This is a genomic window from Mycobacterium sp. SM1 (assembly GCF_018361265.1).
Classification (GTDB): Bacteria; Actinomycetota; Actinomycetes; order Mycobacteriales; family Mycobacteriaceae; genus Mycobacterium.
In genome coordinates this window covers 692,059-749,729 of sequence record NZ_JAFLNH010000003.1, presented here as the reverse complement: position 1 = coordinate 749,729, position 57,671 = coordinate 692,059, and the positions used below count along the sequence as shown (strand labels likewise).

Genomic DNA, 57,671 nt, shown 5'->3' with positions numbered 1-57,671 from the left:
GACAGCAGGAACGGCCGCGTTGCACCGCGTCGCCGGTCGGCGAGACGGCGAAGCTCGCGCAGCGCGTCCTTGCGCGAGTTGGGTGTGCTGGCCCGGCCAAGCCACGCCCCGATGGAGAACCGCTCTTCGCCGAGCACCTCTCGGTTCGCGACACGGAGCGTCTCCAGTGCGCACAGCAGCGACGCGGCGCGCTGCAATTGCTGTGCGGTGAGCAGGCGCAGCGTGTAGCGCATGATCACCGCTGTGCCACCGGCGGTGGGCTCCGTGCGGCGTCGGAAGAGCATCGTGAAGGCTGCCAGCGCCAGGTAGGCCTCGGTCTTGCCGCCACCCGTGGGCATCCAGATGACATCGACTACGCCGTGTCGACGATGCTCCGGGTCAATGACTGGTGCGAGGTTCGCTAGCAGGAACGCCAGCTGGAACGGCCGCCACTGGGCGCGGCCGGTGCTTGCCGGCTCGACGCCGGCGACCGTGACAACCCCGTCAGTCACGCTCACTGCACGGGTCTTCGCGGCGTAGCTGCGCCGCTGCTGCGCCATCGCCTCTGACGTCCAACGCAGGCACTCGTGCACCGGCCCCGTCGCCGCCAGCGCCCAGCCGGCGGCGACGTCGTCCGCGAACGCCTCACAGGCCTCCACGTGCGCCTCGGCGGTCTTGCGCGCCGACCCGGTCAGCTTCGTTGCGGCCTGCGCCAGGTTTCTGATCCACTCGCGGTAGCTGGTGATCATCCGCTCAACGGTCGCAACCGCATCCAGGTCCCACCGGCCGAGCGCATCCATGTCAACCGCGAGCGAGCCGGCCGCGTCGCCGACGTCCGGTGTGGTGCCGTTCACCTCGGCGACCGGCAGCGACTCCGTGCGCACCAAAGCGAGATCGCCGCAGGTCGTCACGGCGGCGTCGACGCCATGCCCGACAGCGCGCACCGGCGCGTCGGCGTACAGCAGGCGCAAGCTCGCCGCCTCCTGTGTCATGTCGGTGTCGCGGTCTCGGTAGTTCGCGAGCTGCGCCGCCGGCATCACCGCGGTGAGCCGCGCCGAGAACAACACCCGTTCGGACAGCTGCGGTCGATTCGCCGGAGTCCGGTTCCACAGGTAGCAGGTGACAATCCGCTGTCCATCGGTCGCGGCCCGCGCGTGCACACCCACCTCGAGGCGCAGCGGCTCGACGACGACCGGGTCCCCAGATCTGAACGGCGCGCCATCGCCGGGCAGTGACACCGTCACCTCGGCGTTCACCGGTACTCGGTGCCATCCGGTGCGCGGCGCGCCCATGAAGCTGAACGGGAAAGGCTCATACCGCGCGCCGTCCACGTGCAGCGTCAACGTCACCGTCTCCTCGGTGACAACAAAAGAGAGCCCGAACGACGACGGCCGTCCGGGGCGGTCCCGCGGGGCGTCCTCTAATGCGGCTTCATCAGCGCTGGCGTCCGCGCCGGCGTCGTCTGGTGCGGGCTTCGCCGGCCGCGGCGCCACCTCGGCAGCGTCGTCACCGGCGTCGCCCGCGGTGGGCACCGTCGGTGCTTGCTCGGCGTCGAGGTCACGCTCGTCGTCCGGACGCAGCGGCGGGTACAGAGCCCCGACGATGTAGCGCGCCGTCGGCGGCTCGACGAGGATCTCGGCGCCGTCGTCGGCGACGAACAAACGGCTCAGGTCGCTCTTCCGCTCGATGTCCTGTCCGCGCCCCAGCCGGACAGGCGCGGCGCCTGGGTAGGTGCCGTCGGCATCGGCGAGCGGGCCGAGCAGGTCCCGCCGGACGGCGTCGATGATGAGATCGCGTGTCTCCTGCGGGGTCATGACCGCCCCTCCCTTTCCGTGAGCGCGGTGACGCGCCGGCCCGCCTCGTCGATCGCGGCGCCCAGCCACATGCGCGGAACCGTCACGGGCTCGTCGAGCCGTGCCGTCACCACCGCGAGCAGCAGCGACCCCAGCTCGCCAGCGTGCAGCACCGTCCAGCCGTCCTCATCGACGTCGGCCACCCACGCGCGGTCGTCGAGCAGCTCAAGAAGCTGCCGGCGGATCTCCTCCCCGGCCTGCTGGTGCGCGATACGCACCGTCGCCAGGTCATCGAACTTGCCTAGAAGCTCAGGCGCGCCTATTGCCCGGACCAGAGCCTCAAACCCGGACCGGCGCGGGGCGATGTACGACTCGTCTAACGGGTTGTGCAAAAGCGCCCGCGCGTAGTCGTCGCTGAGGGTTTGGGTCAGCTCCTGCCGCAGCGCTGCATGCCCGCGCGCCGCGAGCGCCTCCCGCAACGCCGTCTTCAGGCTCGCGGCGTGGCCCCGGACTTCGGCGATGTGATCTGTCGACCAGCCCCGCCGCCGCTTGAGCCACGCGTCGGCCCGCGCCACCACCTGGGCATGCGGCGCAGCACCAACGCGCACGGCGAGCATCACGCCCCTCGTCACGGCCGTCAGCGGCACGGCGGGCAACGCCACCGCGCCGGTGTCGTCGTCGACGGCCACCACGTGCGGCCGGGGCCCGAGTTGCGGATCGAAAAACACGGCGTGCCCCGACGCCATCTGCACCTCAACCGCCCGTATGTCATCCTCGGTGGGGGTGCCGGCGGGGCGTGGGGTCCGTCGCACCGCCTGCGTTGCGTTGAGCCCATGCAGCCAGTCGTGGGTGGCCGGTTCCCTGGCCTGCGGCCCGTCGTCGTGCAGCGCCAGCCCGGGCTGGGCTCCAGCCGGCAGCAACCACAGGTCCTCGGTGCGCAGCGGTGGAGCGTCGGCGGGAACGACGAGCCGCACCTCGGGCGCGACCGGCGCCGTCAGCAGCCAGCCCACTTCGCGCAGGACCGCTTCGGGCGCTTTGAACGCCGAGTAGAAAGCCATTGCCGGATGGCCGACGAGAACCGCCGCCCGATGCCTAACCGGCGCCGTTCGTAGCTCTGCGGGGCAGGCGATGTCCACACAGTCGAGGCCTTCGCTGACCAACCAGCCGCGTACCGGCTCGAGCCACTGCAGGCGCGGCACGACCAGGATCGCCTCGGGACGGCCGTCGGCGGTTGCACCGTACTCGCACAACATCTCTGCGACCTGCGCGGCGACCGGTGACGACGAGGCCTTAAGCACACACAACGCTTCGTGCAGCGGCCGCAACGGCTCACATAGCGTGTGGTCCGGGCGCCCGGCCAAGAACTGCTCCGCCCTGCCGAGCAAGTCTGTGAGACCGGCGAGCGGGTCAGTCGGCGGCAACGGCGTCGCCGTGAGCACGCGCCGGGCCGTGAAGACCGCCGTCAAAACGTTGGCCGCGATCGATGACGTCTCGACGAACGGTCGCAGCGCGCCAGCGGCGGCCGTAACCCGCTCCAGTTCCCGCCACTGGACGCGCGCAACGCTGATCGACGGCTGTTGCGCGGTTCGCCACGTCGTGAACCACTCCGCCAGCGTGCTCACCACAAGTCCTCGTCAACGGCGGCTGTCGCCGGCTCCGTCAGGCACAGCACTCCCAGGCCCGCCGTCGGCTGCAGCAGCGGGCGCAGTGCGGCGGGCAGCGCAGCGGGCGCTGCCCATCCAGATGCCTTCAGCAGCGCAGCAGCGTCGGCCGCAGCGGGCGAGCGCCGCGAGAACAGCACGAGCATCGGCACGTCTGGCCAGTTACGTCGCGAGCTGGCGAGCCACCCAGCCGTGCCTGTGATGATGACCAGGCGCGGGCGCAGCGTCGCTACCCACGGCACGTCCTCACGGTCGGGAATGGCACCCATCAGCAGGACCAGGTATCGGTACCAGTCGTGCAGGTCCGTCCCAGCGAACAGCCGACCCTGAAGGTGCAGCGAGGTACTCGCCGCGGACAGCAGGTCGACGTCTGCGCGGAACGTGCCTGGTCTGCCCGCGACAACGACAGGGTGGGCAGCGGCGGCCGACAGCCGTTGCCCGACGACGCCCTCCGCGCAACCAAGCGCTTCTGCGAGCTCCTGCCGAACGTCATCGAGTAGTCGCGTGTCCGGCCGCTGGGGGAACCCCGTAGGCAGCCGATGAACGCTGTCGCGGTTTCCGCGCAGCCGGATCCCCCCAAACATCAGCTCGTTGTCGCTCACCGCGACCAACTGCGAGTCCGTGAGCCGCCCTGAGACCCATCCGGCAACACGCACGCCGGGCGCGAGCTTCGCATGCTCGCAGTCACGGCACTCGACGGGCGCGAGCGCGGAGCCGAGCGTGGCCGCCACGCCAGCGAGACGCAACGTCGGGATCGTGACGACCACCCGCAGGTTCCGGCCGGCGCCCGGGCCGACGATGGTCAGCTGCTCAGCCAGCCGACAAAGGTGACGCAGGCCAGCCGGAAGCGAACCCACCGGCCGCTCGGCCGTCTGCTGTAGCACCTGCATCACCTCGTGACGGACCGTCCCTGTTCGCACTCGTTCTACCAGCACGGTAGGGGCCGCCGCCGACGTTTCCGGTGAACTCGGTGGCAGGGTGGCGTCGTGTTTCCGGTGCAAATGAGCGGCGGCGGGTTCCGTTTTAGTTTTAGGCGACTGCTCCGACAGAATCGGGGTTCTGCGGTTGCCTCGGGGTGCGTTGTTTCCGTAGCTGGGTGGCGGTTCGAGGAACTGGCGGCGAAGATATTGAGGGAGCCGCAGCCCGATCGGCGTCATGGTGATCCTCGCCAGCCCTGGGCGGCTCGGTCGAGAACGGCTCAACCAGCTGGCCAGCACCGACAGCCCGCTGCGCACGCCCCTCACCGTTCGTGCCGCCGGGGCCTGGTAGGCGCGCCAGGGGCTGGGCATCGCTCAACCGCTGTGGACCCTCATCTGGCTCCACACCGGCGGGAGGCTTCTCGCTCTGCCGGGCTGAGCCCTTCGGAGCCCGGTCTAGCCGCCGGCCCGCTGGTCTCGCACGTCCGGCTTCCGCCCGTCAGCATGAACACGAACATCCGCCGTCACGGCGTCACCGTGAACACCATCGCGTCAGCATGCACACCAACGCCAGTTGTTCGTCCTTACCGAAAGCGACGCTGTCATGGTCATTTTCAGTGCCGGGCAACAGGTGCGCGTAGCCGAGCCAGCCAACCCGTTGCGGAACGCAACCTCACGGAAGTGTCATCTTGATCTGGACAGTTTGACTCGAATAAGTCCGAATAATGTTGGCATACAGTAAGTTTGCATATGCCAACTAAACCTGGAACGGACAGCTGTCACGTTGAATGGTTTGGCTGTCCTGGTTAAAGATGCACGTGTGCTGACGCTGGCTGCCAGCGGTAGCTCGTTATAGAGGACGGTTGAGGCTCTTAGCCGCCGCGACAATGGCTGGGTGGTCGAGGTCCAAATGTTCGAGCCCGACGAGCTTGGGCCGTTCCCAGCTGGCGATGACTGTCCAGGTTGGCCTGTGGAAGGACCACCACTGCACCGCCTGCCATTTAGGGTCGTCGACGGCAGGAGAACGCTGCGACCAGATGCGGTGCGCCCATTCCGAAGTGACGGCCAGGTTGCGGGTCACGATCTGCGTCGGCCGCAGTCCTAGCTCGACTAGGCGGTGCGGGTCATCAAGGTCACAAATGCGCAGGTCGTCGGGCAGCTCGTAGACCCCGAGCGTCTTGCGTGCGCCCGGCACTGCCGGAAATTCAAACATCGAGTCGGCCCAGCGTGACAGGTTGCCGAACGCCTCGCCGCACGCGGCTTCGCTTTGGCGGCCCACGTACCACACGTAGTAGTCGGGGTGATCAGCGCGGCCACCGCGTTGCGGGCGGTGTTCGTACAGCGGATGCCCTGGTTCGCCACGCGAAGCGGTGTTCAGGTAGGGAAAGACGCGATATACCAGCACTCACGCCGCCCCGCCCCACATCTCTGCATCGAGCGCTTGCAGAACTCGGGCGGCTCCGTCGGTGCGTAGGACATCAAGAGGTCGCGCTCCCCCAAGGAACGCGTTGGCGCTCTCCATCCAGATGCGTGCCGAGTCGCCTCCCCACACCAAGCGCGCGCGCGAGTAGACGTGCTCGAGGTCGATTAGGGCTGGCGCGGCGGCTGGGCCGGGCCGCTCTTCACCTGATGCCCAACGCGAAGTTTGTGATGGGCTAACGCCAATCCACTTAGCCAGCTGGGCACGCGAGAACACGTTTGCGAGGAACAAAACCCGCTGTTTCGACAAAGGATCATCCGCGGCGACGCGGGCCGTCCGCGCAGCCCCGGCCGTCGTCACCTTCCCGGCGGACGCCCTCTTCACCGAAGTTCTGGTGACCGCCTTCTTTGATGCACTCTTGGCGACAGCGGTCTTCTTTGGAGCCATATCAACACTCTACCCAATTTTTTTCGTGGGCAGAAGCAAGCGCGCCTTTGCGTAAGCTTGCGCCCAGTCGGATCGGCGCTGGAACTTGGGCCACGCTCCCAATTCGCACCCCTGCCGGCATGGCAGTCGACAGCAAACGATCGGCAGTCTGGCAGAACCATCGCGACGCATGGCAAGAACACGGCAGGATCGAACACGGCGAGTTACCAGTAGGTGCAACTGCCGCCTGTCATCCGGGTCACCACCGGTGCCCTCGTTATCCGATACCGCCGCCGGCATGTCAGCATTGGGAGATGATCGCACGCACCCTTGCTCGCATCGTTGGTATCTCGGTTGTGACGGCGTGGGCGCTGTTAAGCGCGCCCATCGGCAGCCCCGCGGCTGCTGCCGACCCGTGTAGCGACATCGCGGTAACCTTCGCTCGCGGCACCCATCAGCCCCCAGGCCTCGGAGACGTTGGCCAGGCGTTCGTCGACTCGCTTAGCTCGCAGGTTGGCGGGCGGTCCGTCGCGGTGTACGCGGTTAACTACCCAGCGAATGACGATTACCACGCGAGCGCGTCAGCCGGTGCGGGCGATGCGAGCACGCACATACAGGAAACGATCACCAGCTGTCCGAAAACACAGCTTGTGCTTGGTGGATACTCTCAGGGCTCGACCGTGATCGATTTGGCCACTTCGGAGATGCCGGCTCAAGTCGCTGATCACGTTGCCGCTGTGGCTCTTTTCGGGGAGCCATCGAGTGGACTGTCGAGCGCGCTGTGGGGTGGGCCACTGCCGACAATCAACCCGCTATACGCCTCCAAGACCATCAGCTTGTGCGCTCCCGACGATCCCATATGCAGCGGAGGTGGGAACCTCATGGCGCATGTTTCCTACATCCAGTCCGGGATGACAAGCCAGGCAGCGGAATTCGTTGCCCATAAGCTCGATCAAGGGCGGGCACATGCATAGCGCGCGCTGAATAACATAACCATAAATAAATCTATGTGCTGCCTGCATTTTCGCCAACCGGCTCAGCAGCCCGCGCGGGCCGGCGGGTGGTCACCCCCGCCAGCATCCGCGCCATCACCACCCCCGTGAGCAGCTCATCAGCCCCTGAGATCGTGTGTGCCCTTCGGTCCACACTCTTGGGTGATTTCAGCCTCGAACATCGCGCCATTACCGCTAATCCGGTGGCCACACGCAGCGACACCTGTGCCCCTCCCGGAGGGCGCCGACGATGTCAGCATCGCCAGCGGGATTCCCCCGAGCAGAGCGGGCAGACCTGTCGCGCCAGCCGAACCGCAGGTGGCTCTTCGGCGTCCCCCACCCAAGACCGGGGCAACCTCGCCTAAAGGCTGTCGTCACAACAAATAGTGCTATCCTGCAACGCATTACACGAAATTGCGCTTCAACCGAACCACCGATGTTCAGTTATCCCACTCCGTGCCGTTGCTCTCAGCAGGTCACCGCGGCCGGCTCGGCGAGCAACTGGCCCCATTCGTGACAGGCCGCCGACTGTGCATCGATGAAGGTATGAGGTGATTTCTCGCCACCACCCGCGAGATGGACAAGCGCCCAAGCCATCGCGAAGACCGGCATCTTGTGACGTTGTGCCGCGCTGAGCAACTCATGGAAAGCCGTCTCCGAGGAGCACCGGCGAAGGCCTATCAGAATACCCTTTGCCGTGTCGAGGATGCGAGCACCGTGCAGGTCAGAAGGGATCTGGGCTGGAACCCACTCTGCCATCATGCCGTACTTACCTCCCGTCGAGCCTTATCGATATCCGCCACCCAGATAGCGGCAGAAGAATCCATCCGGCGCACATATCTGGGAGCGCGATGGGAGCGCGATCCCGCTATCGCGCCCCGTGCAATGATTTGCGCATCTTTCGCACTGCGCCAGATCGCGGTGCAGATCGGTATGCAGCCGTGATCATCTCGGTACACACCGGCTGCCAATAATGGCGTTGCGCAATGGGACTCTCGCACAGCCAAAGCGTGGCCCCCGTAGACCAGCCTTAGACCACAGTGGTGGATCGCTCCGCGGTCGGAGGGCGCTAGGACGCTCGTGTGTTTCCCCGGCAGGGCTGCTGCTAGCACGGGCAGTCAACGGGTCTTTCGCCATGCCTACGACGCCCCTCGCCCGGTGGCCTTCGCCACACGCAGCCGGGCGATCTGGGCTGAGCGGGCCGAGCGTTTCGGGGCCGAATTGGTCTTCGGCGATTGGCGTCGCGGACTTGACAAGCGGTCCGCGCCCGTGGTGCTCGCCGAGCACGGCCGTGCCGGGCAACCGCACTCCGTCGGTGCTGCTGACGCCAACGCCGTATCGTGCCACCCTTTGACACGGACCCGGCTCGCGGCGCAGTTCTAACGCACGCCCGATTCTCCGGCCGATACGCCGCCCCATGCGCCGCCGAGGTATCGGTCGCGACAGGCCCGGCGCGCAAGCTTGCCGCTGGTGGTGCGCGGAATGGCGCCGGCCGGCACGAAGCGCACGTCGCAGACCAACAGCCCATGTCGATCGGACACGGCTGTGCGGATCGCCTCGATTGCGGGCCGTGGATCGGCACGGCCAGTACCGGCCGCACGTTCGGCGATGATCACCAGGCATTCGCCTTTGGTTTCGCAACCCGGGGCATCCGCGCCGGGCAGTACGTTGGCCGGCACGGCGAACGCCGCCACATACCCGCGCCGTACGACCGGTGAGGCTTCGGCGGCGGTGGCCTCGATGTCTTGCGGATAGTGGATATGGCCGTCGACGATCACCAGGTCCGCAATCCGGCCGGTGACGTAGAGCTCACCGCCGAGGTACACGCCCAGATCACCGGTCCGCAGCCAGCTGCCTCCGATTGCTGAGCCGTGGGTGTGGCTGCCCTCCCCTAGCCGCACCCGCAGCTTGGCACCGAAAGTCAGCCGGGTTTCGTCGGGACGTCCCCAGTAGCCTCGGCCAACGTTGTTGCCCTGCACCCAGATTTCGCCGACCTCGCCGTCGGGCAGCTCTTCGCCGGTATCCGGGTTGACGATCACGGCCCACTGGCTGCGGGCTATCCGGCCGCAGGACACCTGGGCGACGGCGTTGGGGGCATCCGCCGCCACGCGTACCGCGTGACCGGCACCGAGTTGCTGCCGGTCGAGGTAGGCCACCGTCGCCTCGGCGGCGGGGTCGATGGTTGAGACGAACAACGCCGCCTCCGCCAGGCCGTAGGAAGGTTTGATCGCTGTGCGCGGCAACCCGTATGGCGCGAACGCCTGGTTGAACGCGCTGACCGCGTCGATGCTGACCGGTTCGGAACCGATGATCATCAAAACGTTGCTCAGGTCGACGTTCTCGCCGGGCGCGGGTCGGCCACGCTGTGCGGTCCACTCGTAGGCGAAGTTGGGCGCGGCGGTGACCGCACGGCCGTGTCGCGACTCGGCGGCTAACGCGTGAATCCACCGCAACGGTCTTCGGATGAAGGCCGTCGGCGACATGAGCGTGGAGTGCCCGCCGTACACCATCGGAAAGCCGATCATCGACAGGCCCATGTCGTGGTAGAGCGGCAGCCAACTCACACCGCGGGTGTTTCGGTCCAGCAGATCGATGGTGAGGATCATCTGCAGCAAGTTGGTGCCGACCGCGCGATGAGTGACCTCGACGCCCACCGGCGGGCGTGTCGCGCCCGAGGTGTACTGCAAGTGACACACGTCGTCGAGGTCGAAATCGACGGGGACGAACGCGTCCCCAATCGAGTCAGGTACCCGGTCGATGGCGATCACGTGCGGCCTTTCCGCCGGTGGCAGCTTGAGCAGAAACGCCTGAACAGCTTCGGCCGCCGCCGCGGTGGTCAATACCACAGTGGGCTGTGCATCGCGCAGCACCGTGTCGAGACGTTCGGCGTGGCCCGGCAATTCGGGCGCGAACAACGGTACCGCGATGCCGCCCGCCTTGATCGCCGCATACATTCCAACGATGTAGTCGAGGCCCTGCGGCGCGAGTATCGCCACCCGCTCACCCCGGGTTGTGACCCGCTGCAGGCGGGCGGCGACAGCTCGTAAGCGGCTAGCGAATTGGCTCCAGGTCAGCTCGACGACCTGCAGCTCGTCCAGGTGCGCGTAGTCCAGGTAGCGATACGCCACACGGTCACCGACATTGGCCGCGTTACGGTCGACGAGGGATATCAGCGTCACGCCCGCCGGCAACACGATCCGGCCCTCGGCATCCAGGCAGTCCTCGATCTGCAGCAAGCCATCGCGAACCTGGGGCCGGGAACCGGGAGCCACAGCCGCAGTCTAAGCGCCCGTGATGGTGCCGAAAGCGCCCCGCGCCGTTGTTAGGCCGGATTGGCTGGGTCTTGCAACGCCCAGATCGCTATCCTTCCTGGAGCACTGACCTACCGACCGGCCCGGCAGCTATAGGAAGAAGCGGATCTTGTGCTCGTCCACCGCACATTCGACGCGCTGATCGGGGCTCGCTGATGGACCCCACGCACACCGGGCGATCGGTGCGCGACCTGGCGGTGGACTTCTACCGGGTGTCCGGCGTGGTCCTTATCGTGCTGGGCCACTGGCTGGACGCTTCCGTGACCTACCATGACGGGCATTTCGGCCGGCAGAACCCACTTGTCGACCAGCCTTGGACGCAGTGGCTGACCTGGGTCTTCCAGGCGGTTCCGGTCTTCTTCCTGGTGGCCGGCTACGCCAGCGCGGTGTCCTGGACGCGTCGGCGCGACGCGGCCGGCATGTCACGGCAGGCCTGGCTTCGGCATCGACTGACCCGCGTGCTCGGGCCGACCACGGCATACGTCGGGCTGGTGTCGGTTGTCGTGGTGGCTCTGGGCGTTGGCGAGGTGGCCGGTTCCACGCTGGAGTACGGGGGCTGGGCGGTGGCCATGCATCTGTGGTTTCTCGCCGTCTACCTGCTGGTGGTGTCGCTGACTCCCATTGCGATGGCCGCGCAGCGCCGTTGGGGACTCTGGGTGATTGCAGTGCTGGCGGCAGGGGTCGCCGCGCTGGACGCTGCTTCACTTGGCGGCCGCCTGCCCTACCTGGGCCAGCTGAAATACCTGTTGTGCTGGGGAACGCTTTATCAGCTCGGAATCGCTTGGCACGGTGGACTGTTCGCCGGGCGCAGACCTGTGCTGCTCGCCACCGGGATGGCAGCCGTGCTGGGATTGCTGATCGGGCTGGGGCCCTATCCGGTCAGCATGATCGGCGTTCCCGGGCACGCCGTGCAGAACTCGGACCCGCCCTCGTTGGCAATGCTGGCGTTCGCGGGCGCGCAGGCCGGGGTGGCGATGGCGGTCGCGCCGGCGCTCAACCGTGCGCTGCGAGCCCCCGCTGTGCGCCAGGCGCTATCCACCGCCAACAGCAACGTGATGGCTCTTTACCTGTGGCACATGGTGCCCGTCGTGATCGTGGCCGTTGTCGGCTATCCCGCCGGGCTGTTGCCGCAGCCGGCCGAGGGCACGGCGCGGTGGTGGCTCGCCCGGCTGATGTGGGTGGTCATCCTCGGGCTGGTAACGACGGCCGAGATGACGCTGCTGTGGTGGCGGCGGCGCTTTTTCGCAGCGCCCCTCCCCTTACTCGCCATCCCGCTCCCAGATCGGTGGGCAGAGCCGATCATGATGGCCGGTGCCGTGATGGCGGCCTATGGCCTGTGGTCGTTCGCCGCCGGTGGTTTCGCCCCGGCGGGACGCTTTGCGTGGCTGACGGCGCTGGAATTCGGCGTGGGAGTAATCCTGGTGGCGGTGCGCCCCGCGGCGGTTCAGCGGCTCAACCGCGCGTAGCGGGCAGCCAGGGCCCGGTAGCGCCGTTCGACGTCGGCGCGGTCGGATTCGTCGGGAACCGACTCGAGGTTGGCCCGCTGGATCATCACCGCTTGATCCATCAGGACCCGGGCCTGCTGGGCGTCGGTGGTCTGCTCCATGATTGTCGTGAGGGCATCGAGTTGGCGGATCATCAACGCGGGCATGCCGCGGCTGGCCTGACGGATCTTTTCGAATGACCGTTGCACCAATCGTTCGTAGCTGACTTGATCGGTGATGACGCGGATGACCCCGGCGCGGTCGCGGTACACCTGCGCCGGCGCCCACACCCGCGCGATCTTGCACAGGCTGTCAGCGAGCCAATCCACGCACGTCATAGCCGTGAAGGTGTCGTTCACCGCCGGCGAGAGCGCCCGGATGGCGATCTCGACAAGCTGGTCGATGCCGAACGCGACGTCCTGGGTGAGGGTGCGGTGCGGCCCGGTAGCCTGCGCGCGTTCCAGGTAACGCGCGACGTGGTCGGCGGCCTCGGGCGGCCACACGGCCGCCAGTTCGCGGCCTTCCACCAGGAAGTGCCCCGGGCGGTAAGGCAGGCGTATCACGGCGTTGGCCGCCGATGCGACACGAACCAGCGTTTTGTGGCGGATGAACTGCAGGTAGCCACTTTGCGGAGTGCGGATAACCGCACCGCAGGACTCGATGGTGTCGAGCAGCGCGGCAAGCTCCTCGCCATCGTCGCGCTGACCTCCCGCATAGGTGGGGGTGTCGGCGCTTTGCACCTCGACGGCTTGCGCCAAGTCCTTGGCGATGCTGGCGATCACGAAGGGAAGCTGGATTTGGGTGGCGGTGTGATGGATGAAGTAGATGAGCACGGCCAGATCGAGGAGGGTCAGCGCGAACGTGGTCGTAATCGACAGGTGTGGCACGAATTCGCCGTGATCCGCGGGCCCGATCGACACCAGCACCAGGATGCAGTAGACGAATGTCGCCACAAACGTGCCCAGCGTCAGTTGGCTACCGTGATCGCGGATGAAGTTGCGTAGCATCCGCGGCCCGAACTGAGTCGATGCCAGCGTCAACGTCACGATGGTGATCGAGAAGTTGAGGGCGATCACCGTGATGATCGACGCGGCGATCGCGATGAGAATCTGCCGCGCCGTGTCGGCGCTGCCGCTGATCACCCATCCCGGCGGGGTGAAGGCGCCACGGTAAGCGGCGCGGTCTGCCGTTAGGGTGCCGGCAAACAGGGCGATCGCGGCGAGCACCTCAAGGGCCGGCACCAGCCACAAGTTGGTCTGCAACTCTTCGCGCCGCCCCTGCGACAGTCCCGGAATCCACGGCACTCCTGCGAGGTTAGAGCACGACGTCCGGCGGGATGTGCCGGTTGGGCGGCCGCGAGCATTGCCACCAGTCCGGCTTTCACCTGGCCGCCGATATGGCCAGAGGCGGCGCGGGCACCAGCTTGGCTATGGTTGGTTACATTCGAGCTCTCAACGCGAAGCGGGAACTGGCGATGCGTTTCAACCCTCCCCCGAACTGGCCCAAGCCCCCCGAGGGCTGGGTGCCGCCGCCTGGCTGGTCGCCGGATCCGTCGTGGCCGCCGCCTCCGCCGGGCTGGAAACTCTGGGTTGACGATGCGCCCGTCGTACCGGACAGCAGGCCCGCGCCGCGTCGACCTGCGCGCACCGGCGATGATGTGGAATATTTCGGCGACGATCGCGCATGGTCCGCGGATGTTGAGCAGTCGTTCGCTCAGGTGCCGGGGGGCGCCGGACCGGTTGCGCCGCCAGCACAACCTACCGAGGTCGCGCCCCACGAGCTTTCGGCGCACCATCTGGGGTGCCGCGCCACCGTCCGGTGGGACGACGAGCGCCGATATGACATCGGGACGATCGTCGCCGTTTCCGCGGATTCGGCGGAAATTAGCGTCAGGCTTGCCGGGCTCGAGGCACCCATTTCCTTTCAGCGAGAGGGGCCAAGTCGCGGTCCTGCCAACCCTCGTCTTTACGTGTGGATTTAGACCTGTGGATTTAGCCCGATCTACCGTCGTTTGCCGGTCAAGCCGCGTCTCGCAGCATGCGCAGCACGTGGCGCAAGCGCGCTGATGGGAAGCGGCCGGGGTGGCATTATCGCCATATGGGTTTGCTGTTCCGGCTGGCCGAGTTCTTCCTGGTGGTACTGCCGCTGGCCGGGGTGATCGTCGCGACGGTCAAAGCGTTCCTGGCCAGCCAGCGGCGCGGATCCGTGCCTGGGGACACCCCCCTGGAGGGCCGGCTTGACAGCGGGCCGGCGGCCGCGCCCCGCGGGCGCCCCGGCGGCAACCAGGTCGCCCGGTGGGCGTCAATCAAACGCGTCCTCGAGGAGCACGCCAGAACCGATGCGCGCTGGCTCGAGTACGAGCTGGATTTTGCCAAACTGCTGGACTTTCCGCTGATGACCGACATGCGCAATCCGCTCACGGTGGACTTCCATAAGGCCAAGTTACGGGCGGACCTGCTGCGACCGGCGAAAGCCGAAGATCTCCTCGACGACCGCGAAGCCGCAGGGCAATACCTCACCGCCGTTCAAGACTATGTCAGTGCGTTCAACGTGGCTGAGGCGGAGGCCATCCGTCGGCGCCGCAATGACTTCACCGAAGAAGGCCAGCAACGGATTGCGCGCGCCCAGAGCCTGATGCGGGTGGCCTCTGATGCGGCTGCGACCGCCGAGGAGCGTCAGCACGCCTACGAGCTGGCGCGCAAAGAGCTCGACGGCCTGATCGTGTTGCCGCCCTCGACGCAGGCGCAACTCGAGCGCGGGATTTTCGGTCAGCTGGACAGGTAGCACGTTAAGCCCACGCCGAGCGGCCTCACAGCGGCCACTCGTGCAGCACCAGCCCCATAAAGAGATAGGCCACGCACAGCAGCAGATTCAGCGCAACGAGAATCAGGCAGCCAACGATGAGCCATCGGATGCCGCGCCGTTGACGGCCTTTAAGCTTGGCGAGGCGTTCCGCACGCCTGATCCCAATCGCCGCGAGCGCGAAATCCACGGACACCAACTCGTCGGGGGCCGCGGGCGCGCCCGCCGCAAGTTCCCGAATGCGTGTCGCTGGAATTTCGACGCCAACCCGTGCAAACCGCTGGCTCATTCGCCGCGCCTGTCTGCGGCTGAGCGCCCGTTCGCGCGCCCGTGGCCACCGCGGGCCCCTCCAGTTGCCACCCCACAGGTCAGACGGGGTCGTCATAGGCAATGACTTTAGTTCCACCTCATCAGCACCGCGTACGCCCCGCCGGGCCCCAGGTGACAGCCGGTAACGCGCCCCGGGGCATGGTCAAGGCGCCGCCCTCTCGCTGGGTACCCTGGGTCACTCGTGGGGCAGGGCAAAACGGCGGTTGGCTTGGTTTCGCCGTGGGTTCGCCGTGGGGGTCCAACGGTTTTGGCCGTCGGGACATTGCTCTATGCGGCGGCGTATGCGCACTGGCCGGCACTGCTGACCCAGGTCGATCTGCAGGTGTACCGCTTCGCAGCGACGCGGGCCTGGGACGGACGTGATCTCTATTCGGTCGGCCTCACCGGCAATCCGAGAGAGTTGCTGTTCGTCTACCCGCCATTCGCGGCCCTGTGCTTCTTGCCGTTGACGCTCATCAGCGAGCATTCGGCCCAGCTGGTGTGGCTGCTTGCCGCATGCGCTCTGGTGGCTTACGCGGTGTGGCGCATGCTGACGTCGCTGCGGGGTGCGCGCACCGGTGACGTGTGTGGCCTCGCGGCGCTGCTGATCGGTTTGGTGACCTGGCTTGAGCCCTTCAGGCTTTCCCTGCAGCTGGGGCAGATCAACATCGTCCTGCTGGCGGTGGTGCTCGCGGATCTGTTAGCGCCCGCACACCGAAAGTGGGCGGGAATCGGAATCGGCCTGGCGGCCGGGATCAAGCTCACCCCGGCAGTGTTCATTGCCTACCTGGCCGCGATTGGGCGCCGCCGTGCCGCGATCGTGGCCGCCGTAACACTCGCCGCGACCATCGCCGTGGGGTTCGCGCTGTTTCCCGGCGACTCGCGCTCCTACTGGTTGCGGGCAGGCTTTCGTGACGTCGGCCGGATCTCGCGTGATCCGCGGGCCAATACCGGCGCCGCTGGTTTGCTGCTCCGGCTGCACGTTCCGGGCATGCTGGTGATCGCTTCGGCGATCGTGCTCGCCGTTGCCGCGCTGGCGCTTGCTGCGGCTGCCTACCGGCTCGGCCACGCGGTGCTGGCCATAGGCATTGTCGGGATGGCTTCGGTCGCCGCTGCCCCGTTCAGTTGGAGCCATCACTGGGTGTGGTTCGCGCCGCTACTGGTTCACCTCGGGCACCGGGCATACGTCCTGCGGTGCGGCTATTCGGCCTGGGCGCTATGGCTTTCGTGGGGCCTGCTGGCGGCCTGGCTGACCGGCGTGCGGGGCGATACCCCGGAAACCGGTGTGCTCTCGCTGCGACCCGGCGGCACGTGGAACGACCTCATCCCGGGAACCTACCTCGGTGTCTTCTTGGCAGCGATGGTCGGTACGGCGGCGTGGCTGTGGCGTTCGGCGAGACCGCGAATCAGACAGCGGTACCATCCCGCCGAAGGCGACATGGTCAGTTCGGCCACGACCACGGGCCCCCCTTAGCGCGCCCGGTCACCGATGGTCCTTCGGCGTCCGGGTCGGAACCCCAACGGCCTAAAGCGTGTCGAGCAACTGGCTGCGGTCGAGTCGTCGAAGTAGTAAAGCGATTTGGCTGAGGTAGGGGAAGCCTTCGTGGGCGGCCAGGGTGGTTTCGTAGTGGCGGTCGATGCGGCGGCAGTGGTTGATCCAGCCGTTGGTGCGTTCGACTACCCAGCGTGGGGGCTGGACGATGAACCCGTGGCCGGGTTTCGGCCCGGACACCACGTCCACGGTGACACCGGCCTTGGCTGCTGCGGTGGTGACGGCCTGCCCGGTGTAGCCGTTGTCCACCCACACGTGGCTGATGGTGGGGGCGACCCGCTTGGCCTTACCCAGCAGCGTGGGGAATGCTGCCCGGTCGGTCACGTCGGCTGCGGTGACGACAGCGGCGACCAGCACAGCGGTGGTGTCGACGAGCACGCGGCGTTTGACGCCGTCGACCTTTTTGGCGCCGTCGAAGCCGCGCGGCCCGGCCACCGGGGACGCTTTGAGGCTGGAGGAATAACGGCGGCCGCGGTGGGCCGGCGGCGCCGCCCCGATCGGGCGCGGACCTCGCCGCCGACCGTGGTGAGGATTCGCGCCCAGGTGCCGTCGCGGCACCAGCGTAGGAAGTGTTTGTGCGCGGCCGACCAGGACACGGTGACGTCGTGCGGCAGGTGCCGCCACGCGCACCCGGCGCGCAGCACATACAGGCAGGCGTCGAGGTACTCGCGCCACCGCTGCGGTGGGCGGGGCCGAGCGCCTTTGGGATGTTTCGGGACGAGGAAGCCGGCGATGCGCGCCCACGCGGTATCAGACACATCGGAGCGGTACTGGCGCCGCCCGGGCAGGTTGGGGTGACAGGAGCGTCGATGGTGATCCGATGCTTCGACACGTCGTCGCTGGCCAGGGTGTTTGTCGGTGTGGTGTGCGACGCTGATCGATGATGAGCCGCCACACCACATTCCGATTTCGTCTCGACCCCACCGTCGAGCAGTGTGAGGTGCTGGCCCGCCACGCCGGAGCGTCGCGGTTCGCGTTCAACCAGTGCCTACGGATCGTCAAGACTGCTCTCACGCAACGTCGCGCCGATCGGCGCGTTGACGTGCCCTGGGCGGGGTTTGATCTGATCAACACCTTCAACGCGGGGAAGAAAACCAAGGACGCCGGCCGGGTGTTCACTGTCGATGCCCACGGCGCCGCCGAGGTGGTGGTGACCGGTTTGTGCTGGCGGAGCCAGGTGTGCCAGCAGGTGTTCGAGGAAGCCGCTGTAGACCTCGGCAAAGGGCTGAAAGCCTGGTCGGATTCACGCTGCGGTAAGCGCAAAGGCCGCCGGGTCGGGTTCCCGCGGTTTAAGAAAAAGACCGGCGACATCCCGTCGTTTCGGCTGCGCAACAAGCACCCCAAAGGCAAACCTGAGGCGATCCGCATCGGCGACAACGACCGGCCCCGCTCGCTCACGCTGCCCGGCAGTGGTGCTGTCGCGGTGCGTGAGGACACCCGCCGCCTGCGGCGCATGATCGCCAAACAGCGAGCGACAATCTTGTTCGCGACCATCAGCCATCACGGGGGCAGGTGGTGGTGTGCGTTGAATGTCGAGGCCGCCGACGTGCACCCCGCCCATCAGCACCCGGCCCGCACCGAGGACGCCGGCGACTGGGTGGGGGTGGATCGCGGCCTGTCGGCGTTTGTGGTCGCCGCCACCGCCGAGGGCGCCGAGGTCGCCCGTATCAGTGACGCGCCCAAGGCGCTGGCCACCGGCATCGCTCATCAGCGGCGGTTGTCGAAATCGTTGTCACGCAAGAAGAAAGGATCACGCAACCGCACCGATGCCGCCGCCCGGTTGGGCCGGCGTCATCACCGTGTGGCAGGCGTGCGCCGCCATTTCCTGCACCAGGTATCCGGCGAGCTGGTCAAGACCCACGACCAGATCGTCATCGAAAACCTCAACGTGACCGGAATGCTGGCCAACCATCGGCTGGCCCGCGCGATCTGCGATGCCGGCTGGTCAGAGTTCGCCCGGATGCCGTGCTACAAGCAGGCGTGGCGCGGCGGGCAGCTCGTCGAAGCCGACCGCTGGCATCCCTCGACCCGGCTGTGCCCGCGATGCGGGGCGGTCAACACCGAGATGACGCTGGCCGACCGGGTGTTCAGCTGTGGGTGCGGGCACACCGGCGCCCCAGACACCAACGCGGCGACGAATCTGGCCCGCTGGGGCCGCACCCATCACCCGAACCGATCCCCGGACCCCCAAGCAGGAGGCCGGGCCACCACTGCCCGCCGACGGGACGGCGCTGGCCAACACCCTCGTATGGGTGACACCAGCCCGGCTGACGCGGGAACCGACGTTCACGCCGCGACCGCGGCCTGAACCCAGGAACGCCCGAGAAGGGCGGTGCCGAACACTCACCAAAGTTGTTCGACACGCTTTAGGCAGGCAGCGCCACCTACGGGGGGGCACACGTAGAAGTGACCGGCGGGAAGTATTGACTGAGTCCAGAAAAGTGCGACCATTGTGTTGTGTCCCAGATGTCGGGGTACGCGAAGCGGTTGCGTATGGCCGGTCTACGCGTCACCCGCCCGCGGATCGCGGTGTTGGAGGCGGTGCGCGCCCACCCGCACGCCGACACCGACACGATTCTCGGTGCGGTGCGCAGCGTTTTGCCCGAGGTGTCCCGGCAGGGCGTATATGACGTGCTGCATGCCCTCACCGGGGCGGGTCTGATCCGGCGGATCCAGCCCGCCGGCTTTGTCGCCCGCTACGAATCGCGGGTCGGTGATAACCACCATCACGTTGTCTGCCGTTCCTGCGGCGCTATCGCCGATGCCGACTGCGCCGTGGGCGCGGCGCCGTGTCTGATCCCCTCCGACGATTACGGATTCGACCTCGACGAAGCGGAGGTCTTCTACTGGGGCTTATGCCCCGACTGCTCGGCCTCACAGGCGTGACCTATGCACCTACCCCTGAAAGGAATAATCCAATGTCCGAAAGCGAGACCCAGGTAGTCTCCGCCCGCGCGCCCGAGCCGGGCCAGCCCATGACGAATCGGGACTGGTGGCCCAACCAGCCGGACCTGTCGGTTCTTCACAAGCACGGGCCGGCTAACCCCATGGGCGCGGGGTTCAACTACAAAGAGGAGTTCAAAAAGCTCGATGTCGAAGCGCTCAAGCGCGACGTCATCGACGTGATGACCACCTCGCAGGATTGGTGGCCGGCCGACTACGGGCACTACGGGCCCCTGTTCATCCGGATGAGCTGGCATGCCGCCGGCACCTACCGCATCCACGACGGCCGGGGAGGCGGCGGCGAGGGCGCCCAGCGTTTCGCCCCGCTCAACAGCTGGCCCGACAACTGCCTGCTCGACAAGGCGCGCCGGCTGCTCTGGCCGGTCAAGAAAAAGTACGGCCGCAAGATCTCCTGGGCCGATCTGATCATCTTTGCCGGCAATTGCGCCTACGAAGCCATGGGGTTCAAGACATTCGGCTTCGGCTTCGGCAGAGAGGACATGTGGGAGCCCGAGGAGGTCTTTTGGGGCCCCGAGCACACCTGGCTTGGCGATGAGCGCTACAGCGGCGACCGGGAACTCGCAAAGCCGTTCGCCGCGGTGCAGATGGGCCTGATCTACGTGAACCCCGAAGGGCCCAACGGCAATCCCGACCCACTGAAGGCCGCCATCGACATCCGCGAGACCTTCCGCCGGATGGCGATGAACGACGTCGAGACGGCCGCGCTGATCGTCGGCGGCCACACCGTCGGCAAGACCCACGGGGCCGGCCCTGCCGAGCTAGTGGGTCCCGAGCCCGAGGCCGCCCCGATAGAACAGCAGGGCCTGGGCTGGAAAAGCTCGTACGGCAGCGGCAAAGGCCGGGACGCGATTTGCAGCGGCCTCGAGGTGGTGTGGACGCCCACCCCGACGAAATGGGACAACAGCTACCTGGAGACCCTGTACGGCTACGAGTGGGAGCTGACCAAGAGCCCCGCCGGGGCGTGGCAATACGTCGCCAAGGACGCCGAGCCTGTTATCCCCGACCCCTTCGACCCGTCGGTCAAGCGTCTTCCGACAATGCTGACGACGGACTTGTCGCTGCGGATGGATCCCATCTACGGCAAGATCACCCGTCGTTGGCTGGATCATCCCGAGGAATTGGAGGAAGAGTTCGCCAAGGCGTGGTTCAAGCTGCTGCACCGCGACATGGGACCTGTGTCGCGCTACCTCGGGCCCTGGGTTCCCGAGCCGCAGCTGTGGCAGGACCCGGTACCGAAAGTTGACCACGAACTGGTCTCAGATGCGGACATCAGCGCCCTGAAGGCCAAGGTCCTCGAATCGGGATTATCCATCTCTCAGCTGGTGGCCACCGCGTGGGCGTCGGCGGCGAGCTTCCGCGGCACCGACAAGCGCGGCGGGGCCAACGGGGCACGTATCCGTCTTGCGCCGCAAAAGGATTGGGAGGTCAATAACCCACCCGAGCTGGCCAAGGTGCTGCAGGTCTTGGAGAAGGTTCAGCAGGACTTCAATAATTCGCAGTCCGGTGGGAAGAAGATCTCGCTTGCTGACCTGATCGTGCTGGGCGGGTGCGCGGCCGTCGAGCAGGCGGCGAAGAAAGCCGGGTATGACATCACCGTCCCGTTCGCACCCGGGCGTACCGACGCCTCGCAGGAGCAGACCGATGTGGAATCTTTCGCCGTTCTCGAGCCGAAGGCCGACGGGTTCCGCAACTACCTGCGGGCCGGAGAAAAGCAGCCACCGGAGCACCTCTTGGTGGACCGGGCCTACATGCTGAACCTCACCGCGCCCGAGATGACGGTTCTGGTTGGCGGTATGCGGGCCCTGAACGCCAATTTCGGCCAATCCAAGCACGGCGTCTTCACCGACCGGCCCGAGACGTTGACCAACGACTTCTTCGTCAACCTGTGCGACATGGGTAACGAGTGGAAGGCATCCGAGTCGGTGGAGAACGTGTACGAAGTGCGCGATCGCGCGACCGGTCAGCTCAAATGGACCGCCACCGCCGTGGACCTGATCTTCGGTTCGAACTCGGTGCTCCGCGGTCTGGCCGAGGTGTACGCCTGTGACGATGCGCAGGAGAAGTTCGTGCGCGACTTCGTGGCCGCCTGGGACAAAGTGATGAACCTCGACCGGTTCGACCTTCGCTGAGGCCGATCGGCCCGGTGGAACCGCCGGCGATGACAGCCCGCAAGCCGTGTCGGCTTGCGGGCTGTCATGCGCGAAAGCGGCGCCCGCCCCTAAGCCACAACACGGCCGCCCAGCCGATCGGCATCCGACGCGCGGCAGCCGTACGGCCCCGGTCACGGCCGTCGGGATAGCTGTGCGCCTATCAGGGGGGCGATTTTATCCGCCAGATACGCATGACCCTCGTCGTTGGGGTGCACACCATCCGGACCGATCAGATCGGGTCTGCCGACGAACCAGCGGTCGCCGATCGGGTCGACGAACGTTGCGCCGGCGGCGCGGGTCTCGGCATTGAGGATGTCGCGGACCTGTAGCACGCCGTCAGGAGCATCGGCCGTCGGCCAAGGCGGCCCGATCACCAACAGTCTCGCGACCGGTGCCATGCGGCGTGCCAAATCGAAGGTCTGGCGGGCTTTTTCGGCCAGCAATGTGGGGTCGGCGCCTTGGTCGTTGCGCGAACCGAAGAACACCACCAGGGCGTCATCGGGCCGGCTCGCGCTGGCAGCCAGATCCTCAAAAATGCTCCCGTGATCGCCACGCACGACGTAACCGGCTCTGCCCTCGGCGGCCACACTGGCCGCTATCCGCAGCCCCCGTTGCGCGAGCATGCGCCAGGCGCGGGCCGTCCATGATTGCGGGCCGAGGCCCCCCTCATCGGTGCCACTGGTGTAGGAGTCACCGATCACCGCGACCAGGCTTAGCGGCGTATCCAGGGTCAGCGTCCGAAAGATCCGCACCGCCGGTCGATGCCCGCTGACCGTGCTGACCACCAAGGCCAGTGAGAGGACGAGGGGGGTCAGACGACTCAACTGCTACCTCCAGGGTCACCGGCGCGCGGGCCCCGCGCCGCGATCATCGCCAGCCTATGGCCTAGCTCCGGGAAAACTCGGCGCCAACGCGCTGGTTTTACCATGCGCGCCGGGCAGCGGCTGCTCAACGCAGCCGCAACCACGCCAAGGCAACCCGCATGTCGGCCGGGATCATGGGTAACGAGTGGAAGGCATCCGAGTCGGTGGAGAACGTGTACGAAGTGCGCGATCGCGCGACCGGTCAGCTCAAATGGACCGCCACCGCCGTGGACCTGATCTTCGGTTCGAACTCGGTGCTCCGCGGTCTGGCCGAGGTGTACGCCTGTGACGATGCGCAGGAGAAGTTCGTGCGCGACTTCGTGGCCGCCTGGGACAAAGTGATGAACCTCGACCGGTTCGACCTTCGCTGAGGCCGATCGGCCCGGTGGAACCGCCGGCGATGACAGCCCGCAAGCCGTGTCGGCTTGCGGGCTGTCATGCGCGAAAGCGGCGCCCGCCCCTAAGCCACAACACGGCCGCCCAGCCGATCGGCATCCGACGCGCGGCAGCCGTACGGCCCCGGTCACGGCCGTCGGGATAGCTGTGCGCCTATCAGGGGGGCGATTTTATCCGCCAGATACGCATGACCCTCGTCGTTGGGGTGCACACCATCCGGACCGATCAGATCGGGTCTGCCGACGAACCAGCGGTCGCCGATCGGGTCGACGAACGTTGCGCCGGCGGCGCGGGTCTCGGCATTGAGGATGTCGCGGACCTGTAGCACGCCGTCAGGAGCATCGGCCGTCGGCCAAGGCGGCCCGATCACCAACAGTCTCGCGACCGGTGCCATGCGGCGTGCCAAATCGAAGGTCTGGCGGGCTTTTTCGGCCAGCAATGTGGGGTCGGCGCCTTGGTCGTTGCGCGAACCGAAGAACACCACCAGGGCGTCATCGGGCCGGCTCGCGCTGGCAGCCAGATCCTCAAAAATGCTCCCGTGATCGCCACGCACGACGTAACCGGCTCTGCCCTCGGCGGCCACACTGGCCGCTATCCGCAGCCCCCGTTGCGCGAGCATGCGCCAGGCGCGGGCCGTCCATGATTGCGGGCCGAGGCCCCCCTCATCGGTGCCACTGGTGTAGGAGTCACCGATCACCGCGACCAGGCTTAGCGGCGTATCCAGGGTCAGCGTCCGAAAGATCCGCACCGCCGGTCGATGCCCGCTGACCGTGCTGACCACCAAGGCCAGTGAGAGGACGAGGGGGGTCAGACGACTCAACTGCTACCTCCAGGGTCACCGGCGCGCGGGCCCCGCGCCGCGATCATCGCCAGCCTATGGCCTAGCTCCGGGAAAACTCGGCGCCAACGCGCTGGTTTTACCATGCGCGCCGGGCAGCGGCTGCTCAACGCAGCCGCAACCACGCCAAGGCAACCCGCATGTCGGCCGGGATCCGAAAAGGGGCCGGCTCACCCGGCCAGCGCACCGTCGACCGATTGGAGCGTGCTGCCCACCGGGCCGCAATGCTGGCCGATCCGCGGCTGGGCATCGACGGCCCGGACATCGACCATCGTGCGCATCCACCGGCGGGCGGGCTCTTCGACCAGGTGATACAGCAGGATCGCGGCGCCCACGGCGATCGTGAGCAGGCCCACGACGTTCCATTTCCACGGGAAGCTCTGCAGCGGGAGTTCGAACTGCTCGACGGCCCAGCCCCAGGCGGTATGCACCAGTTCATGCACCATGTACAGACAAAACGAGATCTGCCCGCCGTAGACCATCAGCCGGGTTGACAATAGGCGCGGCAGGCTCCCGGCGCCGATAGCCAGTGTTATCACCAGCGGCACGAACAACACGTCGACGGTCCCGCCGCTGTCGGTCACCCCGCTCAATGGATGCGCGTCGAACAGGTAGAGGATGCCGCCGATGGCAAGCATCAAGAGCGCGGAGAGATACCCCGCAGCGCGGCGCACCCGGTCGGTCGGCCGCAGCCTGCGGACGGCGGCACAGGCCAGCGCGCCCGCGGTGAATTGCGTGATGATGCGCGGCAACCAGCTCCACGGTGTGTAGAACTGCCCGCTGACCAACAACAGCACCACCGGCGGTAACGACGCCGCGACGGCCAGCCACATCAGGTTTCGCGCCCGCGTCGCCCGCTTCATCCGAAAGATCGCTAACACAAGCGGGCCGAACAAGAGGTATGCCAGCCATTCCGCGCTGATCGACCACGCCGGCCCATCCCAACTGGACCCGTCAAAGTACGGCTGAAACCACAGCTGCACCAGCAGGACCTGGCGCAGGTAGCTAATCGCCGTGAGCCGGCTCGCGTCCGGCGACGGTACATGGCCGACGTGCAGCGTGAAGATCACCCACAGGGCGGCCAGGTGCAACGTGACCAAATAGACCGGCCACACTCGGGCCAGCCGCAGCCACAGGAAGTGCGCGGTAGCCCGCATCGACCAGGATCGGCCCATGCGCTCGAGGTAGTTCCAGCTCAGGACGAACCCACTGAGGATGAAAAACAAGTCGACGCCTTGCGCGCCGCAATTGAGCAGCGGCGCCAGCGCGTCGCGCAAACCGGGCGCTGCGTCGCCCAACATCGGCCGGAAATGAAACAGCACCACCCACGCGGCGGCGACGATGCGCAGTCCGGTCAGTGCTTTGATCTCTGCGGTACGCACAACACTCTTTCTGTACCGACGCTGCTGTTTTGGTGGCTTGCTGGCGCAGCCGGCCGGCCATTGCGCTGCTCCGCGGCCAGATAACCGGTAGCCTTCGCAGACTAGCAGCGCGACCCCCGCTATCGCGCGGCTAGCCCGCGGCCAGCCCGAGGTGTGCCTGCCCGAAAAAGCCGAAACCGCGACGTGGGTTCGGCCGTGGCAACCCACCGCGACCCGCCGCGATGCACCGTGTTGAACCGGCAGCACCATCACGTGCATTGACCGCGCACTGATCGCTGCTGGTGAGCTGCCCGCGCAAACGTTGCGTGAAGCAAACACCGGATATGAAAGTGGTTTCTTAGCAAAGAGTTAGACACTGCTTGCGGTCGCCTTAGACCTGGCGGGTTAACGTTGGACTCTAAAGGTTGGCTGGGCAATAAGCCGGCTGTGCAATTCCTCCGGAACGAGGCTGCTGATGACTTTCGCGGGTACCACTCGATACGGAAACCCCACCTTCGACTGCGACGGCGCCCACATTCGGGCTCATTGTCGTCATCTGGCGACCGTGGTGGTGATCCACGGCGCGATCGAGCCCGTTAACGTCGATCGGATCGGTGCGTACCTGCGGCAGTGCACACGGGTGAAAGGCTCTTTTGTGCTCGACCTGAGCGGTGTGAATTCCTTTGCTCCGGTTGGTCTTTCGCTCTTAAATATTCTTGATGAGGCGTGCGGCGCCGCTGGGGCGCAATGGACTTTGGTGGCAAGCCCGGTCGTGATGGCCGTGCTGCGTGACCGCCACGACGAGGCCGCTTTCCCGATTGCGTCGTCGGTGCATGAGGCATTGCGCAATCTGGCTGACGCGATCGTCCGGCGCCGCCAGCTATTACTGCCGCTGATCAAAAAGACGGCATAGCGCGTGTGGGTACCGCATTCCATCCCTCAGGTTCCTCCGGGTAGGCCGGTCAATACCCGCTAATCAATGCCCCGGGTTGGCGGCGACCCACCGCGTCGTCGCTTAACCGGACTTAACCGGGCAGGCCGCGCGGTCCCAGAGAAGCCCGCCGCCATCGAAGATGGTGGGCACGCGACCCGGTGACGGTTTGCGACGCTAGTGATGCCGCTGCTGTTTGGTGTCGCCGGGTGCGGGCGGCGCTCAAGGCTGGCGGCCGGGTATCGGACCCGCGCGGCGGGTACGCGGGTAGGCTCTGGTGGATGCGGTTGAAGACAGTGGTGAGTGTCGCTGCGGCTTTCGTCCTGGCTGCCGGTGGGGCATCCGCAGGTATCGCGAGCGCCCAGCCACCCGGACCACCCGGGCCACCCGGGCCGACCCCTAACCCGCATCAGCCTGGGCCGCCGCCGGCGCCGGGCCCTAAGACCACTATTGATCGCGACGGCAGCTACGCGGTGGGAACCGATATTGTGCCGGGCACATACAGCTCGGCGGGACCGGTCGGCAAAGGTACGTGCTACTGGAAGCGGGTCGGCGGCCCCGATGGCAACGAGATTGTTGACAACGCTATGACCAAAAAGCCGCAGGTTGTGCAGATCGATTCCGGCGACAAGCTATTCAAGACCGACGGCTGTCAGCCGTGGCAGAAAACGGACTCGGCCGACGCTCGACCGCCGCTGGGGGGGCTGCCGCCGTCGGCCCTGCAGGCCATCCTCGGCGGTCTCAACGGTGTTGTCGGTCAGCCCGGTGCGGCGCCGCCCCCCGGGCCCTGACGGCGTCGCCGCCGCGTTGCCCTCCGTGGAACGCCGATGGGGTGTCACCGCGGGCAATCCGTGAGCGCCGCGCACGTTTCGGTTACCGTGCAGGTATGGCAGGCGATCGGAGACAGGCGGTGGTGGTCGGTGCCGGCGTCAGCGGGTTGACCACTGCCATTTGCCTGGCCGAGGCGGGGTGGGCGGTGCGCGTGTGGGCGGCCGCAATGCCAGAGGCAACGACGTCGGTAGTGGCCGGCGCGGTGTGGACCCCGGTGTTCAGCGAACCGGTCGCCAAGACGCTGGCGTGGAGCGAAGCCTCGTTGCGCACGTTCGCTGAGCTGTCGGAGAATCCCGCCACCGGCGTGCGCCTGGCGCCGGCGCTGATCGTCGGTGTGCCCGGCGCCGGCGAGCTACCCGGGGTCGGTGAGGGGGCTTCGCACGCAAAGCTGGTTCCCGACCTGCGGTCGGCGGACCCGGCTGAAATCCCCGACGGTTTCCAAGTCGGGTTTCACGCCACCCTGCCCCTGATCGACATGCCCCGATACCTGGTCTATCTGACCGGACGCCTGGCGGCGGCCGGCGGCGAAGTCGAGATGCACTCGGTGCGCTCCCTGGCGGAGGCGGCGGACGCCGCGCCGACAGTGGTCAATTGCGCCGGCCTGGGGGCCCGCGATCTGGCCGCCGACGACAGCGTGCGACCGGCGTTCGGCCAACATGTCGTGCTCACCAATCCTGGCTTGGAGCAACTGTTTCTGGAGCTGAGCACGGACACGGAATGGACGTGCTATTTCCCCCATCCGCAGCGGGTAGTCTGCGGGGGCATCCGTATTCCCGGCCGCTGGGATACCAGCCCGGAGCCTGACGTGACCGAGCGAATCCTGCGCCGCTGCCGCCGGATCGAGCCGCGGCTGGCCACTGCGGAGGTCATCGAGACGATTACCGGCCTTCGTCCCGACCGTCCCGCCGTTCGGGTCGCAGCCGAGCCACTTGGACGGGCTCGCTGCATTCACAACTACGGCCACGGCAGCAGCGGTGTCACCCTGTCCTGGGGATGTGCCCGGGAGGCGGCCGAACTGGCCGCCCGCAACTGACTGTCAGCCATGCCGTACGCCGAGCACCCCACGCCATAACACTCGGCAGCTTTTCCCACCCGGCGGTCGGCGCATCAAATGGCGCATCAAATTGCGCCTCCCCGGACCCCGGTTAGCGCGAGACTGTGAACTATGGCATCGACAACAGGGAGCACACGGTACCGAGTCGCCGCAGTCGCCACCGGCGTGGCGCTGCTGGTGACGCTCACCGGCTGCGGCGGCGCTCGCAAGGCATCGCCATCACCCGCGGCGCAAACCACGACCGCCAGCGCGTCCAGCGTGACGCCGGTCGTAGAGCGCCTGACGATCACCAGCCCCGCGTTCGCCGACGGGGCGCCGATCCCGGTTCAATTCACCTGCAAGGGGGCCAACGTCGCACCGCCGTTAACGTGGTCGGCGCCGCCGGATGCGGCGGAGCTCGCGCTGGTGGTTGATGACCCGGATGCCGTCGGTGGGCTGTATATCCACTGGATCGTCACCGGGATAGCCCCCGGTCCGGGTAGCACAACGAGCGGTCAGACTCCCGACAACGGTCGCAGCCTGGCGAATTCCGGTGGTCAGCAAAGCTACTTCGGGCCCTGCCCGCCGTCGGGCAGCGGAACCCACCACTACCGCTTCACCCTCTACCAGCTTTCTGCCCCGCTCCAAGTGCCCGCCGGATCGGCTGGCGCGCAAGCAGCCCACGCGATTGCGCAGGCCGCCGCTGCCCAGGCCACACTCACCGGGACGTTCCAGGGTTGACGCGACCGCAAGCGGGCCATGGCCCCGACTGCCATGCGCCGACTCCAGCGGTATCGCCCTGCCCGCTGGCTTTGCGGGTCGGCTCGAGAGGCGTGACCCACATCGGTGGCCGACATGGGTTCGGCCCCAGCCTCCCCGCCAGGCCATAGCTGCCGGATCCCGGCCACTGGGCTAGGTTGTCGGTTGGTGCCCGGACATGCGTTGTTTGCTTTCGAAGAGGTCGTGGTCGCGCGCGCCGGATTGCGGGCCCTGGATGGTTTCACAGCCACAGTGCCGGATGAGGGTGTGACGGCGGTGTTCGGACCGTCAGGGTCGGGTAAATCGACGATGCTGAGGCTATGTAATCGGCTCGAGGTTCCCACCGCGGGGCGCGTGTTGTTTCGCGGGGCAGACATCGCCGGCTTGGATCCGTTGCGGTTGCGCCGTCGGGTGGGCATGGCGTTTCAGCGCCCGACACCATTTCCCGGCACCGTCGCGGAAAACCTGCGGATCGCCGATCCGCAGGCCGACGAGTCACGGATGCGTGAGGTGCTGGCGCGGGTGGCGCTGACCGGGTCGTGGCTCGACCGCGACGCCACGGCGCTGTCGGGCGGAGAGGCACAGCGAATGTGCCTGGCACGTGCCCTGATTGCGAGACCGGAAGTGCTGCTGCTGGACGAACCCACCTCGTCGGAGGACGCGGAGACGGCCAGAGTGATCGAAAAGGCGGTACGGGAGCTGGCCGACAACGGAATGAGCGCGTTGTGGGTCAGCCATGACGCGGCGCAGGTGCAGCGCATCGCCGACCGGGTACTGCGCCTCGAGCGGGGCCGCTGCCTGGGGATCGAACCGGTAACCGCCGATCCGGGCCGCGGACAGGCGCCGCGATGACCGACCAAGTTTCCTGGGTCGGGCTGGCGACGTCACTGGCGCTGGTGGCGGTCGCAGCCGGGATCTCGCTGTGGCAGCGGCTTGGGCTGCAACGGCAGGTGCTGTGGGCGGCGTCCCGCGCGCTGATCCAGCTGCTGCTGGTGGGGGGGCTGCTGGCGCTGCTGCTGAAACCGGGTGTGTCGCTGTGGTGGTCGTGGGCCTGGACCGCCGCCATGATCCTCTACGCCGGTGACGTCGCACACCGGCGCGCGCCCGAGGTCCCACGCTTAGGGACACTGACCGTCGTCGCGTTCACCGCGGCTGCCGTCATCACCCTGGGAGTGTTGTTCGGGCTGCGGGTTTTCCCGCTCCAGGCTCGCACCCTGGTCCCCATCGCCGGCATGATGATCGGCAATTCGATGACCGCCACCGTGCTAGTGGCCCGCCGCCTGGTTGACGAGTTGCGCGACAAACGCGACGAAGTGGAAGCCCGGCTTGCGCTCGGCCAGTCATCCCGCCAGGCCGCCACACCTTACGTGCGCACCGCCCTGCAATCGGCGGTGTCACCGCAGGTCGAAACCACCAAGGCGACCGGCCTGGTGTTCCTGCCCGGCGCCATGACCGGGCTTATTTTGGCCGGCGTGCCACCGGTGCAGGCCGTCATCGTGCAGGCCGTGGTCATGTTCCTCGTCCTCGGTTCGGTCGCGACCACCACGGTTGTTGTCGCGCTGGGTCTGGTGCGTCGGGTATTCACCACAGATCACCGCCTCCTGCCGCTGCCCCGACGGGCAGACCCCACCTCTCCTCGCGCGGACCGGATCAAGCCCGCATCTCGGCGCCGATTCGGTGGCTTCGCCTAAACGGGTAGCACGCCTCCCCGGCGGCGCAGCCACGCGGTTCTAACCGTTCGCGGCTTAGGGAACCGCTGTGTCGAACGGCTGGTCGGCCCCATTGGTGGGTAGGGAGTGATCCATCGCGTCGAGGTGCTCTTCCGCCGGCGGTGTTTGCTGGAAGTCCTCAGAACCGGCGACCCCGCCGAGCGCAGCGATAACCTCTCTCACCTTCGCCGCCTCCTCGTCGGTGGGCGTTTCACCAGCCTCCAGGGCATCCGGAAGGTCGACCCGGAGTCCCGCGCCCCTCGCCACCTCCGGGGCTGACAGTTTGGCGCGAATACGTACGGCATACAGTTGCTGCCCCAGGGTTGACTGTGGTGCTGCCGCCGCGCGCGCCATGAGCTCGTCATAGCGTCGCCGGACATCACTGAGGGCCACGATCACCGCGGGTGTAGACCGGCTGTGGCTGGCGGCGTCCGTCAATGCCGCGCGCAGTTTGCGCAGACCGGCGAGCACCACCTCCGCCCGCTTCTGGAACTTCTTGTCCTCGGGAAAGGGCAAAGAATCTATGGCCGCGTTGTACATGTGCATCGCTGCCTCGGCGAGACGGACGATGACTTGCGATTCCCCATCGTGTGGATCAAATTCGCTCATAACCCCTCAATTCTGTGGTAGTGCCCGGAGAAGGCGCCGCGCCAACCGACTGCCACCGCCGTGACTGCACGTCGAGAGTATCTGGTGACTACCCGGACGCGCGCGACAATGGCGGTCTTGAATGGCCCGTCTCACCGCGGGGCCACAGCTCCGCGGTCTCGAGGTGATTAGCGGCAGCCCAGCGATTGGCTCATCCGTGCTCGGCTGTTCACAGCCTGCGATCGCGCGCCCCGAACGCCCAGATATCGCGAACCAGCAAAGACAGCACCCAGCTCACGATCGACAAGGCGATCACGGCCCAGATCGCGGTCCACCAGAAATGGTCGATCTGCAATCCCCAGTGGGTGGTGTGACTGGTGATCCAGGCGGTGATCCACAGCATCGAGGCGTTGATGACGACGTGGAAAAGGCCAAGGGTGAGAACATAGAGCGGGATCGACAGGATCTGCACGATAGGTTTGATGAACGCGTTGACCAGACCGAAGATCACCGCGACAAGGAAGATGATGCCGATCTTCTCCACCACCGTCTCACCGCCCACAAACCGGAGCCCGTGGACAAACAGGGTGACCACCCACAGTGCGAATCCGGTCAGCGCGGCGCGCACAAGAAAAGATCCCACCCCGGTGATCCTGCCACCGCGCCCGCGGGGCTGTCGGGGCGGCGCGGGGCGCGACCCCGGGCGATGCGTGCACTGACGGATGGTGCGCCGAGGTTGTCGCGGTAGTTGTCGTGCTATGGGATACGCGTGGTCATCCGCAGGCGCATCGCGCGGGTGTGGAGTCGGTATCGGTGCTGTTCGACCGATGCGCGGTGACACCAACGGGCCGGCGAGGCCCGTGCGCTCGCCCTCCGGCGCGCGACGCACAGCGGTCAACTGGGGTCTGAGTCGCGTGAAAATCGATGCCGACGTCGGTGGTGAGCCATTGGCATCGACAGGAAATCCTCACCAGCGGGACGCGAGCCGTGAGACGACGTTGCCGGACTTGGGTCGAGCCGTCGCCGCGGCCTGGCCTTGCGCGGCCAAACGTCCGGCGGCAGGATGCTATATCAGCAGCAAACCCCGGCCAGGTAACCCGTGAGCTTTCGCCTCTTGTCGTTGTTGGCGGCCTTGACCGTGCTGGCCGTCGGATGTTCGCCGGGCCGGACGCCGATCCACCCACCCGTCTCGGCGCCGGCCGCACCGGGCATGGGACCCGGGGACCCGAAACTTGCGCCCCTGACGATGCCGCCCGCAAAACCGGCTACGCCCGAGCGGCTGAACGTCTATGCCCGCGCGGGCGCGGGTAGCCTCGCGGGCGAGGTCGTCGAAGACCGGCCATTGGTCTATGTCCCTCATGACCGTTCGGGCGATGTGTGGGAGATCGACCCGGCGACCTACGAAGTAGTTGCGAAATACCCGGTTGGCCGCGAGATCCAGCACGTCGTGCCGGCTTACGATATGCGCACCCTGTACGCCACCGACGACGTCGGCAACCAGATGCTCGCCTTCGACGCGCGCACCGGTCAGCCAGCTCGGAAGATCCCGATCATCGACCCCTACAACCTGTACTTCACCCCCGACGGCCGGTTCGCAATCTCGGCAGCTGAACGGCAACGCGAGCTGATCTGGTATGACCCAGTGAGCTGGCAGCTACTCGACAAGACATCGATCCCGGCGTGCGCGGGGATCAACCACGCCGACTTCTCGGTCGACGGTCGCACCGCGGTTTTCAGCTGCGAATTCGCCGGACGTGTCGCGGTGGTCGACGTCACCACGCACCGACTGCTGCGCATGATTGACATGCCGGTGCGCCACACCCACATGGGACCGCAGGACGTGCGGCTCGCTCCGGACGGCTCGGTGTACTACATCGCCGACTGCGACGGCGGTGGCGTGTGGATCCTCGACGGCGCAGCGAGCCAGGTCCTGCGGTTTGTTCCCACCGGCCGGGGCGCGCATGGGCTGTATTTCTCACGCGACGCCACTCGGCTGTTCGTGACGAACCGCTCCGAGGGGTCGATCTCTGTGCTTGACGCCTACACCGGTGCGCCGATCAGCTTGTGGCGGCTGCCCGGGGGCGGCAGCCCCGACATGGGCAACCTCACCGCCGACGGCACCCAATTGTGGGTGTCCGGCCGCTACCACAACGTCGTCTACGTGTTATCCACCACCGACGGGACGCTACTGCACACGATCAAGGTCGGCAACGAGCCACACGGGTTGGCGGTCTGGCCCCAACCAGGCCGTCACTCCCTAGGCCACACCGGAATCACCCGCTGACTTCTGCCGGCGACGAGCCGACAGCGCTCAGGCTCTGGACACGTCGACAGGTCGATTTTGTGGCGCTGACCGCTGCCCCGGCAACCACTAGGGCCAGGCGCACGGTGCCTGGGCGGCACGGTGGCCGTGCTTGCAGCGCACGGTGCCTGGGCGGCACGGTGGCCGTGCTTGCAGCGCACGGTGCCTGGGCGGCACGGTGGCCGTGCTTGCAGCGCACGCCATCCTCCCGCGCATGCCGCCGAACATTCGAGCCGGCCTTTATCGCCCTTCCCGGTCCGCGGTCCCCAGCGACCAACCTCTGAGGGGCGCGCTGTCCCCCGGCGGCATGGAAGCCGCGGCTCGCTCCCGCCGAGCCCGCAGCTATGCCGGGCCCAAGCCACCCGCTTGACCAGCGTCGACTGGCCCGAGATCCGGTCCTTCACGCCCGATCAGCGCCCCAACGTCTTCGCGGTCACCGACGACCTGAGCCCGGCGAGCGGGCCGGATGCAGTCGGTGGTGACGCACTGGCTCTCGGTTCCCGGGTCGCCCCTGCCCCAAGCGGCAGACGTCCCGATGGATAGCGGTAGTTCTGACCGGAAAACACTCAAGGTGACCACAAGTTGGTGAGTGCGGTATTGGGCGACACGCCGCTGTTAAGAGGCGAGATCGGCTGCTGCGGTATGTGATTGAGGGTCTCGGTTTAGGTTAGGCGGCGGCCTGCAGGGTGACTCGGTAGCCCATCGCGGTCAGTTGTGCGATGTGGTTGCGTACCCGGCGTTCGACGGCGACGCGGTTGGTGTGGTAGTCGGAGCCGAGGTCGCAGAAGCGGGCGGCCGGGTTGGAAAGCAGATGCCAGATGACGACCAGGATGGAGCGGGCGACCGCGACCAGGGCTTTGAGTTTGCCGCGGCGTTTAACGATGCGCCGGTAGCGTTCGCCCAAGAAGGTGTCGGTTTTGGCGGCCGCGACCGCGGCCTCACCGAGCGCGCCTTTGAGGTAGGGGTTGCCTTTGCCGGTCTTGCCGCCGCGGGTGATTGGCCCGGACTGGATGGTGCGTGGGCACAGCCGCGCCCACGACACCAGATGCTCAGGTGTGGCAAATCTGCTCATATCCAGTCCGATCTCGGCGATGATCGCCTGCGCGGCGCGTTGGCCGATGCCCGGGATCTCATCAAAGCGCTCGATGACACCTGGCAGGTCATCGGCCGCCGGGGCGGGATCGAGCGGGGCCGAATCGCTGCCGCCGGCGTCAGGATCGGCGTCGGTGCCCGCACCCGCGCTGGTGCCGGGCCCATCGCCGCTGCCGGAGGAATCGATGGCCACAGCATCGTCGGGCAGTTCGGCGATCAGCTCCTCGATGCGCGCGGTCAGGGTGTCGATCTGGGCGCACAGTGCATCGATTTGGCCCAGCAGCATCCGCGCCAGTTCGGCGTGATGGTCATCAAAACGGCCGTCGAGCGCGGCGATCAGCTCCGATCGCTTGGTTTTCATCCGCCCCCGCGCCAGGTCGGCCAGCCGGCGCGGGTCGCGCTGCCCGGCGATGAGCGCCTCGATCATGTCCCGAGTGGACAGGGTGTCCAGCGTGGAGGCCACCGCCGACACCTTGATCGCGGCGTCCTCGAGCAGCTTTTCCAGCCGCTGCCAGTAGCGCGAGCGTTCCCGGGTCAGGTCTTCGCGTAGCCGGGTGTAGTCCCGCAGCCGCCGGATCGGCGCCGGCGGCACGAAACTTGGCCGCAGCAGGCCTTTCTCGGTCAGCTTAGCCAGCCAGACAGCGTCGAGTTTGTCGGTTTTAGGCCGGCCGGGCACGTTCTTGACATCGCGGGCGTTGACCAGCTGCACATCCAAACCCTGGTCTTCGAGCAGGTAATACCAGATCCGCCAATAGTCCGAAGTCGATTCGACAGTCACCTTCTCGATACCCTGCTGCCTCAGCTGCTGGGCCAATTCTCCGATCGCGCCGGTGCGTGCAGACACCTCCCACACCCGAGAAAACCGCCGCCCGGACTTGCCGGGCAGCCGCACACACACTGTGCCGGTCACCTTGGCCACGTCGACCGCCGCGGCCCGCTCGATCACCACCTCATGGTCGCCGTCGGGAATCTCCTGCGGCGTGGCTGTCACTACCTGCTTCTGCTTGCTCCTGCGTCGTGCCGCCACTTCTGTTACCCTCCCATCGAATCCATCCATATCGGGTGGGTCGCCTGGGGCCTCGGTCAAGGGAACCGAAATTCTGACCGGCGTGCTCGAAGCAACAGTGCGTGACCCTTCCAGGTCGGGCCCCGGCACCAAACTCACATGCGGGCTCACACGCCCAAGGAAACATCGGCGTCGGCAGGCGACCCGACCCCATTTTCACGCCCGCAAGGCGTCCCCCGGAAGGGATAGGGAACTCATGTGGTTAGCGCGCACAGCGATGGCCTTGGATGACCCTTGGATGCCCTGCCCTTGGCCATAGTTAGTTTGCAGCACAGCCCTGATTTTGTCTGTTTTTGTCTGCTGCCCAGCGTATAACGTCGAGATACCTGGTTAGCCGTTGCCGACCGAAGCATGCGCGCTGGCGGCGTCGCCGACGCCGCTCAGCGCGCGCCGCAGCAGGTGCATCGCCACCGTCGTCGAGCGCTCGCGCACGTCAGCGCGGTTGCCCGGCAGCCGTACGGTTCGGGTGAGCGTCGAGCCGCCGGCCAGCATCACGCTGAAGCACACCGTTCCCACCGGCTTCTCGGGTGTTCCCCCGCCCGGTCCGGCGATCCCGGTGATCGCGATCGCGGTGTCGGCCCGGAAACGGTTCAGCGCGCCCGCGGCCATCGCCTCCGCGACCGGTTCGGACACCGCCCCGTGCGCCTCGATCAGCGCCGCGTCCACGCCCAGGAGCCGCACTTTCGCGTCGTTGGCGTAGGCCACCACCCCGCCCGCGACGTAGGCGGACGAGCCGGGTAGCTCCGTCAGCCGGGCCGCCACGAGCCCCGCCGTGCAAGACTCCGCCGTCGCGATTCGTCGACCGCTCAGCAAGCGCGCCACCTGCTCGTCTACCCGCGAGCCGTCTTCGGAGTAGATCTGCTGGCCATGCCGGTCACGCAGCAGCTCCAGCAGTTGCGCGTACACGCCCGCCGCGGGCGGCTCATACCGGGTGACCATTTCGATCTCGCCCCGGCGCAGACAGGTGGTGATCTCGAGCAACTCGAAGCCGGGGATGCGACGTTGCGCGTCGCGCAGCGTCTCGGCCAGACCGGACTCGGGCAGCCCGAACATCCGCACCGTCGCCTGCCGGTAAATCGTTCGCCCAGCGATCGCCTCCTGTACGGACGCCGTCGTCACCGCCGTCTGCCACATCGGCTGAAGTTCGCGCGGGGGGCCCGGCAGCACGACGACCGTGGGCTTGCCGGGCACCACCAGACCCGGAGCCGTGCCTATCGGGTCGATCACCTGCGCTCCGGCCGGAATCAGGGCTTGCTTGCGGTTGGCCGCACGCACCGCGTCGAAGTCGACATCGTCGAAGCGCGCCATCATGGGTTTCAGGATCGCGGCGATCTTGCACTCCAGCTCGGTGTCCAGCAGCAGCTCACGGCCGGCGAAGCGCGCCACCGTCTCGACGGTTACGTCGTCGGCCGTGGGCCCCAGGCCGCCGCTGGTGACGATCAGGTCCACACCCTCGCCGGCCAGAAAGCGCAGCTGCGCCTCGATGTCGCGCGGGCGGTCACCACAGATCGTCAGGTGCGCCAGCTCGACCCCAAGCTCAAAGAGCCGCTCGGCGATCCAGGGGCCGTTGCGGTCTTGGACCCGCCCGCTCAGCACCTCGGTGCCGGTGACCAGGATGCCCGCACGCGCGCTCACCCGGTCAAGACTACGCACCCCGGTCTGGCGACGAACCGTGGCGAATCGCTTCGTGAGTGCCGCCGCGCGGCAAGGTCATCCGTGGCGCGTTGCCTAGCCAGCTGGATTAGGCTGTTTCGGTGGCGCCGTTTCCGCGAACTCGTTACGCCAAATGCGGCGACGGCCATCTGAAGCTGGACATCGCCTATCAGGTCTTCGGTGATGGCCCGGTGGACCTGCTCGTGTTGCCCGGGCCATCCATCCCGATCGACACCATCGACGCCGAGCCCTCGATGTGCCGTTTCCATCGGCGGCTGGCGTCCTTCAGCCGGGTGATCCGATTCGATTTCCGCGGAATAGGCCTCTCGTCGCGCGTTCCCTCGCTCGAGGTGCTCGGGCCGGCGTTCTGGGCCGAGGATGCGATCGCCGTCATGGACGAGGTCGGATGCGCGCAGGCGTCGATCCTGGCGCCGAGTTTCCACGCGATGGTCGGACTCGTTCTCGCGGCCGATTACCCCGAGCGGGTGCGCAGCCTGGTGATCGTCAATGGCCTGGCGCGGGTGTTGCGGGCGCCCGACTACCCGGTCGGCTCTGAGGCGAGCGCCGCCGAGCGATTCCTGACGGTCGCGATCGAGCCGGATGCCGTCGAGCGGGGCTTCGACGTTCTGGGAATCGTTGCGCCGGGCGTTGCCCGTGACCAGGCGTTCCGCGCGTGGTGGGATCTTGCCGGCAACCGTGCCGCGTCGCCGAGCATGGCCAGCGCCGTCACCAAGCTGGTGACCGAGGCCGATGTCCGCGACACCTTGGCCCGCATCACCGCACCCACGTTGATCGTGCATCGCGAAGACGTGCAGCTCATCCCTGTCGGGCACGGTCGGTACCTCGCTGAGCACATCGCGGGCGCACGCTATGTGGAACTACCAGGTGCCGATTCCCTCTACTGGGTCGGCGACACCGCGCCGATGCTCGACGAGATCGAGGAGTTCATCACCGGAGTGCGCGGCGGATTCGACGCCGAGCGGATGCTCACCACGATCGTGTTCACCGACATCGTCGGTTCCACCGAGCGCGCGGCTGCGCTCGGCGACGACCGCTGGCGAGATCTGCTCGACAACCACGACAACATCGTTCGCCACCAGCTCGACCGCTTCCGCGGTCGCGAAGTGAACACGGCCGGTGATGGATTCGTGGCGACCTTCACCAGCCCCAGCGCCGCGATCGCGTGCGCGGACGCCATCGTCGAGGCGGTGCATGTCCTTGGCATCCAGGTGCGGATAGGTATTCACGCGGGCGAGGTCGAAGTGCGCGGCGCCGATGTCGCTGGCACGGCCGTGCATATCGGTGCACGGGTGGCGGCGCTCGCGGGGCCGAGCGAGGTGCTGGCGTCCTCTACGGTGCGCGACATCGTCACCGGGTCGCGGCACCGGTTCGCCGATCGCGGTGAGCACGAGCTCAAAGGCGTGCCCGGCCGGTGGCGGCTGCATGCCCTGGTGCGTGATCGTGCGACGGTCACCGGATAGCGACATGACGCCCAGCATCGCCGGTGACGCGGCGATGGCCGCGACCGTGCTGCGGGTGCGCAACATGTCCGCCTCGGTTCGCTGGTATCGCGACAAGAGCTCGGCCTCGAGCAGGTACATGTGGGTTCTGACGAGTCCGAGCATCCCGTCGCCGGCTACGCAATCGCCCGCTCGGAGGTATCGCTGTGGCAGCTTCCGCCGGCCAGACGCGTGCGCGCGAAGACGATGACCGCAACAGCCTTGTGGCCGCGGGTCAGAGTTCCGTACGTGGCCGCGCCAAGCCGTGGCCGGCGACGTGCCGTGGCCGGCGACGTGCTGGCCAGAGGCCTTTCACCGGCCGCGAGCCCTGCGGGACGATAGGCCGATGATCGAGTTAGAGGTAATCCAGGCTGACGTCACCACCCTCGAGGTGGACGCGATCACCAACGCCGCCAATACCCAATTGCGCCACGGTGGCGGGGTCGCGGCTGCGATCGCCCGCGCGGCCGGTCCCGAGCTGCAGCGCGAGTCGCGTGAGAAGGCACCGATCGGTCTTGGGGAGGCGGTGGAAACCACGGCCGGTGCGCTGCCCGCGCGGTATGTGATCCACGCGGCGACGATGGAGCCCGGCGGGCCGACCTCCGCTGAAATCATCGCGAACGCCACCCGCTCGAGCTTGCGCAAAGCCGATGAACTTGGCTGTCGCTCACTTGCGCTGGTGGCCTTCGGTACGGGCGTCGGTGGCTTTCCACTCGACGAGGCGGCACAGCTGATGGTCAGCGCCGTTCGCGAGCACCAGCCGCGATCGCTGCAGCGGGTGGTGTTCGCTGTGCACGGCAAAGCGGCCGAGCGGGCCTTCCGGGCCGCGGTACAAGGCTGAGAGACCCAAGTTTTAGCGGCCGTCAACCGGATCGGAGTTTTAGCGGCCGTCAACCGGATTGGACAAGTACCGCTCCACCGACTCAACCTTCCGCGTCATCGCGTCGGTGGTCGCCGGCCGGCAGTCCGCTTTGATCACCACGTCGACGCGGGGCACCCGAGCCGCAACGGCTTCCACAGCGCGCTGCACGACGGCCATCACTTCACCCCAAGTCTCGCCCTCGATCTCGGTGAACATCGCACCGATCTTGTGGGGCAAGCCGGAGGCTCGAACTACCCGCACCGCCTCGGCGACGATCTCACCGACACTCTCGCCAGCACCTATTGGCGTGACGGCAAACGCGACCAGCACCGACATCAATCTCATCTCTTCCCGGAGCACAACGGAATGAGCATACTCAGTGCTGCGGCTGGCCATCCCGGCGTGACCGATGGCAGCATCAGGACGCATGAGGGTATTGGTACAACGGGTTTCACGAGCGGCGGTGTCGGTGGAGGGACGGGTGGTCGGCGCTATCCGGCAGGGGCTGCTCGTGTTCGTCGGCGTCACCCACAGCGACAATGTCGCTACCGCACAGCGACTCGCCGAAAAGCTCTGGCACCTCCGCATTCTCGATGATGAACAGTCAGCGGCCACGGTTAATGCGCCGATCTTGGTGGTCAGCCAGTTCACCTTGTACGCGGACACCACGAAAGGCCGCCGACCCTCATGGAAGGCCGCCGCTCCCGGCGCGGTTGCCGAGCCGCTGGTGGCGGCATTCGCGAAAGCACTGCGAAAGCAGGGTGCGCACGTGGAAACCGGTGTATTCGGGGCGCACATGGACGTCGAACTCGTCAACGACGGCCCGGTCACCGTGCTACTGGAACTCTGACATCGCGGTTGGTACCCGGTATGAAATGGGGTGAAGGCCCGCGTGGTGTTCTGTCTTGTCTGGTCAAGTGCGCTGAGCGTACGGTGCGGCCGTCCGGAACAGGGGCCTTCGGGGAACAGGTATGGGCATATGGGCAGGCCGTTGTTGCTCGATGGGCTGCGAGCCCGTGTTAGGTAGCTTAGGCCCCCGCTGTGAATGTCAAGTATGCCGAACGAGTCGCGAATGCTCAGGCGGCGTGGAGGGCCTGTCGGGTGAGTTCGACGATGGCGGCTTGATATGCTCGGGAGGCGTTGTGCAGCTTGGATTTTCGTGGTGGGCTGGGGTTGCTGACCTGGGGGTGGCGTCCCAATCGCGGTGTAAAAGTTCGGGCATAGATTCCGCTCACTTGCGATTGTGATTTTATGCGATGGCGCCGACAGCATCGGCCGGCGCCGCTCCGGTTTCGGCGCGTACTTCCGAATTTCGTTGCGGCAGTTGGTTCGGTGGGTCATGCAACGACCTTCGCAGGTCCTGTAGTAGCCGTAGCCCGGCCGGTGTCATGGTGAACCCGCGCCAGCCGGCCGAGGCGCGGTCGAGTACGGCCCACACCAGCTTCAGGCAGGAGTGCTCGCCGGGCAGTCGGCCGATGACCTTGACTCGGCGGCGGGTCTCCCCGAAGGTCCGCTCGATGAAATTGGAGTGGCGCACCCGGGCCCAGTGCTCCTGGGGTGTTCCCGGTGAATGAGTCCGCCTTGTTTTAGAGTCCTGTGGCCCCCGTGGATGGGGGTGGAAGGGACGATGAAACACATGGCTGGTCGGAAGCGGCATTCCGCGGAGGACATCGTGCGCAAGCTGCGCCGTGCGGATGAGCTGGGGGCGGCAGGCAAGACCGGTGAGGAGATCGCCGCCGAGCTGGAGGTGTCGCCGGCGACGCTGTATAACTGGCGGCGCACCTATGGCGGGATGGATATCAATGCCGCCAGGCAGCTCAAGGAGTTGCGGGAGCAGAACGCGAGGTTGAAGCGGCTGCTGGCCGAGGCGGAGTTGGAAAAGGATGCGTTGCGGGAGGTCGCGAAGGGAAAATTCTGAGCCCGGCCGCCAAGCGTCGCGCCGTGGACATGCTCAAAGAGGTGTTGAGCATGTCGGAGCGGTTGGCGTGCAAGGCGGTTGGGCTGGCTCGTTGTACCTACCGGCGCACTCCGGTCGCGCAGACCCCGGCCGACCCGGATGCCGATCTGCGGGCCTGGCTGCGCGCCTATGCCACCAAACATCCGTGCCATGGGTTTCGGCGCGCCTGGGCGGCGTTGCGCCACGATGAGGGCCGTGAGGTCAACAAAAAGAAGGTCCACCGGCTGTGGCGTGAGGAAGGACTGCAGCGGCGGGCGCATTCGCCGCGTAAGCGCGCGGGGGTGTCGTCGGCGCCGCAGGTCGTCGCGGACGCATCCAAGGTCGTGTGGGCGCTGGATTTTCAGTTCGACTCCACCATCGACGGCAAGGCCGTCAAGATCGCGTCGATGGTCGACGAGCACACCCGCGAATCGCTGCTGAACATCGTGGAGCGCTCGATCACCGGCGAGCGTCTCGTCGATGAACTCGAGCGGGTGTTCGCCACCGCCGGTGGACCGCCGCTGGTGCTGCGCATGGACAACGGCCCGGAGATGATTTCGCAAGCGCTGCAACAGTTTTGTGACGGCACAGTCGGATTGTCCTACATTCCACCCGGCGCGCCGTGGGACAACGCCTACATCGAATCGTTCAACAGCAGGCTCAGGAAGGAGTGCCTCAACCGCAACCACTGGACCAACCTGCTGGAGGCCCGAGTAGTCATCGGCGACTTCAAGCACGAACATAATCACCGGCACCGTCACTCCGCACTGGGCTACCTCACCCCGGCCGAGTATGCTGCCCGATGCAGCCACACCCACACGCCTGTGGCCTGCGAAATCAACTGAATCCAGAACAACAAAACCCGACTCTAGAACCGGGTGGACTCAGTATCGGGGACTCGCCACTCCCGTGGGAACCGCAGGTAGACCGTCAGCGAGTCACAGTCATCAAGCAGACACCGCACCGCCGCCGGATACGAGTCGCGCCAACGCCTTTCGAACGCGTCGATCCTCTTGTGCACGAGGTGACCGCGTCGCGGCCAGGCTCGATGTTCTCGGAGGCGAGAATCTTCTCCTCCATGCGGTCGTGCCACTGGCCGGGCGGCAGCTGGGTGCAGTAGATCGTCGATGCCGTCTTGTGGCGCCGATCGATCAAGGTGTGTAGCTGCTGGATCTGCTGGCGGCTCGGCGTGGTGAGGAACCAGTCGTCGATGATCAACAGCTCCACTTTGACCAGGGTGTCCAGGCAGCGTTTGCGCTCCCCGGTGCGTTCGGCGATGGTGAGCCGGTCGAATAGTTCACCGGCCGGCAGGTAGAGCACACTGCGGTACTGCTGGCAGGCCTTGTTGCCCAATGCGCAGGCCACGTAGGTCTTCCCGGCGCCGGTCGGGCCTTGCAGGATGACGTCTTGGCGGGCTTGCAGGTAGTTGCCGACGGAAAGCCGTGGGGCTGCCCAGTGCGCATGTGCTCAGCCCTCGCATACCCGATCACTTCGCGGGTAGCGCAGTCGGTCAGCACAGCCAAATACAACCAGCCCTGCCACGTTCGGATGTATGTGATGTCGCCGACGAGCTTGGTTGCCGGTTGCTGCGCAGTGAAGTCGCGCTTGACCAGGTCAACGGTGTCGGGCGCGTGGGGGTCCGGTTCGGTGGTGGTGCGAAGCGGTCGGGGCCGCGCCCTAGTCAGGCCCATCTCACCCATGAGCTTGCGAACCAGCTCAGGCCCGACCCGTTCGCCGGCCCGGACGAGTTCGGCATGGATGCGCCGGTAGCCGCACGTGGCGCCGAAGGCCTCAAACCAGGTGGCGATCTTATCAGCGAGCGGCTCGCGGCGTCGTTGGGTGAGGCTTTGCGGCCGATGCCACCACTGGGAGCAACCGGACTTGGGCACCTTCAGCAGTGCGCACATCCGCGCAACCGTCGAAAGCCCTGCGCCTTGCTCAGCGGCGGCGCGCTTCGCATCGATGAACTCGAATTTCTCGGTCACCGTGGCTCCCTCGCGAAGCGCGCCGCTACTTTTTCAGGAACGCGTTCTCTATTTCCGGTTCCCGAGTACGGCGTTCGAGTTCCCGCAACCGGGCGCGTTCGGACAATTCCAGCGGCGGCTCATCAGCGGCGTGCGCGGCCCGGTATTTCTTTACCCAGCCGCCAACAGTCGTCTCGTTCAGCCCGTATTCGCGCGCAACCTCCGCGATCGACCGATTCGACTCGACTACCAGCCTCGCAACACACGTCACTGTTTTGCGTCTGAGTTAATGCGGCAGGAACGGCAAAAAATACCCAGCCAGATGTGGGCGTGTCGGACACGTCTGGAGGATTGTCATGTCGTCTGCTGGCCCGATGGGAAAGGGACGCAAACCGCGGCGGGTGCTGCCGCCGAGCGAGAAGTGGGAGTTGTTCACCTCGGTGTTGACGGGGCAGTTCACCCAGCGGGAGGCTGCTGCGAAGTGGCGGATCGACCGCACCACGGTGACGACGATCTGCCGGTCGGCGAAGGAGGGCGCCCTGGCGGCGCTGTCAGCGACGCCGGGATGTCCGGGCAAGAGCGCCGAGCAGGTCGAGTTGGAGGAGGCCAGGGCGGAGCTGGAGCAGTTGCGGGCCACGATCACGGCGCAGGCGGTGGAGCTTCATCTGTACCGGGGAAAATCGCGTTGGGACTGACCGTCGGCCCAGTCCCGGCCCGTGTGGACGCATCCGTCAAGGCCGGCATCTGTGATCTGGTCGAGCACGCGGTGGTGCACGGCTGGTCGGCCCGGGTGGCGTGTCGGGTGCTGGACGTGGATGATACGCGGGTGGCCCGCTGGGCCGCGCGCCGCGCCGCCGGCGAACCGCTGGACGACCTCCCGCCAGGCGGCAACCCCCTGCACGGCCTGCTCGAGTGGGAGGCCGAGGCGATCGTGGAGCTGTTCGAGCAGTGAGGTGAGACCGACCGGTCGCACCGTAAGCTCGCGCACCGCGGGTCACGGATCGGTGTGGTCCATGTGTCGCCGTCGACGCTGCAACGCGTGTTGCTGGCCAAACAGCTTGTGCTGCCAGGAAATCCGCCTCGCGAACCCACGCCGCGCAAGCCGTGGCCGGACTGGCTCGAATGGAAACCGAACCGGATCTGGGGCTATGACTTCACGCACTTCCCGCGTGCTAAACGCGCCGCAATCGCGATCATCGACGTCGTTTCCCGCAAGTGGATCACCACGGTGTGCTCGGCCGAGGAATCCTCCACCCAAGTCGAGATCGCCTTCTTTCGCGCCCTGGAGCAAGAGGACCTGTGGCACGCCGCCGACCTGGCCGCCACTGACACGCTCGTCAAGGCACTCGTCGACGGCGACGCCGAGGTCATCGACCGGGCCATCGCCGACGGCGACCGGCCACTGCTACTGGCGATCAGTGACAACGGCCCGCAAATGCGCTCACACACCACCCGCGAGTTCCTGGCCGGCGTAGCGATCGCCCGCCAGTTCGGAAGACCCGGAGTGCCCCAAGACCAAGCCTGGATCGAGACCCTGTTCGGACACGTCAAGGGCGAATGGCCACACCTGGAGAAGATCCGCGACGGCGCCGAACTCGACGCCGAACTCGCCCGCGTCCAGATCCACTACAACACGGTGCGACTCTCGGCCGCCATCGGCTACGTCACCCCATGCGACGAACACGAAGGACGCGGTGACGCCATTCGCCAAGCCCGCCGCGACGGGCTCGCCCGGGCACGCGCCGATCGCATCGACTACCGTCGACACCTGAAGGAAACCCAACCATGATCACGGACCACTCTTGGCTGGGTATTTCGAACCGCGAATGCCTCATTAAGTCAGACACGCGTCACAACCTCGTCACGAAACTCAGGCTTGTATTTCGTATATTTCCCTGCCAATTCCCCTCGTCCTTTCCGGATCAGACCTTATTTGGTCCGCAGTCCGGAAAGCGGAAGGCACGCCGGCCCAGCTGAAAAATCAGGGTCAGACTTGCTCGTCTTCGAGGGAACCTACGGCCCAAGTCCCTTTTACACCGGCGGTAGGACACGACCACCAGATACCCGGTACACTCCTTTTCGTAAGAGCCACCAAATGACCAAATGCGCCGCTCTTCCTCCAAACGCTCACAAGCCAATGGGGCGATTTCCCATACTGTTTATTTGTCCACAAAGTTCAGCGAATGTCTGAGTTGTTTGCAGTACATATCGAGCGATTCGTTAGATAGCATATCTTGATGCACGCAATCGACTGAATACATGGCGATGTTACCATTTACATAAGGTCGCCAACTTTCCAGAAGAAACACACTACGATCACTCTGGCCACGCACAGCGGAGAAGATGGTCATATTGCCAGCGAAAATGCGTGGTCGATGAGTTCGATAGAGAGGCATATTGCTGTTGAAATTTTGAAGAAGCAAATCCAACAAGTGTTTGTGCTGGAGAAGTTCTCCAGCACCTCGTTCATGAAATAATTCCGCAACCTGGTCGTAAGTGTATGGCTTATCTAGTTCCGTTGTATCTATACGATAAAATCGCAAAAATTCTTCCAAGACATCGTGTTCGTTTAAAGCATGGCTTGGGATGGCGCTGCTGACGATATGGGGCTGAGAATCGAGAAGGATAAGTGCACCGATTATGCCTCCACGTCGCTGAAGCTCGATGGCAATTTCGTGGGCTACGACACCCCCAAACGACCAACCGAGAAGGTTGTAGGGTCCCGTAGGATAATGCTTTTGTATCCTGTCCGCATGCCTTTTCGCTAGATCGATAATTGACTTAGGTTCATCTTGGTCATCGTCTGGAATTTGCTGAACTCCAACGAGCGGACAATCCAGGTGATTACCAAGAACCTGATATGGCCAGCTCACGCCACCCGGAGGATGGACACAAAATAGCGGAACCCCGACACCATTCTTCAAAGTCTGCAACGGAACTATTTCCTGTATTTCCTGCGTAGAAGGGCCACCTGTTTGCAGGCGCTGACTCAAGCTTCTCACCGTGGGCGCCTCAAACACCACCCGCACCGTCACCGCGGCATCCAAGGCGCTGTTAACCGCCGCGACCAGGCGCATCGCCGAAATACTGTCCCCACCCAAATCGAAAAACGAGTCCTCCACCCCGACCCGCTCAAGCCCCAGCACCCCGGCGTAGATCCCGGCCAAGATCTCCTCGGTGGCAGACGAGGGGGCCCGGTAGCGCTCCACGTCCCCGTAGTCGGGGGCCGGCAGGGCGCGCCGATCCAGCTTGCCGTTGACGGTCAGCGGCAGCCTGTCTAAGGCGATCACCGCCGCGGGCAGCATATAGCCCGGCAGCCGCTCGGCCAGCGCGGCGCGCGCCCCCACCGGGTCGGCCTCCCCGGTGATATAGGCCACCAGGCGCTTATCCCCGGGGCGGTCCTCACGGGCGATCACCACCGCCTGCTCCACCCCCGCCAACCCGGCCAGCACCGCCTGCACCTCACCGGGCTCGATGCGATACCCCCGGATTTTGACCTGCTCATCGGCGCGACCCACATAATCGAGCTGCCCATCGCCACGCCAGCGCACCAAATCCCCACTGCGATACATCCGCGCCCCCACCCCCCCAAACGGGCAGGCCACAAACCGCGAGGCCGTCAACCCCGCCCGGCGCACATACCCACACCCCACCCCCATGCCGGCCACATACAACTCCCCCACCACCCCCACCGGCACCGGGCGCAACCACCCATCCAGCACAAACAACGCCGCCCCCGCCACCGGCGCCCCAATCGGCGGCGCCCCCACACCAGCGGCCAACGGCGCGCTGACCGTCGCATACACCGTGGTCTCGGTGGGCCCATAAGCGTTGAGCATCACCCGCCCCGGCGCCCAGCGATCCACCAGCTCCCCCGGGCAGGGCTCCCCGCCCACCACCAGCGTCGTCGACTCCAACCCCCCCGCGGCCAACACCGCCAACGCCGACGGCGTTTGGGTCAGCACACTTACCCGCTCGGCCACCAACAGCGCGTGAAACTCCTCGGGGCTGCCCACCGTCTCCTCGGGCACCACCACCAGCCGGCCCCCACCCAACAACGCGCCGAAAATCTCCCACACCGAAAAGTCAAACGCCAGCGAATGACACAGCGCCCACGTTCCCCCCGCCGGCAAGACCGCCTCCACGCCCCCCAGCACCCCGGTGATGCTGCGGTGGGTGACCGCCACCCCCTTCGGGGCGCCGGTGGTGCCCGAGGTGTAGATGATGTAGGCGATGTCCTCGGGGCCCGGCGCCGGCGGCGCCGCGGCCGGCTGCGTGCCCACCACCGGATCGCTGACCTCAATAACCGGCACCGCGCACCCCTGCAGGCGGCCCCGCAGCCCCGCGGTGCTGATCACCACCACCGGGGCGGCATCGGCCAGCACAAACCCCACCCGCGCATCCGGCCACGCGGGATCTATCGGCACATAGGCCGCCCCCGTCTTTAACACCGCCACGATCGCCACCACCGCCTCCCCCCAGCGCGGCACCAGCAGCCCCACACACCCACCCCGACCAGCGCCGTAACCGATCAACACCCCCGCTAGCCGGTTAGCCGCCGCATCCAGCTCCCGATAACTCCACCACCGCCCCCCACAACTAAGCGCCACCGCATCCGGGGTGCGGCCCACCTGCGCGCCAAACACCACCGGAACCGACACCCCACCCGGGGCGGGGCGGGCCAACACGGCACGGTTGCCCACCTCGTCAAGCCAGCCCTGCTCGACCCCATCGAGCACATCCAGCCCCGACACCCGCCGCATGGGATCCGCGGCCATCCCCACCAACACCGTCTGAAGCCACTTGAGGAGGGTGTGGATGGTGGGGGTGTCAAACACGTCGGTGTCGTATTCGACGCGAAGACCCAGTTCGGCGCCGGGCTGGGCCACCATTGCCAGCGGGTAGTGGGTGGATTCATGCACACGAAACCCGGTGATGGCCAGTCCCTGCGCAGCGGGGGACACAGCGGCGGCGTCAATCGGGTAGTTCTCGTAGACAAACAGCGTGTCAAACAAGACGTCTAGGCCGCTGAGGCGGTGCATCTCGCTCAACGCCAAATGCTGGTGCTCTAGGGTGCGCTGGTGGGTGTGGTGCAGCTGATCGAGCAGCTCTGCGACGGTGGTGGTGGCGTTTAGGCGGGCCCGCACCGGCACCGTGTTAATCAGCAAGCCCACCATGGATTCCACCCCGGGCACCTCGGCGGGCCGCCCGGAGACCGTGGCGCCGAACACAACATCACGCCGACCGCTCCACCAGCACAGCAGCAGCGCAAAACCGCCCTGCAACACCGTATTGAGGGTGGTGTGATGCGCCCGGGCCAGGTCGCCCAGCGCGCGGGTGAGGTCTTCGGGCAGCCGAAGCGATTCCACACCACGGGGCCCCACCCCCACCCGCTGCGCCGGGCCGACCAGGGTGGGGGCGTCCAAACCGGCAAGCACCTCACGCCAGGCCGCGCGGGCCCCCTCAAGATCACGCCCGGCCAACCAGCTCACAAACCGTCGATACGACCCGGGCGCGCCCAGCCGCTGACGGTGATAGCTGGCGAATAGCTCCCCCAGCACGATCGGCAACGACCAGCCATCGAGCACGATGTGGTGATTGGTCAACACCAACCGGTGGCGCTCGGCCGCGGTGCGGATCAACACCGCCCGCACGGCCGGCTGGTGGGCCAGCTCGCAGACCGCGGCGCGCTCGGCGGCGCAGAGCCGCTCGATCTGCTCGTCGGGATCCTCGCCGGCGTCGAGCTCCACATACCCCCACCCCGGGGCGGGATCGGCGAGAATGACCTGCACCGGCTCATCGAACTGGTCACAAAAGCGGGCCACCAGATGCGGGTGACGGGTGATCACCGTGTGCAGCGCCTCACCAAGCCGCCGCGGGTCCAGGGCACCGCTAAGGGCGATATCAACCTGCACCGCATACACATCCTGGCCCCCCTGCGCGGTGCGGGCATGAAACAGCAGCCCCCGCTGCAGCGGGGTCAACGGCAAAACATCGGCGATCCGATAGCGCCGCTGCAGCTGCTCGATTTGGGCCTGGCTTAACCGGGCCGGGGCGATATCCGACGGTGTTAACCCACCCCCACCGGCACGCACATGCGCGCAGATCCCCGCTAGGGCCTCACCCCACAACCGGCTTAACCGGCTGACCTGGCCCTGATCGAGCACCGAAGGCGCCCACATCCAATCCCCGTGCAGCCGCGCTTCGGTACCGGTGTCGATGACCGCGGCGTTGAGTTCCACGCTGTGGGCCAGCGGCATGGGAATCGCCGCGCTGACACCGCTTAACGCCAAGCCCTGCTGGCTGATCTGCCAGCGCTGGGCATCGGCTCCGGCCTGCTCGGCCCAAACGGCCAGACGCCCCAAATAGTTAAACCCGATCACCGGATCCGCCCCACCCAGCTCAACCTCGGGGTTCAAATAGCGCAGCACCCCATAGCTCAACGGGTGCGGCAGGGCCCGAAGCTGCTCTTTAGCGTCTTTAACCAGCGCCCCCAGCGCGGCCCCACCGGCGGCCACCTGCGCCCAAGACAGCCCCCCCACCCGCAACGCCACCGGGTGCTTGCTGGTAAACCAGCCCACCGTGTGCGACAAATCCACACCGGGGGCCAGCTCCTCATGACGCCCGTGGCCCTCCACATCGATACCCACCGGCGTGTCGGGATCCCCCACAAACTCCGCCACCGCCACCGCAAACGCGATCACCAACACCTCGTGCACCCCGGCGTGAAACGCCGCCGGCACCTCCCCCAGCAGCATCCCGGTGATCTCAGCGTCTAGCCACACCGACAAATGCCCCGCGCTGGCAAACGTATCCACCGCAGGACACAGCGCCGGCAACGCGGCCGGAACCGCCGCCACCTGCCGCCACACCCCCGCCTGATCCACAACCTCCACCCGACGCGCATACTCCGCCAGCACCCCCGCCCACCGGGCAAACGACGTCCCCACCGGCGCCAACACCACCGGCCGCCCCCCACGGCGCTGGGCCCAGGCGGTGTTGAGATCCTCCAGCACAATCCCCCACGACACCGCATCAATAACCAGATGGTGAACCATCACCACCAGCTGGCTCGTCGAGGTCACCCACAACGCGCTCAGCATCACCCCCCCGGCCGGGTCAAGCCGCGAACGCGCCCCAATCAGGGCCCGCTCACAAAGCCCCTCCACCACCTGCACGCACCCGCGCGCATCCACCGCCCCCGCCTCAGGCACCCGCAACACCCAGCCCCCAGCCCCGTCATCGTCCACCCGCGCCCGCAACATGGCATGCCGATCCAGCAGCGCCTGCACCAACACCACCACATCCTCATGACTCACCCCCGCAGGCGCCTGCAGCACCAGCATCTGATTGAACTGCCCGGTGGGCCCCCCCACACCGGCCAACCAGCACATGATCGGGGTGGGCGCCACCGGCCCCACACCCTCATCACCCGGTCCGACCCCACCAACTGGCACCACCACCCGGGCCAGCCCGGCCACCGTCTGCTCCACAAAAACATCACGCGGCCGGCACAACAACCCAGCCCCCCGCGCCCGCGCCACCACCTGCATCGCCGAAATACTGTCCCCACCCAAATCGAAAAACGAGTCCTCCACCCCGACCCGCTCAAGCCCCAGCACCCCGGCGTAGATCCCGGCCAAGATCTCCTCAACCGCAGACGAGGGGGCCCGGTAGCGCTCCACGTCCCCGTAGTCGGGGGCCGGCAGGGCGCGCCGATCCAGCTTGCCGTTGACGGTCAACGGCAGCCTGTCTAAGGCGATCACCGCCGCGGGCAGCATATAGCCCGGCAGCCGCTCGGCCAGCGCGGCGCGCGCCCCCACCGGGTCGGCCTCCCCGGTGATATAGGCCACCAGGCGCTTATCCCCGGGGCGGTCCTCACGGGCGATCACCACCGCCTGCTCCACCCCCGCCAACCCGGCCAGCACCGCCTGCACCTCACCAAGCTCGATGCGATACCCTCGGATTTTGACCTGCTCATCGGCGCGACCCACATAATCGAGCTGCCCATCGCCACGCCAGCGCACCACATCCCCACTGCGATACATCCGCGCCCCCACCCCCCCAAACGGGCAGGCCACAAACCGCGAGGCCGTCAACCCCGCCCGGCGCACATACCCACACCCCACCCCCCCACCGGCCACATACAACTCCCCCACCACCCCCACCGGCACCGGGCGCAACCACCCATCCAGCACAAACAACGCCGCCCCCGCCACCGGCGCCCCAATCGGCGGCGCCCCCACACCAGCGGCCAACGGCGCGCTGACCGCCACACACATCGTGGTCTCGGTGGGCCCATAAGCGTTAAGCATCACCCGCCCCGGCGCCCAGCGATCCACCAGCTCCCCCGGGCAGGGCTCCCCCGCCACCACCAGCGTCGCCGACTCCAACCCCCCCGCGGCCAACACCGCCAACGCCGACGGCGTTTGGGTCAGCACACTTACCCGCTCGGCCACCAACAGCGCGTGAAACTCCTCGGGGCTGCCCACCGTCTCCTCGGGCACCACCACCAGCCGGCCCCCACCCAACAACGCGCCGAAAATCTCCCACACCGACACGTCGAACGCCAGCGAATGACACAGCGCCCACACCTGCCCTGGCGTCAGCCCCACACCGGCATCCAGGGAGTCAAACAACCCGGTGATGCCGCGGTGGGTGACCGCCACCCCCTTCGGGGCGCCGGTGGTGCCCGAGGTGTAGATGATGTAGGCGATGTCCTCGGGGCCCGGCGCCGGCGGCGCCGCGGCCGGCTGCGTGCCCACCACCGGATCGCTGACCTCAATAACCGGCACCGCGCACCCCTGCAGGCGGCCCCGCAGCCCCGCGGTGCTGATCACCACCACCGGGGCGGCATCGGCCAGCACAAACCCCACCCGCGCATCCGGCCACGCGGGATCTATCGGCACATAGGCCGCCCCCGTCTTTAACACCGCCACGATCGCCACCACCGCCTCCCCCGAGCGCGGCACCAGCAGCCCCACACACCCACCCCGACCAGCGCCGTAACCGATCAACACCCCCGCTAGCCGGTTAGCCGCCGCATCCAGCTCCCGATAACTCCACCACCGCCCCCCACAACTAAGCGCCACCGCATCCGGGGTGCGGCCCACCTGCGCGCCAAACACCACCGGAACCGACACCCCACCCGGGGCGGGCCGGGCCAACACGGCACGGTTGCTGAACCGCTCTAACCGGGCATGCTCAACCCCATCGAGCACATCCAGCCCCGCCACCCGCCGCATGGGATCCGCGGCCATCCCCACCAACACCGCCTGCAACCGCGCGATCAGCGCCTCAATGCTGGCGCGATCAAACACATCGGTGCGAAACTCCACCGTCCCCCCGATACCGGCGGGCTCGTGCGCCTCTGTCCACTGTTCGGCCAGGGAGAATGTCAGATCCATACGGGCAGAATGGGTTTCCACCGGAAGCGGGGTGACCTCTAGATCAGCCAAGCCCGGGCCGCTGGCCGCGGAGCCGTCGCGTTGCCAGGGCAGGTTTTGCCAGGCCAACGACACCTGCACCAGCGGGTGATGGGCCAGGCTGCGGGTGGGGTTAAGCCGCTCCACCAGCACCTCAAAGGGCACATCCTGGTGCTCGTAGGCGGCCAGGCTGCGCGCCCGCACCCGCCCCAGCAGCTCCCCCACGGTGGGATTTCCCCCCAAATCCACCCGCAACACCAAGGTGTTGACAAAAACCCCCACCAACTCATCGAGCGCGGGATCACCCCGCCCGGCGATCGGGAAACCCACCGCCACATCACTGCCGGCGCCCAGCTTGCCCAACAACACCGCCAGGGCGGCCTGCACCACCATAAAACCGGTGGCATTGTGCTCCCGGGCCAACCGGGCGATCTGCCGCTGCAACCCCGCCGGCCAGTCAACGGGCACACTGGCGCCGCGCTGATCGGCCACCGCCGGATAGGGCCGATCGGTGGGAAGAACCACCCGCTCGGGCAGCCCCGCCAACGCCTGCTCCCAATAGGCCAGCTGCGCGGCGATGCGACTGCCACCATCCTCAAGATCCCCCAACTGCTCCCGCTGCCATAGCGTGTAATCGGCGTACTGCACCGCCAACGGCTCCCAATCCGGGGCCCGCCCCTCGCACCGGCTGGCATAGGCCACCCCCAAATCGCGCACCAACGGGCGCAACGACCAGCCATCAGCGGCGATATGATGGATCACCACCACCAGCACATGCTCATCGGCGCCCACACGGAAAAGCCGCGCCCGCAACGGAATCTCGGCGGCCAAATCAAACCGGTGACGCCCCACCGCCCCGATGGCCTCCTCCAGGCGCGCCGACGGCCAGCCGGCGGCATCGACTACCCCCCACCCGAAATCGGCCCGCTCAACGGGAACGATCAGCTGCCGAGGCGTGCCCCCCACCGCGGGAAACAGCGTGCGCAGGCTCTCATGGCGGCCCACCACATCCCCCAGCGCCGCACCCAACGCCCCCGCATCCAGGCGCCCACACAACCGCAACGCCGCCGCAATGTTGTACACCGCTGAAGGCCCCTGCAACTGGTCGATAAACCACAACCGCTGCTGGGCAAACGACAACGGCACCACCGCCGGGCGCTCCACGGCCACCACCGGCGCCAACCGGCCCGCCCCCACCCCCACACGGCTCGCCAACTGCGCCACCGTGGGCGCCTCAAACACCACCCGCACCGTCACCGCGGCATCCAAGGCGCTGTTAACCGCCGCGACCAGGCGCATCGCCGAAATACTGTCCCCACCCAAATCGAAAAACGAGTCCTCCACCCCGACCCGCTCAAGCCCCAGCACCCCGGCGTAGATCCCGGCCAAGATCTCCTCGGTGGCAGACGAGGGGGCCCGGTAGCGCTCCACGTCCCCGTAGTCGGGGGCCGGCAGGGCGCGCCGATCCAGCTTGCCGTTGACGGTCAACGGCAGCCTGTCTAAGGCGATCACCGCCGCGGGCAGCATATAGCCCGGCAGCCGCTCGGCCAGCGCGGCGCGCGCCCCCACCGGGTCGGCCTCCCCGGTGATATAGGCCACCAGGCGCTTATCCCCGGGGCGGTCCTCACGGGCGATCACCACCGCCTGCTCCACCCCCGCCAACCCGGCCAGCACCGCCTGCACCTCACCGGGCTCGATGCGATACCCCCGGATTTTGACCTGCTCATCGGCGCGGCCCACATAATCGAGCTGCCCATCGCCACGCCAGCGCACCAAATCCCCACTGCGATACATCCGCGCCCCCACCCCCCCAAACGGGCAGGCCACAAACCGCGAGGCCGTCAACCCCGCCCGGCGCACATACCCACACCCCACCCCCATGCCGGCCACATACAACTCCCCCACCACCCCCACCGGCACCGGGCGCAACCACCCATCCAGCACAAACAACGCCGCCCCCGCCACCGGCGCCCCAATCGGCGGCGCCCCCACACCAGCGGCCAACGGCGCGCTGACCGCCACACACATCGTGGTCTCGGTGGGCCCATAAGCGTTAAGCATCACCCGCCCCGGCGCCCAGCGATCCACCAGCTCCCCCGGGCAGGGCTCCCCCGCCACCACCAGCGTCGCCGACTCCAACCCCCCCGCGGCCAACACCGCCAACGCCGACGGCGTTTGGGTCAGCACACTTACCCGCTCGGCCACCAACAGCGCGTGAAACTCCTCGGGGCTGCCCACCGTCTCCTCGGGCACCACCACCAGCCGGCCCCCACCCAACAACGCGCCGAAAATCTCCCACACCGACATATCGAACGCCAGTGAATGCCACTGCGACCACGTTCCCCCCGCCGGCAAGACCGCCTCCACGCCCCCCAGCACCCCGGTGATGCTGCGGTGGGTGACCGCCACCCCCTTCGGGGCGCCGGTGGTGCCCGAGGTGTAGATGATGTAGGCGATGTCCTCGGGGCCCGGCGCCGGCGGCGCCGCGGCCGGCTGCGTGCCCACCACGGGATCGCTGACCTCAATAACCGGCACCGCGCACCCCTGCAGGCGGCCCCGCAGCCCCGCGGTGCTGATCACCACCACCGGGGCGGCATCGGCCAGCACAAACCCCACCCGCGCATCCGGCCACGCGGGATCTATCGGCACATAGGCCGCCCCCGTCTTTAACACCGCCACGATCGCCACCACCGCCTCCCCCGAGCGCGGCACCAGCAGCCCCACACACCCACCCCGACCAGCGCCGTAACCGATCAACACCCCCGCTAGCCGGTTAGCCGCCGCATCCAGCTCCCGATAACTCCACCACCGCCCCCCACAACTAAGCGCCACCGCATCCGGGGTGCGGCCCACCTGCGCGCCAAACACCACCGGAACCGACACCCCACCCGGGGCGGGCCGGGCCAACACGGCACGGTTGCTGAACCGCTCTAACCGGGCATGCTCAACCCCATCGAGCACATCCAGCCCCGACACCCGCCGCATGGGATCCGCGGCCATCCCCACCAACACCGCCTGAAGCCACTTGAGGAGGGTGTGGATGGTGGGGGTGTCAAACACGTCGGTGTCGTATTCGACGCGAAGACCCAGTTCGGCGCCGGGCTGGGCCACCATTGCCAGCGGGTAGTGGGTGGATTCATGCACACGAAACCCGGTGATGGCCAGTCCCTGCGCAGCGGGGGACACAGCGGCGGCGTCAATCGGATAGTTCTCGTAGACAAACAGCGTGTCAAACAAGACGTCTAGGCCGCTGAGGCGGTGCATCTCGCTCAACGCCAAATGCTGGTGCTCTAGGGTGCGCTGGTGGGTGTGGTGCAGCTGATCGAGCAGCTCTGCGACGGTGGTGGTGGCGTTTAGGCGGGCCCGCACCGGCACCGTGTTAATCAGCAAGCCCACCATGGATTCCACCCCGGGCACCTCGGCGGGCCGCCCGGAGACCGTGGCGCCGAACACAACATCACGCCGACCGCTCCACCAGCACAGCAGCAGCGCAAAACCACCCTGCAACACCGTATTGAGGGTGGTGTGATGCGCCCGGGCCAGGTCGCCCAGCGCGCGGGTGAGGTCTTCGGGCAGCCGAAGCGATTCCACACCACGGGGCCCCACCCCCACCCGCTGCGCCGGGCCGACCAGGGTGGGGGCGTCCAAACCGGCAAGCACCTCACGCCAGGCCGCGCGGGCCCCCTCAAGATCACGCCCGGCCAACCAGCTCACAAACCGTCGATACGACCCGGGCGCGCCCAGCCGCTGACGGTGATAGCTGGCGAATAGCTCCCCCAGCACGATCGGCAACGACCAGCCATCGAGCACGATGTGGTGATTGGTCAACACCAACCGGTGGCGCTCGGCCGCGGTGCGGATCAACACCGCCCGCACGGCCGGCTGGTGGGCCAGCTCGCAGACCGCGGCGCGCTCGGCGGCGCAGAGCCGCTCGATCTGCTCGTCGGGATCCTCGCCGGCGTCGAGCTCCACATACCCCCACCCCGGGGCGGGATCGGCGAGAATGACCTGCACCGGCTCATCGAACTGGTCACAAAAGCGGGCCACCAGATGCGGGTGACGGGTGATCACCGTGTGCAGCGCCTCACCAAGCCGCCGCGGGTCCAGGGCACCGCTAAGGGCGATATCAACCTGCACCGCATACACATCCTGGCCCCCCTGCGCGGTGCGGGCATGAAACAGCAGCCCCCGCTGCAGCGGGGTCAACGGCAAAACATCGGCGATCCGATAGCGCCGCTGCAGCTGCTCGATTTGGGCCTGGCTTAACCGGGCCGGGGCGATATCCGACGGTGTTAACCCACCCCCACCGGCACGCACATGCGCGCAGATCCCCGCTAGGGCCTCACCCCACAACCGGCTTAACCGGCTGACCTGGCCCTGATCGAGCACCGAAGGCGCCCACATCCAATCCCCGTGCAGCCGCGCTTCGGTACCGGTGTCGATGACCGCGGCGTTGAGTTCCACGCTGTGGGCCAGCGGCATGGGAATCGCCGCGCTGACACCGCTTAACGCCAAGCCCTGCTGGCTGATCTGCCAGCGCTGGGCATCGGCTCCGGCCTGCTCGGCCCAAACGGCCAGACGCCCCAAATAGTTAAACCCGATCACCGGATCCGCCCCACCCAGCTCAACCTCGGGGTTCAAATAGCGCAGCACCCCATAGCTCAACGGGTGCGGCAGGGCCCGAAGCTGCTCTTTAGCGTCTTTAACCAGCGCCCCCAGCGCGGCCCCACCGGCGGCCACCTGCGCCCAAGACAGCCCCCCCACCCGCAACGCCACCGGGTGCTTGCTGGTAAACCAGCCCAC

General features: G+C 66.9%; 44 protein-coding genes and 4 pseudogenes (2 of these 48 only partly in view). 23 read left to right on the top strand and 25 right to left on the bottom strand.

From position 1 onward, the window contains the following. From MSM1_RS16375 to MSM1_RS22535, 5 genes are all read right to left on the bottom strand, one after another. Positions 1 to 1,793: the 5' portion of a helicase-related protein gene (locus MSM1_RS16375; protein ID WP_213444377.1), read on the bottom strand. The gene continues 1,684 nt to the left of window position 1, outside the view; only the first 1,793 of its 3,477 coding nucleotides appear in the window; it begins with the start codon at positions 1,791 to 1,793; the stop codon falls past the left edge of the window. After that, positions 1,790 to 3,394 (bottom strand): hypothetical protein, encoded by a 1,605-nt coding sequence (locus tag MSM1_RS16370; protein WP_213444375.1) that lies wholly within the window; start codon positions 3,392 to 3,394, stop codon positions 1,790 to 1,792. The genes MSM1_RS16375 and MSM1_RS16370 overlap by 4 nt, the downstream gene beginning before the upstream one ends. Next, positions 3,391 to 4,317, bottom strand: coding sequence for a hypothetical protein (locus MSM1_RS16365; RefSeq protein ID WP_213444373.1), 927 nt, complete (start codon positions 4,315 to 4,317; stop codon positions 3,391 to 3,393). The genes MSM1_RS16370 and MSM1_RS16365 overlap by 4 nt, the downstream gene beginning before the upstream one ends. Before the next feature lie 883 nt (positions 4,318 to 5,200). Continuing rightward, entirely contained in the window at positions 5,201 to 5,755 is a 555-nt protein-coding gene (locus MSM1_RS16360; protein WP_213444371.1) for an RES domain-containing protein, read from the bottom strand. After that, positions 5,756 to 6,217: an antitoxin Xre/MbcA/ParS toxin-binding domain-containing protein gene (locus MSM1_RS22535; RefSeq protein WP_213444369.1), complete on the bottom strand. Its 462-nt coding sequence runs from the start codon at positions 6,215 to 6,217 to the stop codon at positions 5,756 to 5,758. Between the two features lie 293 nt (positions 6,218 to 6,510). Here MSM1_RS22535 and MSM1_RS16350 point away from each other — a divergent pair, with 293 nt between their 5' ends. Further along, positions 6,511 to 7,170: a cutinase family protein gene (locus MSM1_RS16350; RefSeq protein WP_213444367.1), complete on the top strand. Its 660-nt coding sequence runs from the start codon at positions 6,511 to 6,513 to the stop codon at positions 7,168 to 7,170. 52 nt (positions 7,171 to 7,222) lie between these two features. On the opposite strand, the pseudogene MSM1_RS23040 reads toward MSM1_RS16350, so the two are convergent. The 3 genes and pseudogenes from MSM1_RS23040 to MSM1_RS16340 form a co-directional block, all read right to left on the bottom strand. Beyond that, positions 7,223 to 7,532: pseudogene (locus MSM1_RS23040) on the bottom strand (hypothetical protein); the annotation flags it as partial. A gap of 124 nt (positions 7,533 to 7,656) precedes the next feature. Further along, on the bottom strand, positions 7,657 to 7,950 hold the full coding sequence (locus tag MSM1_RS16345; RefSeq protein WP_213444365.1) for an ANTAR domain-containing protein: 294 nt from the start codon (positions 7,948 to 7,950) through the stop codon (positions 7,657 to 7,659). Between the two features lie 617 nt (positions 7,951 to 8,567). After that, positions 8,568 to 10,460: a fatty acyl-AMP ligase gene (locus tag MSM1_RS16340; RefSeq protein WP_213444363.1), complete on the bottom strand. Its 1,893-nt coding sequence runs from the start codon at positions 10,458 to 10,460 to the stop codon at positions 8,568 to 8,570. A 194-nt stretch (positions 10,461 to 10,654) separates the two neighbouring features. Between MSM1_RS16340 and MSM1_RS16335 the strand changes: the two genes are divergently transcribed. Beyond that, on the top strand, positions 10,655 to 11,965 hold the full coding sequence (locus MSM1_RS16335; protein ID WP_213444361.1) for an acyltransferase: 1,311 nt from the start codon (positions 10,655 to 10,657) through the stop codon (positions 11,963 to 11,965). Here MSM1_RS16335 and MSM1_RS16330 read toward each other — a convergent pair. Further along, positions 11,944 to 13,287, bottom strand: a complete 1,344-nt coding sequence (locus MSM1_RS16330) for a DUF2254 domain-containing protein (protein WP_213444359.1) — start codon at positions 13,285 to 13,287, stop codon at positions 11,944 to 11,946. The genes MSM1_RS16335 and MSM1_RS16330 overlap by 22 nt on opposite strands. A 41-nt stretch (positions 13,288 to 13,328) precedes the next feature. Between MSM1_RS16330 and MSM1_RS22010 the strand changes: the two genes are divergently transcribed. Together MSM1_RS22010 and MSM1_RS16320 are read left to right on the top strand one after the other, a co-directional pair. Beyond that, on the top strand, positions 13,329 to 13,964 hold the full coding sequence (locus MSM1_RS22010) for a hypothetical protein (RefSeq protein ID WP_236056461.1): 636 nt from the start codon (positions 13,329 to 13,331) through the stop codon (positions 13,962 to 13,964). Between the two features lie 116 nt (positions 13,965 to 14,080). Then, positions 14,081 to 14,767 carry a hypothetical protein gene (locus tag MSM1_RS16320; RefSeq protein WP_213444357.1) on the top strand — a complete coding sequence of 229 codons (687 nt, stop codon included), beginning with the start codon at positions 14,081 to 14,083 and terminating at the stop codon, positions 14,765 to 14,767. Positions 14,768 to 14,792: 25 nt separating this feature from the next. Here MSM1_RS16320 and MSM1_RS22005 read toward each other — a convergent pair whose 3' ends face one another. Then, positions 14,793 to 14,975 (bottom strand): hypothetical protein, encoded by a 183-nt coding sequence (locus MSM1_RS22005; RefSeq protein ID WP_236056458.1) that lies wholly within the window; start codon positions 14,973 to 14,975, stop codon positions 14,793 to 14,795. A gap of 387 nt (positions 14,976 to 15,362) precedes the next feature. Between MSM1_RS22005 and MSM1_RS16310 the strand changes: the two genes are divergently transcribed. Next, a complete protein-coding gene (locus tag MSM1_RS16310; protein WP_236056455.1) occupies positions 15,363 to 16,568 on the top strand; it encodes a glycosyltransferase 87 family protein in 1,206 nt (401 codons plus the stop codon). A 51-nt stretch (positions 16,569 to 16,619) separates the two neighbouring features. On the opposite strand, the gene MSM1_RS16305 is transcribed toward MSM1_RS16310, so the two are convergent. Further along, the gene (locus tag MSM1_RS16305; RefSeq protein ID WP_213444353.1) at positions 16,620 to 17,081 is read right to left on the bottom strand and encodes a transposase; all 462 of its coding nucleotides are present in this window, start codon (positions 17,079 to 17,081) and stop codon (positions 16,620 to 16,622) included. Next, positions 16,967 to 17,548, bottom strand: coding sequence for a transposase (locus MSM1_RS23035; RefSeq protein WP_374101730.1), 582 nt, complete (start codon positions 17,546 to 17,548; stop codon positions 16,967 to 16,969). Before MSM1_RS23035 ends, MSM1_RS16305 begins: the two co-directional genes overlap by 115 nt. On the opposite strand from MSM1_RS23035, the gene MSM1_RS16295 reads away from it, so the two are divergent. The 3 genes from MSM1_RS16295 (at position 17,527) to katG (ending at position 21,739) form a co-directional block, all read left to right on the top strand. Beyond that, entirely contained in the window at positions 17,527 to 18,954 is a 1,428-nt protein-coding gene (locus tag MSM1_RS16295; protein ID WP_213444349.1) for an RNA-guided endonuclease TnpB family protein, read from the top strand. The genes MSM1_RS23035 and MSM1_RS16295 overlap by 22 nt on opposite strands. A 158-nt stretch (positions 18,955 to 19,112) precedes the next feature. Beyond that, entirely contained in the window at positions 19,113 to 19,532 is a 420-nt protein-coding gene (locus tag MSM1_RS16290) for a Fur family transcriptional regulator (RefSeq protein WP_236056448.1), read from the top strand. Between the two features lie 32 nt (positions 19,533 to 19,564). Beyond that, on the top strand, positions 19,565 to 21,739 hold the full coding sequence (gene katG / locus MSM1_RS16285) for a catalase/peroxidase HPI (RefSeq protein WP_213444345.1): 2,175 nt from the start codon (positions 19,565 to 19,567) through the stop codon (positions 21,737 to 21,739). Between the two features lie 152 nt (positions 21,740 to 21,891). Here the strand turns inward: katG and MSM1_RS16280 are convergent, their stop codons facing one another. Next, positions 21,892 to 22,584: an Rv0518 family GDSL lipase gene (locus tag MSM1_RS16280; RefSeq protein ID WP_213444343.1), complete on the bottom strand. Its 693-nt coding sequence runs from the start codon at positions 22,582 to 22,584 to the stop codon at positions 21,892 to 21,894. A gap of 173 nt (positions 22,585 to 22,757) precedes the next feature. Here MSM1_RS16280 and MSM1_RS16275 point away from each other — a divergent pair. Next, positions 22,758 to 22,994: pseudogene (locus MSM1_RS16275) on the top strand (catalase-peroxidase); the annotation flags it as partial. A gap of 152 nt (positions 22,995 to 23,146) precedes the next feature. On the opposite strand, the gene MSM1_RS16270 reads toward MSM1_RS16275, so the two are convergent. After that, on the bottom strand, positions 23,147 to 23,839 hold the full coding sequence (locus tag MSM1_RS16270; protein WP_213444343.1) for an Rv0518 family GDSL lipase: 693 nt from the start codon (positions 23,837 to 23,839) through the stop codon (positions 23,147 to 23,149). Between the two features lie 188 nt (positions 23,840 to 24,027). Beyond that, positions 24,028 to 25,239 carry an acyltransferase gene (locus MSM1_RS16265; protein WP_213444341.1) on the bottom strand — a complete coding sequence of 404 codons (1,212 nt, stop codon included), beginning with the start codon at positions 25,237 to 25,239 and terminating at the stop codon, positions 24,028 to 24,030. A 454-nt stretch (positions 25,240 to 25,693) separates the two neighbouring features. Between MSM1_RS16265 and MSM1_RS16260 the strand changes: the two genes are divergently transcribed. The 6 genes from MSM1_RS16260 (at position 25,694) to fetB (ending at position 30,463) form a co-directional block, all read left to right on the top strand. Continuing rightward, positions 25,694 to 26,131, top strand: a complete 438-nt coding sequence (locus MSM1_RS16260) for an STAS domain-containing protein (RefSeq protein WP_213444339.1) — start codon at positions 25,694 to 25,696, stop codon at positions 26,129 to 26,131. Positions 26,132 to 26,430: 299 nt separating this feature from the next. Further along, entirely contained in the window at positions 26,431 to 26,940 is a 510-nt protein-coding gene (locus MSM1_RS16255) for a hypothetical protein (RefSeq protein WP_213444337.1), read from the top strand. 95 nt (positions 26,941 to 27,035) lie between these two features. After that, a complete protein-coding gene (locus MSM1_RS16250; protein ID WP_213444335.1) occupies positions 27,036 to 28,013 on the top strand; it encodes an FAD-dependent oxidoreductase in 978 nt (325 codons plus the stop codon). A 132-nt stretch (positions 28,014 to 28,145) separates the two neighbouring features. Further along, complete coding sequence (locus tag MSM1_RS16245) at positions 28,146 to 28,754, top strand: YbhB/YbcL family Raf kinase inhibitor-like protein (RefSeq protein ID WP_213444333.1); 609 nt, start codon at positions 28,146 to 28,148, stop codon at positions 28,752 to 28,754. Positions 28,755 to 28,937: 183 nt separating this feature from the next. After that, positions 28,938 to 29,624, top strand: a complete 687-nt coding sequence (locus MSM1_RS16240; RefSeq protein ID WP_374101729.1) for a phosphate ABC transporter ATP-binding protein — start codon at positions 28,938 to 28,940, stop codon at positions 29,622 to 29,624. Continuing rightward, a complete protein-coding gene (fetB, locus tag MSM1_RS16235) occupies positions 29,621 to 30,463 on the top strand; it encodes an iron export ABC transporter permease subunit FetB (RefSeq protein WP_213444328.1) in 843 nt (280 codons plus the stop codon). Before MSM1_RS16240 ends, fetB begins: the two co-directional genes overlap by 4 nt. 54 nt (positions 30,464 to 30,517) lie before the next feature. On the opposite strand, the gene MSM1_RS16230 is transcribed toward fetB, so the two are convergent. Beyond that, on the bottom strand, positions 30,518 to 31,090 hold the full coding sequence (locus MSM1_RS16230) for an XRE family transcriptional regulator (RefSeq protein ID WP_213444326.1): 573 nt from the start codon (positions 31,088 to 31,090) through the stop codon (positions 30,518 to 30,520). 208 nt (positions 31,091 to 31,298) lie between these two features. Next, positions 31,299 to 31,712: a phage holin family protein gene (locus tag MSM1_RS16225; RefSeq protein ID WP_213444324.1), complete on the bottom strand. Its 414-nt coding sequence runs from the start codon at positions 31,710 to 31,712 to the stop codon at positions 31,299 to 31,301. A gap of 456 nt (positions 31,713 to 32,168) precedes the next feature. Here MSM1_RS16225 and MSM1_RS16220 point away from each other — a divergent pair, with 456 nt between their 5' ends. Next, positions 32,169 to 33,353 (top strand): hypothetical protein, encoded by a 1,185-nt coding sequence (locus MSM1_RS16220; protein ID WP_307857413.1) that lies wholly within the window; start codon positions 32,169 to 32,171, stop codon positions 33,351 to 33,353. Between the two features lie 685 nt (positions 33,354 to 34,038). Here MSM1_RS16220 and MSM1_RS16215 read toward each other — a convergent pair. After that, on the bottom strand, positions 34,039 to 35,454 hold the full coding sequence (locus tag MSM1_RS16215; protein WP_213444322.1) for an IS110 family transposase: 1,416 nt from the start codon (positions 35,452 to 35,454) through the stop codon (positions 34,039 to 34,041). A 405-nt stretch (positions 35,455 to 35,859) separates the two neighbouring features. Next, the gene (locus MSM1_RS16210; protein ID WP_213444320.1) at positions 35,860 to 37,164 is read right to left on the bottom strand and encodes a competence/damage-inducible protein A; all 1,305 of its coding nucleotides are present in this window, start codon (positions 37,162 to 37,164) and stop codon (positions 35,860 to 35,862) included. 119 nt (positions 37,165 to 37,283) lie between these two features. On the opposite strand from MSM1_RS16210, the gene MSM1_RS16205 reads away from it, so the two are divergent. Both MSM1_RS16205 and MSM1_RS16200 read left to right on the top strand, forming a co-directional pair. Beyond that, on the top strand, positions 37,284 to 38,663 hold the full coding sequence (locus MSM1_RS16205) for an adenylate/guanylate cyclase domain-containing protein (RefSeq protein ID WP_213444318.1): 1,380 nt from the start codon (positions 37,284 to 37,286) through the stop codon (positions 38,661 to 38,663). Positions 38,664 to 39,027: 364 nt separating this feature from the next. Beyond that, complete coding sequence (locus MSM1_RS16200; RefSeq protein WP_213444316.1) at positions 39,028 to 39,522, top strand: macro domain-containing protein; 495 nt, start codon at positions 39,028 to 39,030, stop codon at positions 39,520 to 39,522. 39 nt (positions 39,523 to 39,561) lie between these two features. Here MSM1_RS16200 and MSM1_RS16195 read toward each other — a convergent pair whose 3' ends face one another. Further along, positions 39,562 to 39,879, bottom strand: a complete 318-nt coding sequence (locus MSM1_RS16195; protein WP_213444550.1) for an MTH1187 family thiamine-binding protein — start codon at positions 39,877 to 39,879, stop codon at positions 39,562 to 39,564. 91 nt (positions 39,880 to 39,970) lie between these two features. Between MSM1_RS16195 and dtd the strand changes: the two genes are divergently transcribed. Continuing rightward, positions 39,971 to 40,393 carry a D-aminoacyl-tRNA deacylase gene (gene dtd, locus MSM1_RS16190; RefSeq protein ID WP_213444314.1) on the top strand — a complete coding sequence of 141 codons (423 nt, stop codon included), beginning with the start codon at positions 39,971 to 39,973 and terminating at the stop codon, positions 40,391 to 40,393. A gap of 399 nt (positions 40,394 to 40,792) precedes the next feature. On the opposite strand, the gene MSM1_RS16185 is transcribed toward dtd, so the two are convergent. Then, positions 40,793 to 41,200 (bottom strand): transposase, encoded by a 408-nt coding sequence (locus MSM1_RS16185; protein WP_236056446.1) that lies wholly within the window; start codon positions 41,198 to 41,200, stop codon positions 40,793 to 40,795. Here MSM1_RS16185 and MSM1_RS16180 point away from each other — a divergent pair. Further along, a protein-coding gene (locus tag MSM1_RS16180; protein ID WP_213444310.1) for an IS3 family transposase occupies positions 41,180 to 42,324 on the top strand; the annotation gives its coding sequence in 2 pieces (ribosomal slippage) (positions 41,180 to 41,447 and positions 41,447 to 42,324; 1,146 coding nt in all). The two genes, MSM1_RS16185 and MSM1_RS16180, sit on opposite strands and share 21 nt — an antisense overlap. A gap of 85 nt (positions 42,325 to 42,409) precedes the next feature. Here MSM1_RS16180 and MSM1_RS21995 read toward each other — a convergent pair. From MSM1_RS21995 to MSM1_RS16165, 3 genes and pseudogenes are all read right to left on the bottom strand, one after another. Continuing rightward, the gene (locus MSM1_RS21995; protein ID WP_282100955.1) at positions 42,410 to 42,901 is read right to left on the bottom strand and encodes an ATP-binding protein; all 492 of its coding nucleotides are present in this window, start codon (positions 42,899 to 42,901) and stop codon (positions 42,410 to 42,412) included. Positions 42,902 to 42,945: 44 nt separating this feature from the next. Continuing rightward, positions 42,946 to 43,386: pseudogene (locus tag MSM1_RS23030) on the bottom strand (IS3 family transposase); the annotation flags it as partial. A gap of 103 nt (positions 43,387 to 43,489) precedes the next feature. After that, entirely contained in the window at positions 43,490 to 43,714 is a 225-nt protein-coding gene (locus MSM1_RS16165) for a transposase (RefSeq protein WP_213444304.1), read from the bottom strand. A gap of 85 nt (positions 43,715 to 43,799) precedes the next feature. Here MSM1_RS16165 and MSM1_RS16160 point away from each other — a divergent pair, with 85 nt between their 5' ends. From MSM1_RS16160 to MSM1_RS22770, 3 genes are read left to right on the top strand one after another with little or no spacing between them, the layout of a single operon-like run. Beyond that, the gene (locus MSM1_RS16160; protein WP_236056444.1) at positions 43,800 to 44,138 is read left to right on the top strand and encodes a helix-turn-helix domain-containing protein; all 339 of its coding nucleotides are present in this window, start codon (positions 43,800 to 43,802) and stop codon (positions 44,136 to 44,138) included. Positions 44,139 to 44,161: 23 nt separating this feature from the next. Continuing rightward, complete coding sequence (locus tag MSM1_RS16155; protein WP_213444302.1) at positions 44,162 to 44,395, top strand: hypothetical protein; 234 nt, start codon at positions 44,162 to 44,164, stop codon at positions 44,393 to 44,395. 54 nt (positions 44,396 to 44,449) lie between these two features. Continuing rightward, entirely contained in the window at positions 44,450 to 45,232 is a 783-nt protein-coding gene (locus tag MSM1_RS22770) for an integrase core domain-containing protein (RefSeq protein ID WP_213444300.1), read from the top strand. A 370-nt stretch (positions 45,233 to 45,602) separates the two neighbouring features. On the opposite strand, the pseudogene MSM1_RS22765 reads toward MSM1_RS22770, so the two are convergent. After that, a pseudogene (locus MSM1_RS22765) lies at positions 45,603 to 57,671 on the bottom strand (non-ribosomal peptide synthase/polyketide synthase); it runs 19,738 nt beyond the window's last position.

What these genes read in the sequence shown, in the direction of transcription:
- MSM1_RS16160 (WP_236056444.1), top strand. Translation starts at nt 43,800, where the DNA reads ATGTCGTCTGCTGGCCCGATGGGAAAGGGACGCAAACCGCGGCGGGTG.
- dtd (WP_213444314.1), top strand. Translation starts at nt 39,971, where the DNA reads ATGAGGGTATTGGTACAACGGGTTTCACGAGCGGCGGTGTCGGTGGAG.
- MSM1_RS16290 (WP_236056448.1), top strand. Translation starts at nt 19,113, where the DNA reads ATGTCGGGGTACGCGAAGCGGTTGCGTATGGCCGGTCTACGCGTCACC.
- MSM1_RS16320 (WP_213444357.1), top strand. Translation starts at nt 14,081, where the DNA reads ATGGGTTTGCTGTTCCGGCTGGCCGAGTTCTTCCTGGTGGTACTGCCG.
- MSM1_RS16195 (WP_213444550.1), bottom strand. Translation starts at nt 39,879, where the DNA reads ATGTCGGTGCTGGTCGCGTTTGCCGTCACGCCAATAGGTGCTGGCGAG.
- MSM1_RS16295 (WP_213444349.1), top strand. Translation starts at nt 17,527, where the DNA reads ATGATGAGCCGCCACACCACATTCCGATTTCGTCTCGACCCCACCGTC.
- MSM1_RS16245 (WP_213444333.1), top strand. Translation starts at nt 28,146, where the DNA reads ATGGCATCGACAACAGGGAGCACACGGTACCGAGTCGCCGCAGTCGCC.
- MSM1_RS16350 (WP_213444367.1), top strand. Translation starts at nt 6,511, where the DNA reads ATGATCGCACGCACCCTTGCTCGCATCGTTGGTATCTCGGTTGTGACG.
- katG (WP_213444345.1), top strand. Translation starts at nt 19,565, where the DNA reads ATGTCCGAAAGCGAGACCCAGGTAGTCTCCGCCCGCGCGCCCGAGCCG.
- MSM1_RS23035 (WP_374101730.1), bottom strand. Translation starts at nt 17,548, where the DNA reads ATGTGGTGTGGCGGCTCATCATCGATCAGCGTCGCACACCACACCGAC.
- MSM1_RS16200 (WP_213444316.1), top strand. Translation starts at nt 39,028, where the DNA reads ATGATCGAGTTAGAGGTAATCCAGGCTGACGTCACCACCCTCGAGGTG.
- MSM1_RS16250 (WP_213444335.1), top strand. Translation starts at nt 27,036, where the DNA reads ATGGCAGGCGATCGGAGACAGGCGGTGGTGGTCGGTGCCGGCGTCAGC.
- MSM1_RS22535 (WP_213444369.1), bottom strand. Translation starts at nt 6,217, where the DNA reads ATGGCTCCAAAGAAGACCGCTGTCGCCAAGAGTGCATCAAAGAAGGCG.
- fetB (WP_213444328.1), top strand. Translation starts at nt 29,621, where the DNA reads ATGACCGACCAAGTTTCCTGGGTCGGGCTGGCGACGTCACTGGCGCTG.
- MSM1_RS16185 (WP_236056446.1), bottom strand. Translation starts at nt 41,200, where the DNA reads ATGCCGCTTCCGACCAGCCATGTGTTTCATCGTCCCTTCCACCCCCAT.
- MSM1_RS16345 (WP_213444365.1), bottom strand. Translation starts at nt 7,950, where the DNA reads ATGATGGCAGAGTGGGTTCCAGCCCAGATCCCTTCTGACCTGCACGGT.
- MSM1_RS16255 (WP_213444337.1), top strand. Translation starts at nt 26,431, where the DNA reads ATGCGGTTGAAGACAGTGGTGAGTGTCGCTGCGGCTTTCGTCCTGGCT.
- MSM1_RS16335 (WP_213444361.1), top strand. Translation starts at nt 10,655, where the DNA reads ATGGACCCCACGCACACCGGGCGATCGGTGCGCGACCTGGCGGTGGAC.
- MSM1_RS16260 (WP_213444339.1), top strand. Translation starts at nt 25,694, where the DNA reads ATGACTTTCGCGGGTACCACTCGATACGGAAACCCCACCTTCGACTGC.
- MSM1_RS16230 (WP_213444326.1), bottom strand. Translation starts at nt 31,090, where the DNA reads ATGAGCGAATTTGATCCACACGATGGGGAATCGCAAGTCATCGTCCGT.